This is a genomic window from Microbispora sp. H10670 (assembly GCF_014161385.1).
GTDB lineage: Bacteria > Actinomycetota > Actinomycetes > Streptosporangiales > Streptosporangiaceae > Microbispora > Microbispora triticiradicis.
The window spans coordinates 1-57671 of record NZ_JABBWW010000016.1; the positions used below are offsets into that span (position 1 = coordinate 1).

The 57671-nt window shown below is 70.2% G+C and carries 51 protein-coding genes and 2 tRNA genes (1 of these 53 running past the window's edge); 33 read left to right on the forward strand and 20 right to left on the reverse strand.

From position 1 onward, the window contains the following. Positions 1–460: 460 nt before the first annotated feature. Complete coding sequence (locus HHX33_RS21725) at positions 461–1417, reverse strand: helix-turn-helix domain-containing protein (RefSeq protein WP_310741471.1); 957 nt, start codon at positions 1415–1417, stop codon at positions 461–463. Positions 1418–1788: 371 nt separating this feature from the next. Between HHX33_RS21725 and HHX33_RS21730 the strand changes: the two genes are divergently transcribed. From HHX33_RS21730 to HHX33_RS21740, 3 genes are all read left to right on the forward strand, one after another. Next, complete coding sequence (locus HHX33_RS21730; protein ID WP_182876236.1) at positions 1789–4173, forward strand: tetratricopeptide repeat protein; 2385 nt, start codon at positions 1789–1791, stop codon at positions 4171–4173. A 300-nt stretch (positions 4174–4473) separates the two neighbouring features. Next, on the forward strand, positions 4474–4995 hold the full coding sequence (locus HHX33_RS21735) for a phospholipase (protein ID WP_138460107.1): 522 nt from the start codon (positions 4474–4476) through the stop codon (positions 4993–4995). Positions 4996–5114: 119 nt separating this feature from the next. Beyond that, the gene (locus HHX33_RS21740) at positions 5115–5537 is read left to right on the forward strand and encodes an HIT family protein (protein ID WP_396785359.1); all 423 of its coding nucleotides are present in this window, start codon (positions 5115–5117) and stop codon (positions 5535–5537) included. 135 nt (positions 5538–5672) lie between these two features. Here the strand turns inward: HHX33_RS21740 and HHX33_RS35075 are convergent, their stop codons facing one another. Then, entirely contained in the window at positions 5673–5885 is a 213-nt protein-coding gene (locus tag HHX33_RS35075) for a hypothetical protein (RefSeq protein ID WP_220502067.1), read from the reverse strand. A gap of 125 nt (positions 5886–6010) precedes the next feature. Next, entirely contained in the window at positions 6011–6472 is a 462-nt protein-coding gene (locus HHX33_RS21750) for a hypothetical protein (RefSeq protein WP_182876238.1), read from the reverse strand. 141 nt (positions 6473–6613) lie between these two features. Between HHX33_RS21750 and HHX33_RS21755 the strand changes: the two genes are divergently transcribed. The 7 genes from HHX33_RS21755 to HHX33_RS21785 all read left to right on the forward strand — a co-directional run bounded on the left by HHX33_RS21755 (position 6614) and on the right by HHX33_RS21785 (position 13483). Next, on the forward strand, positions 6614–7795 hold the full coding sequence (locus HHX33_RS21755) for a sensor histidine kinase (RefSeq protein ID WP_117409583.1): 1182 nt from the start codon (positions 6614–6616) through the stop codon (positions 7793–7795). An 85-nt stretch (positions 7796–7880) separates the two neighbouring features. Continuing rightward, positions 7881–8630 (forward strand): LytR/AlgR family response regulator transcription factor, encoded by a 750-nt coding sequence (locus HHX33_RS21760; RefSeq protein WP_117409605.1) that lies wholly within the window; start codon positions 7881–7883, stop codon positions 8628–8630. Then, positions 8627–8998, forward strand: a complete 372-nt coding sequence (locus HHX33_RS21765) for a hypothetical protein (protein WP_182876239.1) — start codon at positions 8627–8629, stop codon at positions 8996–8998. Before HHX33_RS21760 ends, HHX33_RS21765 begins: the two co-directional genes overlap by 4 nt. A 92-nt stretch (positions 8999–9090) precedes the next feature. Then, entirely contained in the window at positions 9091–10566 is a 1476-nt protein-coding gene (locus HHX33_RS21770) for a cation acetate symporter (RefSeq protein WP_310741472.1), read from the forward strand. Between the two features lie 178 nt (positions 10567–10744). Beyond that, complete coding sequence (locus HHX33_RS21775; protein WP_182876240.1) at positions 10745–11089, forward strand: DUF485 domain-containing protein; 345 nt, start codon at positions 10745–10747, stop codon at positions 11087–11089. After that, a complete protein-coding gene (locus HHX33_RS21780) occupies positions 11086–12684 on the forward strand; it encodes a cation acetate symporter (protein WP_182876241.1) in 1599 nt (532 codons plus the stop codon). The genes HHX33_RS21775 and HHX33_RS21780 overlap by 4 nt, the downstream gene beginning before the upstream one ends. 199 nt (positions 12685–12883) lie before the next feature. Next, positions 12884–13483 carry a TetR/AcrR family transcriptional regulator gene (locus HHX33_RS21785; RefSeq protein ID WP_182876242.1) on the forward strand — a complete coding sequence of 200 codons (600 nt, stop codon included), beginning with the start codon at positions 12884–12886 and terminating at the stop codon, positions 13481–13483. A 52-nt stretch (positions 13484–13535) separates the two neighbouring features. Here HHX33_RS21785 and HHX33_RS21790 read toward each other — a convergent pair whose 3' ends face one another. Then, complete coding sequence (locus HHX33_RS21790; protein WP_182876243.1) at positions 13536–14507, reverse strand: alpha/beta hydrolase fold domain-containing protein; 972 nt, start codon at positions 14505–14507, stop codon at positions 13536–13538. Between the two features lie 11 nt (positions 14508–14518). Next, a complete protein-coding gene (locus tag HHX33_RS21795; protein ID WP_182876244.1) occupies positions 14519–15280 on the reverse strand; it encodes an SDR family NAD(P)-dependent oxidoreductase in 762 nt (253 codons plus the stop codon). Between the two features lie 115 nt (positions 15281–15395). On the opposite strand from HHX33_RS21795, the gene HHX33_RS21800 reads away from it, so the two are divergent. Beyond that, entirely contained in the window at positions 15396–15962 is a 567-nt protein-coding gene (locus tag HHX33_RS21800; RefSeq protein ID WP_182876245.1) for a TetR/AcrR family transcriptional regulator, read from the forward strand. 90 nt (positions 15963–16052) lie between these two features. On the opposite strand, the gene HHX33_RS21805 is transcribed toward HHX33_RS21800, so the two are convergent. Next, entirely contained in the window at positions 16053–17672 is a 1620-nt protein-coding gene (locus HHX33_RS21805; protein ID WP_182876246.1) for a WS/DGAT/MGAT family O-acyltransferase, read from the reverse strand. A 290-nt stretch (positions 17673–17962) separates the two neighbouring features. On the opposite strand from HHX33_RS21805, the gene HHX33_RS21810 reads away from it, so the two are divergent. Then, a complete protein-coding gene (locus HHX33_RS21810; protein ID WP_182876247.1) occupies positions 17963–18865 on the forward strand; it encodes a helix-turn-helix domain-containing protein in 903 nt (300 codons plus the stop codon). Positions 18866–18887: 22 nt separating this feature from the next. On the opposite strand, the gene polX is transcribed toward HHX33_RS21810, so the two are convergent. From polX to HHX33_RS21850, 8 genes are all read right to left on the reverse strand, one after another. Continuing rightward, positions 18888–20573, reverse strand: a complete 1686-nt coding sequence (gene polX, locus HHX33_RS21815) for a DNA polymerase/3'-5' exonuclease PolX (RefSeq protein ID WP_182876248.1) — start codon at positions 20571–20573, stop codon at positions 18888–18890. 88 nt (positions 20574–20661) lie between these two features. Beyond that, positions 20662–21195, reverse strand: a complete 534-nt coding sequence (locus tag HHX33_RS21820) for a GNAT family N-acetyltransferase (RefSeq protein WP_182876249.1) — start codon at positions 21193–21195, stop codon at positions 20662–20664. An 81-nt stretch (positions 21196–21276) separates the two neighbouring features. Further along, positions 21277–22251 carry an aldo/keto reductase gene (locus tag HHX33_RS21825; protein WP_182876250.1) on the reverse strand — a complete coding sequence of 325 codons (975 nt, stop codon included), beginning with the start codon at positions 22249–22251 and terminating at the stop codon, positions 21277–21279. Positions 22252–22260: 9 nt separating this feature from the next. After that, complete coding sequence (locus HHX33_RS21830; RefSeq protein WP_310741473.1) at positions 22261–23586, reverse strand: cytochrome P450; 1326 nt, start codon at positions 23584–23586, stop codon at positions 22261–22263. Further along, on the reverse strand, positions 23583–24182 hold the full coding sequence (locus HHX33_RS21835) for a GTP-binding protein (RefSeq protein ID WP_182876251.1): 600 nt from the start codon (positions 24180–24182) through the stop codon (positions 23583–23585). Before HHX33_RS21835 ends, HHX33_RS21830 begins: the two co-directional genes overlap by 4 nt. Before the next feature lie 4 nt (positions 24183–24186). Beyond that, positions 24187–24543 carry a DUF742 domain-containing protein gene (locus HHX33_RS21840; RefSeq protein WP_117409594.1) on the reverse strand — a complete coding sequence of 119 codons (357 nt, stop codon included), beginning with the start codon at positions 24541–24543 and terminating at the stop codon, positions 24187–24189. After that, positions 24540–24974, reverse strand: a complete 435-nt coding sequence (locus tag HHX33_RS21845) for a roadblock/LC7 domain-containing protein (protein ID WP_182876252.1) — start codon at positions 24972–24974, stop codon at positions 24540–24542. The genes HHX33_RS21840 and HHX33_RS21845 overlap by 4 nt, the downstream gene beginning before the upstream one ends. Positions 24975–25066: 92 nt before the next feature. Continuing rightward, the gene (locus tag HHX33_RS21850) at positions 25067–26581 is read right to left on the reverse strand and encodes a sensor histidine kinase (RefSeq protein ID WP_259402732.1); all 1515 of its coding nucleotides are present in this window, start codon (positions 26579–26581) and stop codon (positions 25067–25069) included. Between HHX33_RS21850 and HHX33_RS36310 the strand changes: the two genes are divergently transcribed. Continuing rightward, the gene (locus HHX33_RS36310; protein WP_182876253.1) at positions 26574–26756 is read left to right on the forward strand and encodes a hypothetical protein; all 183 of its coding nucleotides are present in this window, start codon (positions 26574–26576) and stop codon (positions 26754–26756) included. The two genes, HHX33_RS21850 and HHX33_RS36310, sit on opposite strands and share 8 nt — an antisense overlap. A gap of 252 nt (positions 26757–27008) precedes the next feature. Here the strand turns inward: HHX33_RS36310 and HHX33_RS21860 are convergent, their stop codons facing one another. Continuing rightward, positions 27009–27704, reverse strand: coding sequence for a sensor histidine kinase (locus HHX33_RS21860; protein WP_182876254.1), 696 nt, complete (start codon positions 27702–27704; stop codon positions 27009–27011). A 1375-nt stretch (positions 27705–29079) separates the two neighbouring features. Here HHX33_RS21860 and HHX33_RS21865 point away from each other — a divergent pair. Next, entirely contained in the window at positions 29080–29778 is a 699-nt protein-coding gene (locus tag HHX33_RS21865) for a hypothetical protein (protein ID WP_182876255.1), read from the forward strand. A 46-nt stretch (positions 29779–29824) separates the two neighbouring features. On the opposite strand, the gene HHX33_RS21870 is transcribed toward HHX33_RS21865, so the two are convergent. Continuing rightward, on the reverse strand, positions 29825–31357 hold the full coding sequence (locus tag HHX33_RS21870) for a PQQ-dependent sugar dehydrogenase (protein ID WP_182876256.1): 1533 nt from the start codon (positions 31355–31357) through the stop codon (positions 29825–29827). Between the two features lie 268 nt (positions 31358–31625). Between HHX33_RS21870 and HHX33_RS21875 the strand changes: the two genes are divergently transcribed. After that, positions 31626–32558, forward strand: a complete 933-nt coding sequence (locus tag HHX33_RS21875; protein WP_310741474.1) for a GNAT family N-acetyltransferase — start codon at positions 31626–31628, stop codon at positions 32556–32558. Between the two features lie 73 nt (positions 32559–32631). Further along, positions 32632–33975: an NADP-specific glutamate dehydrogenase gene (gene gdhA / locus HHX33_RS21880; RefSeq protein ID WP_182876258.1), complete on the forward strand. Its 1344-nt coding sequence runs from the start codon at positions 32632–32634 to the stop codon at positions 33973–33975. Between the two features lie 15 nt (positions 33976–33990). On the opposite strand, the gene HHX33_RS21885 is transcribed toward gdhA, so the two are convergent. Next, the gene (locus HHX33_RS21885; protein WP_182876259.1) at positions 33991–35388 is read right to left on the reverse strand and encodes an MFS transporter; all 1398 of its coding nucleotides are present in this window, start codon (positions 35386–35388) and stop codon (positions 33991–33993) included. A 102-nt stretch (positions 35389–35490) separates the two neighbouring features. Here HHX33_RS21885 and HHX33_RS21890 point away from each other — a divergent pair, with 102 nt between their 5' ends. Genes HHX33_RS21890 through HHX33_RS21900 form a run of 3 tightly spaced genes read left to right on the forward strand, consistent with a single transcriptional unit; the run spans position 35491 to position 37157 of the window. Beyond that, a complete protein-coding gene (locus HHX33_RS21890) occupies positions 35491–36378 on the forward strand; it encodes a helix-turn-helix transcriptional regulator (RefSeq protein WP_182876260.1) in 888 nt (295 codons plus the stop codon). 10 nt (positions 36379–36388) lie between these two features. Next, positions 36389–36760 (forward strand): VOC family protein, encoded by a 372-nt coding sequence (locus tag HHX33_RS21895; protein WP_182876261.1) that lies wholly within the window; start codon positions 36389–36391, stop codon positions 36758–36760. Between the two features lie 34 nt (positions 36761–36794). Further along, positions 36795–37157: a DUF2203 domain-containing protein gene (locus HHX33_RS21900; protein ID WP_244301765.1), complete on the forward strand. Its 363-nt coding sequence runs from the start codon at positions 36795–36797 to the stop codon at positions 37155–37157. Positions 37158–37195: 38 nt separating this feature from the next. On the opposite strand, the gene HHX33_RS21905 is transcribed toward HHX33_RS21900, so the two are convergent. Then, entirely contained in the window at positions 37196–38071 is an 876-nt protein-coding gene (locus HHX33_RS21905; RefSeq protein ID WP_167521409.1) for a sirohydrochlorin chelatase, read from the reverse strand. A gap of 212 nt (positions 38072–38283) precedes the next feature. On the opposite strand from HHX33_RS21905, the gene HHX33_RS21910 reads away from it, so the two are divergent. From HHX33_RS21910 to HHX33_RS21935, 6 genes are all read left to right on the forward strand, one after another. Beyond that, on the forward strand, positions 38284–39363 hold the full coding sequence (locus tag HHX33_RS21910; protein ID WP_111700681.1) for a LacI family DNA-binding transcriptional regulator: 1080 nt from the start codon (positions 38284–38286) through the stop codon (positions 39361–39363). Beyond that, positions 39360–40268: a ribokinase gene (locus tag HHX33_RS21915; protein ID WP_182876263.1), complete on the forward strand. Its 909-nt coding sequence runs from the start codon at positions 39360–39362 to the stop codon at positions 40266–40268. Before HHX33_RS21910 ends, HHX33_RS21915 begins: the two co-directional genes overlap by 4 nt. A gap of 78 nt (positions 40269–40346) precedes the next feature. Further along, on the forward strand, positions 40347–40601 hold the full coding sequence (locus HHX33_RS21920) for a hypothetical protein (protein ID WP_138460125.1): 255 nt from the start codon (positions 40347–40349) through the stop codon (positions 40599–40601). 110 nt (positions 40602–40711) lie between these two features. Further along, positions 40712–41719, forward strand: a complete 1008-nt coding sequence (locus HHX33_RS21925; RefSeq protein ID WP_182876264.1) for a phosphotransferase enzyme family protein — start codon at positions 40712–40714, stop codon at positions 41717–41719. A gap of 126 nt (positions 41720–41845) precedes the next feature. Continuing rightward, positions 41846–44260: a molybdopterin oxidoreductase family protein gene (locus tag HHX33_RS21930; protein WP_182876265.1), complete on the forward strand. Its 2415-nt coding sequence runs from the start codon at positions 41846–41848 to the stop codon at positions 44258–44260. Positions 44261–44350: 90 nt separating this feature from the next. Beyond that, positions 44351–44938 (forward strand): hypothetical protein, encoded by a 588-nt coding sequence (locus tag HHX33_RS21935; protein ID WP_182876266.1) that lies wholly within the window; start codon positions 44351–44353, stop codon positions 44936–44938. Between the two features lie 610 nt (positions 44939–45548). On the opposite strand, the gene HHX33_RS21940 is transcribed toward HHX33_RS21935, so the two are convergent. Both HHX33_RS21940 and HHX33_RS21945 read right to left on the reverse strand, forming a co-directional pair. Continuing rightward, a tRNA-Val gene (locus HHX33_RS21940) sits at positions 45549–45623 on the reverse strand. Between the two features lie 25 nt (positions 45624–45648). Beyond that, a tRNA-Gly gene (locus HHX33_RS21945) sits at positions 45649–45720 on the reverse strand. A gap of 192 nt (positions 45721–45912) precedes the next feature. Between HHX33_RS21945 and HHX33_RS21950 the strand changes: the two genes are divergently transcribed. The 8 genes from HHX33_RS21950 to HHX33_RS21985 all read left to right on the forward strand — a co-directional run. Beyond that, positions 45913–46476, forward strand: coding sequence for a DJ-1/PfpI family protein (locus HHX33_RS21950; protein ID WP_182876267.1), 564 nt, complete (start codon positions 45913–45915; stop codon positions 46474–46476). 211 nt (positions 46477–46687) lie between these two features. Continuing rightward, complete coding sequence (locus HHX33_RS37725) at positions 46688–47302, forward strand: DJ-1/PfpI family protein (protein WP_396785411.1); 615 nt, start codon at positions 46688–46690, stop codon at positions 47300–47302. A gap of 236 nt (positions 47303–47538) precedes the next feature. Then, positions 47539–52779: a LamG-like jellyroll fold domain-containing protein gene (locus HHX33_RS21960; protein WP_182876268.1), complete on the forward strand. Its 5241-nt coding sequence runs from the start codon at positions 47539–47541 to the stop codon at positions 52777–52779. A gap of 219 nt (positions 52780–52998) precedes the next feature. Next, on the forward strand, positions 52999–53757 hold the full coding sequence (locus HHX33_RS21965; RefSeq protein WP_111700691.1) for a hypothetical protein: 759 nt from the start codon (positions 52999–53001) through the stop codon (positions 53755–53757). 313 nt (positions 53758–54070) lie between these two features. Next, complete coding sequence (locus HHX33_RS21970) at positions 54071–54793, forward strand: hypothetical protein (RefSeq protein ID WP_182876269.1); 723 nt, start codon at positions 54071–54073, stop codon at positions 54791–54793. A 189-nt stretch (positions 54794–54982) separates the two neighbouring features. Next, a complete protein-coding gene (locus HHX33_RS21975) occupies positions 54983–55258 on the forward strand; it encodes a hypothetical protein (protein ID WP_030505148.1) in 276 nt (91 codons plus the stop codon). 8 nt (positions 55259–55266) lie between these two features. After that, positions 55267–57084 carry a glutamine--fructose-6-phosphate transaminase (isomerizing) gene (glmS, locus tag HHX33_RS21980; protein WP_111700693.1) on the forward strand — a complete coding sequence of 606 codons (1818 nt, stop codon included), beginning with the start codon at positions 55267–55269 and terminating at the stop codon, positions 57082–57084. 257 nt (positions 57085–57341) lie between these two features. Further along, a protein-coding gene (locus HHX33_RS21985) for a Bug family tripartite tricarboxylate transporter substrate binding protein (protein ID WP_182876270.1) crosses the window boundary here: on the forward strand, positions 57342–57671 show its 5' end (the start). 633 nt of this gene lie beyond the right edge of the window; the window shows 330 of its 963 coding nt (coding positions 1–330); the start codon lies at positions 57342–57344; its stop codon lies beyond the right edge, outside the window.

Sequence of the window (57671 nt, forward strand, 5' to 3'; positions counted from 1 at the left end):
AGACTCTGGATGCCGCCCGATCCCGCCACGGCCTGATCCTCCGGCAGCAGGCGTACTGACGCACACCTTGAGACGATCACACAGCGCAATCAACAGAACCCGAAATGCGCAGGACGTGAATGCTTACACCTACTGGTGCTCGCGTTGCCGGCCGCTTCGGCGAGAGCAGGAGCCGCCGCTGCGAGTGATCCCGCAAGTGCTGCGCTTGCGAGAATACTTACTGCGAACTTGTTGGGCATTTTTTCCCCTTCGAGGATAGATGCAACTGACATCACCCCTTCGGTGATCTCTTCTCTAAATATGCCCAACACTGACCAGAAGGTCGTTGACGATTTGCGCACCCTAGTTGACTACCTCTGCAATGAACGCTTGTGCCGGGCGAACAGGCCCGAGTTCATGCGTCGGTGTTCTGTTTCGCCATCAAGGCGTCGTTGCCGTTGTCTGCGCGGTTCTTGTCGGTTCATGCGCAGCCGTCGTCGTACTGGACGGAATTCCGGTAATCCTGGGGAGACTTGCCGTAGGCGGCGCGGAAGGTCCGGCTGAAGTGCGCGCTGTCGGGGAAACCCCAGCGGGCCGCTATCGAACGGATCGGACGCGAGCGCAGGTGGGGGTCGCCGAGATCGCGCCGGCAGCGCTCCAGCCTCTGCCGGCGTACCCATCCGGCGACGCCGAGGTCCTGGTCGTCGAAGAGCGTGTAGAGGTAGCGGGTCGAGATGTGGTGAGCGGAGGCGATGACGTCCGCCGTGAGGCTGGAATCGCCGAGCCGTCGCTGGATGAAGTCGTGAATCTGCGCGCGCAGGACCTGCCGACGCGTCTCCGGCCCTACGCCGGCGCCGGGCTCGGCATGGAGGTGGTGAGCGCACAATGCGCCCAGTAGGTCCAGAGTGACAGAGGACAGGCGAGCGGCGTCGGCCGGGGTCAGAGTGCCGGCCTGCCGGACCGTTTCACGGAGGTGGTTCGACAACAGGGCGCCGATCCCCTCCCGGGCGGGCAGGCGGACCGCGGTGAGCCGGCCGAGCTCGGAGGAGGACTGTGGCAGCGCGTCCCTGGAGATCTGGATGACCATGTGTGAGACGTCGCCGTCGTCGTGGGGGGCGATCCATCCGTGGAAGGGCTGCGAGGTCTCGTAGAACATCAGATCCTGCGGGCCGCATTCGGCTTCCCTGCCGGACTGGGCGAATCGCACTGTGCCGCGGAGCGGAAGCGCCAGGCAGTACGTGCCGGGATCGGACTGCCGGATGCCTTTCCTGGTTCGCTCCGCCCGCAACGACGGGTGGGTCAGTGAGGATATCTGTATCGCGCCGAGCTGGAGCACGCGCAGCGTGGCCCGGAAGTCCCTCTCGTGTTCACTGCGGACCATGGTGGGCACATGGGCCTGGCAGGCCATGTCGCGCCACCTCGTGAACCGGTCCGTCACGGGGAGATCCTCACTCCGGAACACCGTTTCCTGCATCGCCGATTCCCTCACCCCGTCAGTCGTGGGCCGCGCCTGCCGGCGACAGTGCCAAAGGCCTGAATCTCCGCGCCGGGCAGGAACACAGCGCCGTCGCCCCGAACGCGGCCATTCTTTTCCGGTGACCTCACACCGGCGCTCCCCCGTTTGCCGATCATCTGATTGACAGCTTCGGCGTGGCACTGGAGCGGTCACAAGGAACGCCGGCCGTCCCGGACACAGCGCGACAGGAGCCCCTGGTCACGGTCGTGTCCGGCGATGGTCCCGGACAGCCCGGACAGGACGCCGCGGTCCGCGGTTGACGCCGACCACAGTCGACCAGAAGCATTGCGGGGATGACTGCGGTAACGGGGGACCCGCGCCAGGCGGGTAGCGCGGCTGAGTTCGTCGCTTTACTACGGCAGCTCAAGGAGCGCTCGGGCTTCACGTACCGGCAACTGGAGGAGCGGGCGGCACGCCGAGGAGAGGTCCTCGCGCGCAGCACCGTCGCCGACACCCTGCGCCGGCAGGCGCTGCCACGGACGGAGACGCTGGTCGCCTTCCTCCACGCCTGCGCGCCCGCTGAGGAGGTCGCGATCTGGCTGGAGGCAAGAAGCCGTCTCGCCCGCCAGGCCGCGCCTGCCCGAGGCGACTCGGCCGCCTCGAGCCCGTGCGTGCCGAACGCGTCGCAGCACACGGGGAGAGGTCCGGGCGCCGACCGGCCGGTGGTTCCGCGACAGCTTCCGGCACCGCCCGCGTTCTTCGCGGGAAGAGTGGATGAGCTCGCTCATCTGGACGAGGCGGCGGAGGACCGGGGTGAGACCGTCGTCATCTCCGCGATCGGTGGTGCCGGCGGCATCGGCAAGACATCGCTGGCGCTGCAATGGGCACACATGCGCCTCGATCGTTTTCCCGACGGGCAGCTCTATGCCGACCTTCGCGGGTACGGTCCGGAACTGGCGCCGGTGGCGCCACAGGTGACGTTGCGGAATTTCCTCGAGGCGCTGGGCGTTCCCCCGGCTTCTGTGCCGAAAGACCTCGACGTGCAGGCGGCGCTCTACCGGAGTGTCGTCGCCGGGCGACGGATGCTGGTCGTCTTGGACAACGCTCGGGACACCACTCAGGTCGTCCCGCTGCTACCCGGCAGCCCCACATGCACCGTGCTGGTGACCAGCCGGCACCGGCTACGAGGCCTCACCGTGACTCACGGCGCGCGCCTGCTGACCCTGGACCTCCTCTCGGCCCGCGAGGCCCGGGACATGCTGGCGGGACATCTGGGCCGACGGCGCGTGGCCGACCAGCAGCAGTCACTTGACACGCTCGTCGAGCACTGCGGCGGCCTGCCTCTGGCGCTGGGCATCGTCGCCGCGAGGGCGGCCGCGAATCCCGCCCATCCCCTTGACGCGCTCGCTCAGGAGCTCCGTGATGCCTCTGCCCGGCTCAGCGCCCTGAGTGCCGGCGAGGCGAGAACCGACCTGCGCGCAGTCTTCTCCTGGTCTTATCACGCGCTGGAGCCCCAGGCCGCGACGGTTTTCGACCTGCTCGGCGCGGTTCCCACCGTGGACCTCGGCCTTGCCGCCGTAGCCGGCCTGACCGCCACACCCTTGGCGACGTGCCGGGAGTTGCTGCAGCAACTGGAGGACACATCGCTGGTGCACCAGTACGTACCGGGCCGCTACCGCATGCATGATCTGGTTCACCTGTACAGCGCGGACGGGGCACAGCCGAGGTCGCGGCGTAAGAGCCGCGACGCGGCGCTGCGCCGGCTGGTCGATCATTACCTTCACACCGCCTACGCGGCGGACCGGCTGCTGGACTCACGCCGTCCACCGGTCGCCCTCGCCCCGCCGTCGGCGGGATGCGCGCCTCAGCCGCTTCGCGACACGGCGGAGGCGATGGCCTGGTTCGACCTCGAACACCCCCGCCTCATCGAGATGCAGCAGGTCGCGATGCGCCGAGGGTGGTATCCGCAGGTATGGCAGCTGGCTCGCACGCTGGTCACCTTTCACGCGCGTCGCAGGCGGAGCCGCGATCAGCTGGCCGTCTGGCAGCTTGGGCTGGAGGCGGCGGAAATAGGAAAAGACCTGGCCATGCAGGCGATGGCGCATCGCTATCTCGGTCAGGCATACACGGCGGAACGCCAGGGCGACGATGCTTTCGAGCAACTTGACCTGGCCCTGGTCTGCGCCAGATCGGGCGGTGTGACGGGGGAGGAGGCCCGAACCCATTACGCGCTCGCGGTGGGGTGGGAACGGTACGGCGACCTGGAACGGGCGCTGGTCCACGCGCGTCAGGCGCTTACGCTCTTCCGGAGTATCTCCGATCTGGTGGAGGAGGCGCGGGCCCTGAACGCGATCGGCTGGATCTGCGCCGGACTCCGGCGTTACGAAGAGGCCGAGGCGAGCTGTCGGCGGGCTCTCGCCCTGTTCCGCCGGCATGAGCATCCGGACGGTGAAGCGGACACCTTGCACAGTCTCGGCCTGATCGCGCAGAGCAATGGGAAACACGCCGAATCCTTGACCTACTACGGTCAGGCATTGACGACGTATCGCGGAGTCGGCAACACCAGAGGGGAGGCGGAATCCCTCGCCAGCCTCGGTGACGTCTATGCCGCGCTCAGCCGATACGCTGACGCCCTCCAGGTCTGGCAGCAGGCACTCGACCTGCTGCAAAGGCAGCAACGGGTCAAGGAAGCTCTCCTTCTGCGGGAGCGCATGAGCAACTTCGCCACCCTTGTCTGATCTCCCGTCCATCACAAGGCGGCTCCGGATGTCGCCACTGGCTGAGGGACGCTGTGGCCAGGCCGCGTACGCCGAACCGGGCGGCGACCGCGGGTGCGGACAATGAACAGATCCGGGCCGGCCGGTAAAGGGCAGGAGTCCGATTACAAGAATCCATCATTGCTGTAAAGGGCGATTGTTCACGAACGTCCGCTGTCATCTCGATTTGGTCTGGCGCGAGAATTTCCGGATATATGGGCTCATTCTTGGGCGGTGGCAGATTCCTGCCGTGAGAGCACCCCCCACCCAAAGGCAGAGCCCATGGTCAAACGCGCCCTCACCGCCGCCGCCCTGTCCTTCGCCGCGTTACTCGCGTCGCCTCTCCCCGCACACGCCGTGACCCTCGAACAGAAGCTCGCGGCACTGTCCACCTTCACCCAGCCCACCGCCTCCAGCGCCGCCAGCTGGCGCTCGGCCTGGCAGGACCAGGCGGCCTGGGCCGCCTACGCCTTCGACTGGTCGACGGACCTGTGCTCCAGCAGTCCCGACCAGCCGCTCGGGTTCGACTTCAGGATGCCCTGCCGCCGGCACGACTTCGGCTACCGCAACTACAAGGCCGTGAACCAGTTCTCCGGCAACAAGTCGCATGTGGACGACGGCTTCTACTTCGACATGCGGCAGGTCTGCGCGGGATACTCCGGCGTCAGCAAGAGCACCTGCGACGGCCTCGCCTGGACCTACTACCAGGCGGTCAAGCAGTTCGGCGCGCTGAACGTCACGCAGGACCAGATCGAACGGGTCCAGAAGGACGCTCAGCAGGCCGCGAAGAACGCCCAGGAGTGATCCCCGGCCGGGCATCCGCCGTACGCCGGCCGCGGGAAGGCGGCGGCGGGAAGGCGGCGGCGGTGCCCGGCCTCCGCGTGGCACGTCCACGAGCCCGTGCGTGATCCAGAATGGGTCTCGTGGACGGCTGCGTGTTCTGTGAGATCGTGGCGGGGGAGCGGCCCGCGCGGGTGGTGCTGGACGACGAGGTCGCCGCCGCCTTCCTCGACACCCGCCCGGTGTTCAAGGGGCACGTGCTCGTCGTCCCGCGCGGCCACGTCGAGACCCTCCCGGACCTTCCGCCGGAGGAGGTCGGGCCGTTCTTCGCCCGGGTCCAGGCCGTCACGCGGGCGGTCGAGGCGGGCATCGGCGCGGCCGGCACGTTCGTCGCGATGAACAACCGGGTCAGCCAGAGCGTCCCCCACCTGCACGTCCACGTCGTGCCGCGCAACCGCAAGGACGGCCTGCGCGGCTTCTTCTGGCCCCGCGTCAAGTACGACGGCGACGCCGAGATCGCGGACTACGCCGCCCGCATCCGCGCCGCGCTGGACGCCGGCGACTGAGTGAGACGCCGGACCGGACGGTGTCCGTGCGCACCCTCGCCCGCCTCGTCCTGCCGGCCGCCGGCGCACCGTCGACCTCGCCCTGGACGTGCGGCTGTGCGCTCCCGGCCGGTCCGGCGGCACCCGGAAACTCTCTCACGCATCGGTCTGCCTGGGGTGTCCCGCCCCAGCCCGGGTGATCCAGATCGTGCGCTCGCCGTCATCGATCGCGTACAAGATACGTCCACCCGAGGTTGCTTCGTACTGCCACTGCTCCAGCACTACGCCGACCATTTTCACGGTACCGAGGGAGCCCTTGAGCCGGTGCTGACGGCTGTCCACACGACGCGGATTGGCAGTGATGGCCACCCACGCTCGGTCGAGATTCTCAGCGGCGTGGCGAAGGAGATGTGTCCAGCCTTCAGCCGCGCGACGATCAGCGAACCGTACTGTCCAGGGATTCGGCCGTGGGACGTCGTCACCGCGCCCCGGCATCACGAACTCTCGGATGGACGAGGGACCTCGGGACCGTCACCAGGGAAGGGACCCTGCAATTCCCGGGCCAGTTCCGGATCACTCCACACCACGGCAGTCGATCGCCAGGCCGTCAACGCACGCGCGAACGGGAGCAGCTCTCCTGTGTCCGCCCCGGCGATCAGGTGGTTGAGCAGCTCGCTCACACAGGCAGGACGCTCAGTGTCCGGAAGCCAGGTGAGCCAGGGGAGTTCCTCGGCCAGGACATCTTCGGCGAGGCTGTTGTTCCGGCGCGCGACGATCGCCAAAGCGCGGGCAGCGATGCGCAGGCTGGCCGCCCCCGCCTCGAAACGCTCCGCGCGCATCAGTACGAGGTCTTCGTCGTCGCGTCGCTCAAGGATGACGTCGGCGCTGTCGAGTGAGGGAAGCACCTGCGAAGGACCGCGAAGGAAGGCGCTGTAGGGAACCCTTCTCGTACTCATGTGACCAGCATATCTGAAGTAGTTCAGATATGCTGGTCCCCGCCCGGCGCCCGCTGATACCGCACAGCTGGATCTGCAGGACCTGTAGCGCCGGGGCTGATGCTCAAGCCGTGCGGGTGACGGGGGGTAGGCTGCGGCGGCGTGGAACCGGTCGTCACGGCGCTCGTCGTCGCCGTACTCGTCAGTGTGCCGGCCGTCGTGCTCTGGCGGGTTCTGCGCGGGCGGCGCGACCTCGGCAGCAGCCCCGCGGAGCGGGCGACCTTCGAGACGCTGCACACCGCGTCGCTGGCCGCGCCGCCGCTGCGCGCCGGGCTCACCCAGGCCGGCGCGCTCAAGGCGTCGCGGCACCTGCGTGAGCTGCTCGGCTCCCCGGCCATCGCCATCACCAACGGCGAGGAACTGCTCGTGTACGACGGCGCGGGCGACCACCACGCCGCCGACGCGTTCGAGCACGCGGCGGAGACGCTGAAGGACGGCCGCACCCAGGTGCGGGCGCTCGCCTGCGCGCTGCCCGAGTGTCCCGTCCGGCACGCCGTGGTCGTCCCGCTCACCACCGACGACCGGGTGGTCGGCTCGCTCGCGGCGTACGGCGACCACGCCTCGGCCGGGCTGGTGCGGGCGGCGCAGGAGGTCGCGCGGTGGGTCGACTCCCAGCTTGAGCTGGCCGAGCTCGACCGGTCCCGGACGATGCTGATGGAGGCCGAGGTGCGGGCGCTGCGGGCGCAGATATCCCCGCACTTCATCTACAACTCGCTGACCACGATCGCGTCGTTCGTCCGCAGCGACCCCGAGCAGGCCAGGGAGCTGCTGCTGGAGTTCGCCGACTTCACCCGATACTCCTTCCGGCGGCACGGCGACTTCACGACGCTGGCCGAGGAACTGCGGTCCATCGACCGCTACCTCACCCTGGAGCGGGCCCGGTTCGGCGACCAGCTTCTGGTGACGTTGCGCATCGCCCCGGAGGTCCTGCCGGTGGCGGTGCCGTTCCTGTGCCTGCAGCCGCTGGTGGAGAACGCCGTGAGGCACGGCCTGGAGGCGAAGCCCGGCGCCGGCCGGATCACGATCATCGCCGAGGACGACGGCGCCGAGTGCGGCATCACGGTCGAGGACGACGGCGTCGGCATGGACCCCGAACGGCTGCGGCGCGCGCTGGCCGGGGAGGACCGCTCGGGGGCGGGCGGCATCGGGGTGGCCAACGTGGACGAGCGGCTGCGCCAGGTCTACGGCGACGAGTACGGGCTGGTCGTCGAGACCGGCCCCGGCGCGGGCACCAAGGTCACCGTGCGGATCCCCAAATACCACCCCGGGGTGTCGGTGCTCTGACACCGTCTCGTGACACGCGCAAACGTTGACTTCCGGTCGTCCTGGTCATCACCCTCTAGAGCATCGGCCGGTGAAAGGGGTGATCGTGAGCGGCCTGCGGGTCCTGGCTGTGGACGACGAGCAGCCCGCGCTGGAGGACGTCGCCTACCTGCTCAGAGCGGACCCCCGCATCGGCGAGGTGCTGACCGCCCGCGACGGCGCCGCGGCGCTCAAGCTGCTCGACCGCGCCATCGCGGACGGCAGGCCGGTCGACGCGGTGTTCCTCGACATCCGGATGCGCGGGCTGGACGGAGTGGTGCTGGGCCGGCTGCTGACCCAGTTCACCCGGCCGCCGAAGATCGTGTTCGTCACGGCGTACGATGACCACGCCGTGGACGCCTTCGAGCTCAAGGCCGAGGACTACCTGCTCAAACCCGTACGGCCGGAGCGGCTCGCGGAGGCGATCCGCCGGGTCTGCGGCAGCCGCGGAGAGCCGGGTGAGGGGCCGCAGGCCGACACCATCCCGGTCGAGCTGGGCGGAGTGACCCGGTTCGTGGCCAGCACCGAGGTGCGGTACGTCGAGGCGCAGGGCGACTACGCGCGGCTGCACACCGCGACCGGCAGCCATCTGGTCCGCATCCCGCTGGCGACGCTGGAGGAGCGCTGGGCGTCGGCCGGGTTCCTGCGGGTGCACCGCAGCCATCTCGTCGCGGTCAGGCACATCGACGAACTGCACATCGACTCGGGCAAGTGCGTGGTGCGCGTGGGGGACACCGAGATCCCGGTGAGCCGGCGGCACACCCGGGAGTTACGCGACCTGCTCGTCCGCCGGGCGCGCAAGGGCCAGGCCCGGTGACGGGCAGACCGCGCCGGGTGACGGTGACCAGCCCGCGCACGGCGGCGGCGCGCCGGCGCCGCCATCCGCTCACCCGGGAGATCGACGAGCAGACCCACCTGGGTGAGGTCTACATGCGCTCACTGGTGCGCACGCAGTTCCGGCTGGCCCTTTTCGTGTGCACGGTGCTGGCGTGCGTGGTGGGCGGGCTGCCGCTGCTGTTCCTGCTGGCCCCGGAACTGCGCGCGGCCGACCTGTTCGGGCTGCCGCTGCCGTGGGTGGTCCTCGCCGGGCTGATCTACCCCGCGCTCGTCGTCGGGGCCTGGCTTTACGTCCGGCAGGCCGAGCGTAACGAACGCGACTTCGCCGACCTCGTGGAGCGCCGGTGAGGACCGTGCGCCGGGTGAGGACCGTGCCGGTGAGCACGGTGCGCCGGTGCGCCGGTGAGCACGGTGCGCCGGTGAGAGAGAACGGAGCGTAGGTGGGCCAGATCGCCGCCGTCGGCGTGGTGCTGCTGGCGACCGTCCTCATCGGCGCGTTCGGTATCCGCATGTCCCGCACCACCTCGGACTTCTACGTCGCGTCCCGCACCGTGTCGCCGCTGTGGAACGCCTCGGCGATCGGCGGGGAGTACCTGTCGGCGGCCTCGTTCCTCGGCGTCGCGGGGCTCATCCTCACGTTCGGCGCCGACATGCTGTGGCTGCCGGTCGGCTGGACCGGCGGCTACCTCGTGCTGCTGGTGCTGGTGTCGGCGCCGCTCCGCCGTTCGGGGGCCTACACGCTGCCCGACTTCGCCGAGGCGCGGCTGGAGTCGATGGCCGTGCGGCGGCTGTCGAGCGTCCTCGTCGTGCTGATCGGCTGGCTCTACCTCATGCCGCAGTTCCAGAGCGCCGGGCTGGTCTTCCGTACGATCACGGGGGCGCCGCCGTGGGCGGGCAGCCTGCTGGTGGCGGCGGTGGTGGCGGCGAACGTGCTGTCGGGCGGCATGCGGTCGATCACCTTCGTGCAGGCGTTCCAGTACTGGCTGAAGCTCAGCGCGCTGGCCCTGCCGCTGGTGTTCATGCTGATGGCCTGGTGGTCCGGCGGCGCGCCGGGGCTCGCCGCCGGAGACGAGTGGGCGCTGCCGCTGCACGGCCGCGACCACCCGGTGTACGAGACGTACTCGATGATCCTGGCGACATTCCTCGGGACCATGGGACTGCCGCACGTGCTCGTCCGCTTCTACACCAACCCCGACGGCCGGGCCGCGCGCCGCACCACGCTGGTCGTGCTCACCCTGCTCGGCGCCTTCTACGTGATGCCCGCCGTGTACGGATACCTCGGTCACGTCTACGGCATGCCGGCGGGCGACACCGTGGTCCTCACCCTGCCCGGGCGGCTGGTCGGCGGCCCGGTGGGCGAGTTCCTCACGGCGCTGGTGACGGCGGGCGCGTTCGCGGCGTTCCTGTCCACCTCGTCGGGGCTGACGGTGTCGGTCGCCGGGGTGATCGCGCAGGACATCCTGCGCGGCGGGGTGCGCTCGTTCCGCTACGCGACCGTGCTCGCGGTGGTCGTGCCGTTCGCGCTGGCGGGCGCGGCGAGATCGCTTCCGGTGGCGACCGTGGTGGGGCTCGCGTTCGCCGTGGCCGCCTCGTCGTTCTGCCCGCTGCTCGTGCTCGGCATCTGGTGGCGCAGGCTGACCACGACGGGGGCGTTCGCCGGACTGCTGGCCGGGGGAGGGCTCGCCTGCGCCGCCGTGGTGGTGACGATCAGCGGTGGCCCGCACACCGGCTGGGCGGGCTCGCTGCTGGCCGAGCCGGCCGCCTGGACGGTGCCCGTGTCGTTCACGGTCATGGTGACGGTGTCGCTGCTGACGCCCTCACGGGTGCCGCGCGGCGTGGCGCGCACGATGGTCCGCCTGCACACGCCGGAGACGCTGAACGTCGACCGCGGCGACTGGCGTCCTCGTCACATGTGACCGGTTTCCCCGCGCCGGTCGGCCGTTCGGCGCGCGCAACCGACCATTCGTCGCATCGTCGCGCCATGTGAACGATCGGGCGGTACGGCTGGGCGACGCGGCGGCCCCCGGGGCTCGTCGGCGGGCGCACCACGCTCCTACGTTGTGGTGATTCAGATCACTTGCCCAAGGAGATCTTGTGACCGTCCAGCACGATCCATCGGTCTATGAACGTATACAGGCGGGTGAGCAGTTCCAGGAGCTGCGTCGCCGCTACCGGTCCTGGGCCTTCCCCATGACCATCGCCTTCCTGGTGTGGTACCTCCTCTATGTGCTTCTGTCCGGCTTCGCCCGGGACTTCATGGGCACCAAGCTGTTCGGCAACATCAACGTCGCCCTCGTCTTCGGCGTGCTGCAGTTCGTCTCGACGTTCCTGATCGCCTGGGCGTACTCACGGCACGCGGCGGCCAAGCTCGACCCGATCGCCGACGAGCTGCGCGCCGGGGCCGAGAGCCGCGACGAGATCGGGGAGGGCGCCAAGTGAGCCATGAGACCCTGTCCACGATCCTCTTCGTGGTCTTCGTCGCCGGCACGCTCGGCATCACGTTCTGGGCGAGCCGCAACACCAAGACCGCGTCCGACTTCTACGCGGGCGGCCGCTCGTTCAGCGGCCTGCAGAACGGCCTGGCGATCGGCGGCGACTACATGTCGGCCGCGTCGTTCCTCGGCATCGCCGGCATCATCGCGCTGTCGGGCTACGACGGCTTCCTCTACTCGATCGGCTTCCTCGTCGCCTGGCTGGTCGCGCTGCTGCTCGTCGCCGAGCTCATGCGCAACTCCGGCAAGTACACGATGGCCGACGTGCTGGCGTTCCGGATGTCGCCGCGCCCTGTCCGTACGGCGGCCGGAGTGTCCACGATCGTCGTCAGCATCTTCTACCTGCTCGCGCAGATGGTCGGCGCGGGCTCCCTGGTCGGGCTGCTGCTGGGCGTCACCTCGCAGACCGGCAAGGTCTGGACGATCATCGCGGTCGGCCTGCTGATGATCGTCTACGTCGTCTTCGGCGGCATGAAGGGCACCACCTGGGTGCAGATCGTCAAGGCCGTCATGCTGATGGTCGGCGCCGCGCTCATCACCCTGCTCGTGCTGGGCAAGTTCGGCTTCAACCTGTCCGGCCTGCTCGGCGACGCCGCCGGTGCGAGCGGCAAGGGTGAGGCGTTCCTCAAGCCCGGCCTCAAGTACGGCACCGAGGCACAGGGCATCTGGGGCAAGATCGACCTGATCAGCCTCGGCCTGGCCCTGGTTCTCGGCACGGCCGGTCTGCCGCACGTCCTCATCCGCTTCTACACCGTGCCGACCGCCAGGGACGCCCGCAAGTCGGTCCTGTGGGGCATCGGCATCATCGGCGTCTTCTACCTGCTGACGCTGGTCCTCGGCTTCGGCGCGGCGGCCCTGGTCCACGGGCAGATCGACAAGTCGGGCAACACGGCGGCGCCGCTGCTCGCGAAGGAGATCGGCACGCAGGTCTTCGGCGACGTCGGCGGCACGGTGCTGCTCGCGGTCATCGCGGCGGTCGCGTTCGCCACGATCCTCGCGGTCGTCGCCGGGCTCACGCTCGCCTCGTCCTCCAGCTTCGCCCACGACCTGTACGCCCACGTGTTCAAGCGCGGCCAGGTGACCGACCGGCAGGAGGTCGTGGTCGCCCGGATCGCCGCCTTCGTGATCGGCGCGGTCGCGATCGCGCTGAGCATCTTCGCCCAGTCGCTCAACGTGGCCTTCCTCGTCTCGCTGGCCTTCGCGGTCGCCGCGTCGGGCAACCTGCCCGCGATCCTCTACAGCCTGTTCTGGAAGAGGTTCAACACCGCGGGTGCGGTCTCGGCCATCTACGGCGGCCTGATCACCGCCCTGGTGATGGTGATCTTCTCGCCGGTCGTCTCCGGCGCGAAGACGGCGATGTTCCCCGACGTGGACTTCCACCTGATCGCGCTGTCGAACCCCGGCATCTTCTCGATCCCGATCGGCTTCCTGTGCGGATACCTCGGCACGATCCTGAGCAAGGAGTACAGCGCGTCGAAGTACGCCGAGATCGAGGTCCGGTCGCTCACCGGCATCGGCGCCGAGCAGGCCACCGGTCACTGACGCGAGCCACTTACGCGGGTCACTGAGGTGAGCCGCTGAGTCGAGCCGCCGAGGTGACGCACTGACATGGGACGCCGGCCGCACCCCGCCGACGCCCCCGTACGCCCGGCCGCGAGCCACCCGCCCGCGGCCGGGCGTATGACTGCCCTGTCCCTCGCGTCATGGTGCTGGAGCACCCGCTCTGGTTAGGGTTCGGTCCGTGGACCACCCCCTCCAGACCGCCAAGGCCTGGTCCCGTTCCCGGAGAAGGGCACGCCCGCAGGACGGCGACGCCCGCACCCGCATCCTCGACGCCGCCGAGGAACTGTTCGCGGGCGGCGGCTACGAGGCGACGCCGACGGCGCGGATCGCCGAGCTCGCCGGGGTGCCCAAGGGACTGGTCTTCCACTACTTCCCGCGCAAGATCGACGTGCTGGTCTCGCTGGTGGACGAGCGCACGGTCGTCACGGAGGAGGAGGTCGAGGCCCTGCCCGGCGACGCGGCGGGCACGCTGTCGCGTCTCGCCCGCGGGCTGCCGCTGCGGGCGTCCCCCGCGATGCGGCGCATCCTGTTCCGGGAGGCCGACACCCACCTGTCCGTACGGGAACGGCTGGGCCGTCTCAACAGCGAGATCATCCGAAGGGCCAGGTTCGCCCTGGAGCTCGCCCTGCCGGGCGGGCGCGGCGACGCCGCCCGGGTGGAGGCCGCCGCCGCCACCTTCGCCGCGGTCCTGCTCTACCAGGAGAGCATCTGCCTGCTCACCGGCCACCACATCGACCCCGACGCGGTCGCGGAACTGATCGCCCGAGCCCTGGGGTGACCCGGCTCTGAATACCCATGGCGTACCTCTGTCCATCTGGTCAGTTCGCCGCTCAGCCGTGCAAGTTGCGGCGGAGGAAGGTGTGCCAGGTCTGCTCGAACGAGTGGGTTAGGGTCGACGTGGCCGCGAAGCGGTCCCAGGCGTGGAACGCCCGAGCGTAGAGGTGCAGGTCGACCGGCACACCGACGGCGGTCAGCCTGCGGGCGAAGTCGATGCCCTCGTCCCGCAGCAAATCGAACTGGGCGACGGCGACGAATGTGTCCGGCAGGTCGGCGAGGTTTGTGGCCCGGCCGGGCGCGGAGTACGGGTGCACGTCGTCCGTGCCCAATCGGTCGCCCAGGACCGCGGCCCACGCGAGCCGGATGTCCGGACGGGAGAAGACCACCTCGGAGATGGCCTCGAAGCTCGACGGCGTCTCCAGGCGGTCGTCGAGCATCGGGTAGAGCAGGGACAGCGAGCACGGCCGTACAGCCTGCCGGTCGCGCACCATGAGCGCGGTGGCCGCGGCGGGTGCTCCGCCGCCGCTGGCACCGGCGAGCCCGATCCGGTGCGGGTCGATCCGGTGCTCGACAGCGTGCTCGGTGAGGTGGGTGTAGGCGAGGTAGCCGTCCTCGGCGGCACCGGGAGCCGGGGTCTCCGGGGCGAGCCGGTAGGCAACGGCGGCCAGGACGCAGTCGAGGTGCAGGGCCAGAGCGGAGTGGTAGGCGTCGTCGTCGCGGGCGTTGTCGCCGAGGACTTGGGCTCCGGCGTGGAACCAGACCAGGGCCGGGAGGGCGTGCTCGGCACCGGCTGGGCGATAGAGGACCACCTCGAGTTCGGTCCGATCGGCTCGGGGGATGCGCAGCGTCTCGATCGTGACCCGCGGGTCCGCCGGGGTCGGGGCCGACTGGGCGCGGGCCGCGCGCAATCGCGCACGCAGGCCCGGGATGTCGGAGAGTTCGAGCAGGGTGCCGTTCGCGGCCTTGGGCATCGCGGCGAACGCGGCGGCGAGTTCCGGGTCGAGCGCGTCGATGGTTCCAGGCATGGGAGGTCCTTTCAGAACAGGGAGGGCTGGCCGCTGCCGGCGGTGATGCCGCCGTCGACGGGCAGGATGGCGCCCGTGATGAAACGGGCGTCGTCCGAGGCCAGGAAGCTGACTGCGGCGGCGACGTCGGCTGGGGTGCTGAAGCCGGCGATTGCCCGGCGCTGGTTGAAGCGTTCGATCAGGTCGGCGTGCCTCGTCGCCAGTTCTTCCGGTCCGGTCAGCGACGGGGCGACGGTGTTCACCCGGATACCGAACTGGCCGAGGTCGAAGGCGAGCCCGCGGGTGAAGTTCACGACCGCACCCTTGGCCGCGTTGTAGGCGGTGAGCCGGCGGTCGCCGCCGAGGCCGGAGGCCGAGGCGATCTGGACGACGCTGCCGCGGCTGTCCTTCAGGTACGGCAGCGCCGCCTGCGCGCCGAAGAAGCAACTGTCGACGTCGGTGCACATGACCAGCCGCCAGTCCGCCAGCGTCGTCTCCGCGAACTCCTTGCCGAGGCCGACGCCGGCGTTGGAAACCAGGACGTCGATGCCGCCGAACCGGGCGGCGCCGGCGTCGATCATCGCCTGTACCTCGTCCTGGCTGGTGACGTCGGTAGCGACCGGGAGCGCACGGTGGGTGCCGAACTCGGCCGCGAGGGCTTCCAACGGGTCCTTGCGCCGCGCGGCGAGGACGAGGTTGGCCCCTTCGGCGGCGAACCGCCGCGCGATGCCCTCGCCGATGCCGGAGCTGGCTCCGGTGACCACGACTGTCTTGCCGGTGAAACGCTGTTCCACGGTGACCTTCTTAACGTCAGTTACTGACGCATTTACGTCAGTAACTGACTCTATATTGCATCAGTGACTGACGCAATATGTGTCAGTCACAGACGCTTGTGGTAGCGTCAAAACCGTGCCACGGAACGGGGATGAGGTGCGGCTGCGACTCCAGGAGGCCGCGCTCGAGCTGTATCTGGAGCGTGGCTACGACAAAACCACGACCGGGGACATCGCCGCCCGCGCCGGGGTCACCGAGCGGACCTTTTTTCGCCACTTCGCCGACAAGCGTGAGGTCTTCTTCGACGGCGAGACGCAGCTACGGGACCTGCTGACGGGCGCGGTCGCAGCAGTGCCGGCCGGCACGAAACCACTGCCCACCCTGCGGGCCGCGTTCCACCAGACCGTGCCGCTGATCGAAGGCAACCTCCCCATCACCCAGCGGCGGGCGCCGGTCATCGCCGCCACGCCGGCCCTGCAGGAACGGGCGCTGGCCAAGAGCGCGGCCCTCGTCGCCGCGCTCACCGACGCCCTCCGGGCCCGCGGCGTCGCCGAGCCGCTCGCGGCCCTGTGTGCCCAGGTGGGCATGGACGCCTACTCGATCGCCATCCGTCGGTGGGGAGCCGACCGCTCCGACGATCTGCACACCCACCTCGACCGGACCTTCACCGATCTACGGCTCGCCGCAAACGCCCTGAAGTGACCGGCCTGGCTTCCTCGCGTGTCGATGGCGTTTCGCTGTATCCGCACAATGAGCGGCGATGAGTGGGGCGGCGAGCGGTTCTGCGTCAGATCAGGCCGGCACCATGTCCTCCCGTTTCTCGTTCTCCCGCTCCTCCCGCTGCTTCTCCTGCGCGGTCTGCCTTACGGCGGGGGCGGGGTCGTGCCCGAGCCCGTCCCGCGGGCTCGCGTCGTCCGGGGCCTCGTCTCGGGAGGGGTCGTCGAGCAACGCGACGAGCTCGTCCATCGCCTCGCGCAGGTGGCCGGTCACGCTCCACACGTCCGGCACCCGGGTGGGGCACACGACGACGCCGAAGTCCAGCCGGTCGTCGTACGACGCGCAGGTGATGCTGATCCCGCCGGTGGCGTCGGTGACCACCGACAACGGGTGATAGGAGAGCATCCGCGCGCCGCACAGGTAGAGAGGCCGGCGCGGGCCGGGCACGTTCGACACGACGAGGTTCACGCCCGCCCCCGCCACTCCCGCGAGCCGGAACACGAGCGGCGTGGCCAGCGCGGCGAACGCGTTCGGCACCATCGCGCACACGTCGTCCAGCCAGCTGCGGTGGGAGACGGCGAAACGCCGCTTGGCGGCGCCCAGCGCGGCGCGTACGGCCGCCAGGCGCTCCCCGGGACGGGCGACGTCGGTCGCGAGCGGCGTGATCATCGCCGAGATGCGGTTGCCGACCCGCCCGTCCGCCGTGCCGTCCGCCGTGCCGGGCGATGCCGCCGCGGCGCGCAGCGCGACCGGCACGGCGGCGACCAGTGGCCGGTCGGGCAGCGCGTCGTGCGCGAGGAGCCAGCGTCGCAGCGCCGAGGCGCACAGCGTCATGACCACGTCGTTCGGGCCCATGCCGAAGGCCCTGGCCACCCTTCTGACCTCCGCGAGCGGCACCGACCCGAACGCGACCGCGCGCGCCGCCGAGATAGGGCCGTTGAACGGCGTGCGCGGCGCGGCCAGCGGCGGCATCTCCGGCAGTCGGCGCGGGTCTCCCGCGAGCGCTCGGGCCGCCTGGGCCACCAGCCGCGCGTCGGGCAGCGCCGACAGCACCGGGATCGCGTCCAGGTCGGCGGCGGCGCGGGCGAGCGAGCAGAGCGCCTCCACCGGCTGCACGATCGTCCGGGTGATCGCCCCGGCGAGCATCGCGAGCAGCCCGGGCGGCTGCGGCGGCGCGGGGCTCGGGGACGCGGGCGCCTTCACGAGGCGCGGTTGCGGTGAGGGGTCGAGCAGCGCCGTCAGGATCTCCGACCCCGTCACGCCGTCGATCGCGCAGTGGTGCACCTTCATGTAGAGGGCGACCCGCCCGCCGGCCAGGCCGTCGATGAGGTGCGCCTCCCACAGCGGGCGGCTCCGGTCGAGCCGCCGCGCGTGGACGTCCGCCACGTACGCCGCGAGCTCCCCTTCGCCGCCCGGCGCGGGCAGGGTGGTCTCGTGCACGTGCGCGCCGAGGTCCACGTCCGGGTCGTCGATCCAGTACGGCCGGTCCAGGCCGAAGGGCACGTCGGCCAGCCGCATCCGCAACGGCGCGGCGAGGTGCAGCCGCTCGCGCAGCAGGGTGAGCAGGGCCTCGCGGGTCAGGATCCCCGAGGGCGAGGAGGACGGGTCGAAGACGGCCACGCCGGCCACGTGGGCCGCGGTCGTCGCCGACTCCACGGACAGGAACTGCGCGTCGAGTGCCGTCAGCTGGCGCATCTCGTCATCCTCCTGGCACTCCTCCCCGGCGCTCGGCGATCACTCGCCTGCGTACCGTGACCATCATGGCAGTGGCGCGTTACCGCCGCATTTCTCCCGGGTGCCGCCGGGGGATGTCGAGGTGTGGCCGTGACCTGGGCCAGACGATCGCGGCCGGTCAGGATTCCCTTGCAACCGGTTACAGCCGCCGCCTCACGAATGGTGATCCGATATGACATGGTTGTTCGAAAGCGCCGGTACAGGCGCATCACTTGGCCATGCGCCACGTGCGGAGCGAGGAGAGGACAGAGATGATCTCGGCTGGAGCGGGGACGACCTTCACGGACGGACGACCGGCTCAGCCGCGGGGCGGACCGACGGTCCTGCGCATGATGCTCGGCGGGCAGTTACGCCGCCTCCGTGAGAGCAGGAACATCAGCCGGGACGAGGCGGGGCGGGCGATCCGCGCCTCCAACTCCAAGATCTGCCGGTTGGAGCTCGGCCGCATTCCCTTCAAGCAGCACGACCTGGCCGAACTGCTCACCCTCTACGGCGTCACCGACAGCGCCGAGCGGGAGACGATGCTGGAACTGGCGCGGCAGGCCGCCGTGCCCGGCTGGTGGCACCAGTACAACGACCTGCTGCCCAGCTGGTTCGGGCCGTACGTCGGGCTGGAGGAGGCCGCCTCCACCATCCGCACCTTCGAGGCGCAGTTCGTCAACGACCTGTTGCAGACCGAGGAGTACGCCCGCGCGGTCTTCCGCGTACGCCACAGAAGGGCGTCGATATCCGACATCGACCGCCGGGTCAGCCTCCGCCTGCGGCGTCAGCGGCTGCTCGACCACCCCGACGGGCCCCGGCTGTGGTCCGTCATGGACGAGGCGGCGCTCCGCCGTCCAGTCGGCGGCCGGGCCGTGCAGCGCGGCCAGATCAAGCGCCTGATCGAGGTCTCCGCGCGCCCGGACGTGACCCTGCAGATCCTGCCGTTCCGGGCCGGTGGTCACGCCGCCGCCGGGGGTTCCTTCACGATCCTGCGGTTCGCCGAGCCCGATCTCTCCGACGTCGTCTACCTGGAGCAGCTGAGCGGCGCTCTCTACCTCGACAAGCAGGAGGACGTCGACGACTACACCGTCGTGATGAGCGAGCTCAGCGTGCAGGCCGAGCCGGCCGGGAACACCGAGTCCCTGCTCCACGCGATCCTCCGGGAGATCTGAGGCCGGGGGACCCGAGATCCGGTCACCGGCCGCCGAGACGGGCCAGCAGCCGGTCGAGCGGCCAGGTGTTGACGACGTCGTCCGGCGTGAGCCAGGCCCGCTGGGCGATGCCCACGCCGTACCTCTGGTGGGCCAGATGCGGGATGGCGTGGGAGTCGCTGTCGATGGAGAACGTCACGCCGTGGTGGCGCGCGAGCCGTACGAGATCGGAGGGCAGATCGGCCCGGTCGGGATAGGAGTCGATCTCCATGATCGTGCCGGTCCGGGCGGCGGCGCGGAACACGGCGTCCCAGTCGGCGTCCACCGGAGGCCGCTTGCCGATCTTCCGGGTCGTGGGGTGACCGATGACGTGGACGCGCGGGTTCTCGCAGGCCGTGACGAAACGGCGGGTCATCTCCTCCCGCGACTGGGTGAAGTGCGAGTGCACCGAGGCCACGCAGACGTCGAACCCGGCCAGCACCTCGGCCGGCCAGTCCACCGAGCCGTCGGGGGCGATGTTCAGCTCGCTGCCGTGCAGCAACCGCATGTCCGGATATTTCGCCTGAAGGTCGGCGATGCGGGCCCGCTGGGCGAGGGCCTTGTCGAGCGTCATCCGCTGCATGACGAGGTCGGGCGCGTGGTCGGTCACCGCGTAGTAGGAGTAGCCCCGGGCGGCCGCGGCGGCGACCATGTCCTCCAGCGAGGCGATCCCGTCGGTGAGGTCGGTGTGAGTGTGCAGGTCGCCCCGCAGGTCGCCCAGCTCCACCAGGCGCGGCAGCTCGCCGCGCAGCGCGGCCTCCACCTCCCCGCCGTCCTCACGCAGCGTGGGAGGCACCCACCGCATGCCGAGCGCCTGGTAGATGTCCTCCTCGGTCTCCGACGCGATCAGCCGCTCCCCGTCGAACAGGCCGTACTCCGAGAGCTTCCAGCCCTTCCTGACCGCCATCTCCCGGATGCGGACGTTGTGCTCCTTGCTGCCGGTGAAGTAGACCATCGCGGCGCCCCACGACTCGGCCGGGACCAGCCGCAGATCGACCTGCAGGCCGCGGTCGGTCCGCACCGAGGTCTTCCGCTCGCCCTTCGCGATGACCTCGGTGACGTACGGCTGCCGGGCGAACAGGTCCATCAGGCCGGGGTCGCCGACGGCGAGGACGTCGATGTCGCCGATCGTCTCGCGCATCCGCCGCAGCGACCCCGCGACGGCGATCCGCTCGGCGGGCAGCGAGGCGACGACCCGCTCGGCGAGGTCCGTCGCGATCCCGAGGTGGACCCGGTCGCCCGACCGCTCCATGTGCTCGATGCCCTTGAGCAGGTTCTCCTCGGTCCTGGCGCCGAACCCGCGCACGCCGCCGAGGCGGCCGGCCCGGATGGCCTCGGCCAGGGCGGCGGGGGAGTCGATGCCCAGCTCCTGGAACAGGAACAGCGCCTTCTTCGGGCCGAGCGAGGGGATCCGGGTCAGCCTGCGCACCCCCTCAGGCACCCGCGCGCGCAGGTCGTCGAGCTGCCGGAAGCTGCCCCGCGCGAGGAACTCCTCGACCTTCTTGGCGATGGCCTCGCCCACCCCGGGGATCGACCGGACGTCGGTCTCGCCGAGGTCTCCGGGGAACCCCGCGATCGACTTGGCCGCCTTCTGGTAGCTGCGCACCCGGAACGCGTCCCCGCCGTTCAGCGCGAAAAGCTCGGCGTACTCCTGCAGCGCCGCGGCCGCCTCGTCATTGGCCCGTCCCATGTCCGCCAGCGTACGGCAGCCGTACGACAGGAACCGGGGCCAGGCGCATGGTCAGAGGGCATGGTCAGAGGGCATGGCCAGAGGCCGGTCACACGCGGGAGAACGGCTCGGCGTACGTGAACGGTCCGCGCGGCGCGGACCGCCCGAAGACGCGCACCTGGAAGAACTCGCCCCAGGACGGGTCCGGCGCCGCGACGCCGTGCGCCGAGGCCGGCTCGAAGCCGAACCGCCGGTAGTAGGCGGGGTCGCCGAGGAGCCCCACCAGCGGCTCGCCGAGCGCCTCGGCCGCCCCGAGCACGGCGTGCACCAGCGCCGATCCGACTCCCCGCCGCTGGTGGGCGGGATGCACGGACAGCGGGCCGAGGCCGACCACGGGCAGGGTCCCCACGTGGGCCCTGGTGCAGAGGACGTGACCCGCGATCCCGCCGTCCCGCGCCGGCGCGACGAGCGACAGCTCCGGCAGCCAGCCCGGGTCCGTACGCAGCTCGTCGAGCAGGACGGCCTCGACCGGCGGCACGTGCGGCCGGCCCGGGTGGCGGGCCTCCTGGTGGGGAGCGAAGGCGGCGGCGACCACCTCGCGCACGGCCTCGGCGTCGCCGGGGTTCTCACGTCGGATCAGCACCCGTACAGCCTGCCGCCCGTCATCGGCCCCGGCAACGCATTTCGGCCGTGACCCGCACGCCGCTCCGCGGCGGGCGGCCCGCTAGTACTGCGGCGACCTGGCCTGGTAGGGCTCCTGCAGGAAGGCGATCTCCTCCTCGGTCAGCGTGAGGTCCACCGCGGCGAGCGCGTCGTCCACGTGATGCTCCTTGGTCGCGCCGATGATGGGGGCGGTCACGCCCGGACGGCCGAGCAGCCACGCGAGGGCGACGGTGGCGGGCGAGACGCCCCTGTCGGCGGCGGTCCGCGCCACCCGGTCCAGGATCTCCTCGACGGCCGGTCCGCCGTACAGCTGCCGCTGCCGGGCGCCGTCGCCGGTCTGCCGCGCGGTGTCGGCCGTCTGGCCGGCGCGGGCGAGCAGGCCGCGGGCGAGCGGGCTCCACGGGATGAGTCCCACGCCCTGGTCGAGGCACTGCGGGATCATCTCCCGCTCCTCCTCGCGGTCCAGGAGGTTGTAGTGGTTCTGCATCGAGACGAACCGGGTCCAGCCGCGCCTGTCGGCGGTGTGCTGGGCCTTGGCGAACTGCCAGGCCCGCATGCTGGAGGCGCCGATGTAGCGGGCCTTGCCGGCCTTGACGACGTCGTGCAGCGCCTCCATCGTCTCCTCGATCGGCGTCTCGTCGTCCCACCGGTGGATCTGGTACAGGTCGACGTGGTCGGTGCCCAGGCGGGTGAGAGAGGCGTCGACGGCCGACATGATGTGCTTGCGGGACAGGCCCCCGTCGTTCTGGCCCTCGCCCATCGGGAAGTAGACCTTGGTGGCGAGCACGTAGTCGTCGCGCCGGGGGAAGATCTTGCGCAGCAGCCGCCCGGTGACCTCCTCGCTGACCCCGGCGGAGTACATGTCGGCGGTGTCGAAGAACGTCACCCCGCCCTCGGCGGCCCTGCGGACGATGGGCTCGGCGAGATCCTCCTCCAGGGCCCAGCCGCCCCACTTGGAGGGCTCCCCGTAGCTCATCATGCCGAGGCAGAGCCTGCTGACCTTCAAACCAGTGGTGCCAAGTCGTCCGTATTCCATGTGAGCACCCTATTCACCCCACGGGCCCCGGCCGGTCGGCACGGCCGGGCTGAACCGTACGGGCAGGGCCTCCAGGCTGCGAACCCACAGCGAAGGGCGCCATCGCAGCGCGTCCGGTTTCACGGTGAGATAGACGTCGGGCAGCCGGTCGAGGAGGACCTCCACGGCCGTCTTGGCGATGATCCCGCCGAGTTCGGGCGCGGGGAAGGGACAACCGTACTCACCGTGGCCGAAGGCCAGGTGCGCCCGGTTGGCGCCGGAGCCGGCATGCGCGGCCGGTTGCACCTGCGGATCGGCGTTGGCCGCGGCGACACCGAGCACCAGCATGTCGCCCCGGCGGATGCGCCGCCCGGCCAGCTCGCAGTCCTGCACGGCCCAGCGATTGGGCATGTTCGGCGTGGGCGGGTCCTTCCACAGCACATCGTTCAGCGCCTCGCCGACGCTGCTGCGGCCGCCCTGCAGGCTCATCGAGAAGTGGTCGTCCATCAGCATCAGCCGCAGGGTGCTGCCGATCCAGTTGGAGCAGTTGTCATGGGAGGAGATCATCGTCATGATCAGGTCCTGGACGATCTCCTCGTCGGCGAGCCGCGCGTGGTGTGCCAGCATGTGCGAGGTGAGGTCGTGGCCCGGCAGGGCGCGCTTGTCGGCGATGAGCCGGCTTAGCTTGTCCAGAATCCGGGTGACCGCCGGGAGGGCCTCCTCGCCCCCGCTCAGCACGTGGTTGACGTCCTTGACCAGCTCCGGCAGGTCGGTCTCCGCCAGCCCGAACAGCCGGGTGATGACCTGAGCCGGAATCCGGTCGGCGTACCGGGAGATCAGGTCGGTCTGGCCGTCCCCGGAGAACTCGTCGATCGCGCGGTCGGCGATCTGCTCGCAGATCAGGGCGAGCTCGGTGCGGTCGACGCTGTCCAGCGCGTCGCTGATGGCGCCGATCCGCCGCTGGTGCTCGGCCCCCTCCGTGTACATCACGGACGGTTGCCATGTCACGTAGGGGCGCGCCGGCCAGTCAGGGGGGAGGAGGTCCTGCAGGTTCCAGCGCCTGGGGTCGCGGCTGAACAACTGCGGCTGGCTGGTGACATGGTGCAGCTCGCGATAACCGATCACGTACCAGACGGGCATTCCGTCGAGGAGAACGGGGACGACGGGGCCGTGCTCGCGGCGCATCTCCTGGAACAGCGCGGTCGGGTCGTCGCCGATCAGTGACGCGTGCAGTGGTACGGCATCGGCGTGGTCGGCGTATCCCTCCAGCGGCTCCCGTCTCCGCTCGGCATGCCGCGATGCGGGCGAGGCGGCGTACGGGTCGGTGGGGTCGGGCAGGGGAGGGGAGTTCGTCACGGCATGCTCTCTCGGGCGGGCAACTGGTCGTAGGTGCGGGTGAGGTGCTCGATGAGCGTGATCAGCACGTGCTTGGACGAGGACCGCTCTCTCGCGTCGCATTCGATGAGCGGGACCTCGGGCGACAGTGCCAGCGCCTCGCGCACCGAATCCAGGGTGGGCCCGTCGGTGAAGCGGTTGACCGCGACGACGAACGGGGTCTGGTGGTGCTCCAGCCGGTCGATGGAGTACCAGGAATCCTCCAGGCGGCGGGCGTCCACCAGGACGACCGCGCCCAGGCTGCCGGCGAACAACTGGTCCCACACGAACCAGAACCGCTGCTGACCGGGCGCGCCGAACAGGTAGAGCACCCTGCTCTCGTTCAGCGTGATCCGGCCGAAGTCGAAGGCAACCGTGGTGGTCGACTTGGTCCGTACCCGGCTGGCGTCGTCGATGCCCACGCTCGCCTGGGTCATGAGCTCCTCGGTGCTCAGCGGGCGGATCTCGCTCACCGAGCCGACCATGGTCGTCTTTCCCGCCCCGAACCCGCCGACGATCACGATCTTCAGGGCGTCCGCGGCGGTCGTGCGTAGCGGCGTTCGCGTGGTGGCCGCCATCTGGTCAGAGGTTGTGGAGTGCAACGAGCACCTGCCTGAGGATTTCGGGATCCGGTCGTCCGGCCTGTGCGGCGATCGACGGATGACGGACGGTGATGCGACCGGTGTCCAGCAGGTCGCACAGCAGGATCTTCACCACGCTGACCGGCAGCCGCAGTTCCGCCGAGATCTCCACCACCGCCGTCGGCCGCTGGGCCATCCGCAGGATCTTGATGTGCTCGGACTGCATACCGGGGGTCGGGGCGCACTCGCTGACGATGAGGGAGACGGAGTCGAAGGTCTTCTCATCGGCGCTGGTACGCCCACCGGTGACCGTGTAGAGCCGGTCAGGGTCTTCTTGGTCGATGGCTCGCCGTGTCATCCGCGTTCGTCGCTGTTCTCCGCCTGCCGCGGTGCCGCGGTGAGGTACACCCCGATCTGTTCCACCAGTTCGTTCATGTTGTGCGCGATGAGCCCCACCTCGCCGTCCTCCTCGGCCACCACGGCCAGGTGGGCGCCGTCCCCGGCCGGCACGATGAGCAGCAGTCCGCCGGCGAACTCCACCATCGCCTGCCCCGCTCCGATGCCGTCCCCGAACTCGGCGGAGGCGCTCAGCGAGAGGCTCTGGATCCCGGCGGCCAGGGCGGAGAGCTGGTCGGCCCCGTCCCGGCCGAGGCCGGCGGTGAAGCTCATCTTCAGGCCGTCCCTGGTCAGCACCAGCACATGCCTGATCCCCGGGGTCTTGTTCTTGAGGTTCTCCAGTAGCCAGTCGAAGTCACTGTCGGTGGTGTGCGAAGCGTCGGTTGTGCTCATAGAAACGACGGGGTGCCCCTTCGGCGCGGGAGGGACGCCCCCTGCCTCCTCATCTGTGAATCCAAAGACGTCCGGTGGTCGGCGGACGCGTGTCAAGAGTCGCCCGGGGCCGGGGGAGGGGCTGAGGGGGAAGTACGCCCACGGCCGCCGGCCTGGCGGAACGCGGCGAACCTCGCAGCCGAGTCAGGCCCCTCGCGCGCGGGCTTGGCCGGCGACGCCTGCCGCGCCCTGGTCGCCTCGGCCAGCGTCTGTCCCCGGCGCCGTCTGGGCAGCAGGTCTTCGGACGCGTCGGCCGGCCCCTCCTGCGCGGGTACGGCCGGTGCCTGCACGGCGGCCTGTACGGCGGCCCGCACGGGGTGACGGACCGACGCCTCGGCGTCGGGCGGCACGGTGGCCGGCAGGGGCTGCGTGATCAGCAGGCGCGGGATCAGCATCACGACCCCCATGCCACCGCGGGCGGACGACCGGAAGCTGACCGTCAGGCCGTACTTGTCGACCAGGCGTCCCACGACCGCCAGGCCCAGCCGGGTACCGGACAGCGTCCGCAGGTCGAGCGGCTCGGACACGAGCCTGGTGGCGTGCTGCCGCTCGCGCGGGCGCATCCCCAGGCCACTGTCCTCGATCGTGATCACGACGCCGGCGTCCTCCTCGTCCACGTACACGTGGACCTCGGTGCCGTGCGCCGAGAACGTGGCGGCGTTGTCCATCAGCTCGGCCAGCGCGTGCATCACGCCCTCGGCCGCGTACCCCGCGACGGCGACGGTGCTGGTGGAGTGCAGCCGGATGCGCCGGTAGGCGCTGATGCGGCCCATCGCGCCGCGCAGGACGCTCTCCATGACGATCGGCCGGGTCCATCGCCGCCCGGAACGGCCGCCGCTCAGCAGCGCGATGTTGTCCGCCAGCCGGCTCATCTGGGAGACGCGGTGGTCCAGGTCCAGCAGGTCGGCGAACACCTCCTCATGCTCGCCGTACTGCTCCTCCAGTTCGCGCAGCCGGGCGAGCAGGCTGGTGGCCTGTGCCTGCACCCGGGCCGCGGCCCCGGCGCACGCCGCCATCACGGCGGTGCCCCTGCGCTCGCTCTCGGAGAGCTGCCGCGCGGTCTCGCGCAGCAGGTCGCGTAGCGGGTCCAGCCCCGGCTGGCGTATCTCGGCCAGTGCGGCGCTCACCGACATCCGGTCCGTCTGGATCCGCCGGAACAGCTCCGGCAGCGTGTCGTCGATCAGCCGGGAGATCTCGCTCTCGGTCGCATCGCGGGACACCTGGGCGGCGGCGCGCTCGCGTCCGAGCAGTTCGAGCTCGTGCCCGGCCGCTTCGAGCAGGAGCCGCAGCGGGCCGTCCTGGGGCTGCGGTATCCGGGAGAGCGCTTCGGCGACCGAGGCGCCGTCCCGCACCTGACGTCCCAGCGCGGGCAGCGACTCCTCGGCCGTCCGCAGCGTCTCCCGCTCCAGCCAGGCGAACCGCGCGCCGGCCCACTCGGCCCGCTCACGCAGCCGGCGACCGGTGCCGGCGTAGTGGACGGCGGCCGCGACGGCGCCGGACAGGAGTACGGCCGAGACCCCGCCGACGAGCGCCATAAGCTCTCTGGCCTCATAAGGGGCGATGGACATCGCCCACAACCACGCGCAGGCCGTAATGATCACGGTGCCGAGAAAGGCGAGGACCACCAGTTCCTTTGGTGAAAACCTTCTCCGCGCCCGGTGGGGTACATCTACTGACATCGGCGTCCTCGGGGTGGCGGCAGAGCATGACAAGGCCGCGTCGAACCTGCTGTTCTCCCTGTAAGGCGGGACGGCCATGCGGTGCCGTTTCACAGCAGGGCGGTGAACAGGCACATACCGTAGCACCACGTCACGACCAAGAACAGACAGTCACTCTGGAACCATGTGTTTCAGTTCTAATCAACCACGAGTCAACTTATCTATTGACTAATACTCACTTTTTGGACATTTGTGGATTTATGGTGATGATCTTCCGCGAGGGTCCGGGGGGTGCCGTCCTACCGCGCCGCGCTGTCGATGTCATCTGGCGAACTGCTCAGCCTGGGGCCGCGGGGTGGGCGAGCGGCAGGCGTACGACCAGTGCGCCGCCGCCGCCGGCCGCCTCCTCGGCGTGTACGCTGCCGCCGTACATCTCGGCGATGTTCCGGACGATCGCCAAGCCGAGGCCGGTGCCGCCGCGGTCGCGGGACCGGGCGTCGTCGAGCCGCGTGAAGCGGCCGAAGACGCGCTCGCGCTCGTGCGCGGGGATCCCCGGCCCGTCGTCGCTGATCACCAGTTCGCCCAGGTCTCCGGCGCGCCGAATCTCCACCCGCACCAGGAAGCGCGCGTGACGCTGGGCGTTGTCGAGCAGTTCCGCGAGCAGGCGGCCGAGCCTCGCGGGCACCGAGGAGACGATCAGCCCGGGCTCCGACTCCACCTTGACCTCGTGCCTGCCGACGCACCGGGGTACCTGGGCCCGGGCGACCTCCGCCAGGTCCACAGGCACCGGCTCGACCAGTCGCGCGGCCTCCTGGAGCTCGCAGAGCAGATGGAGGTCCTCGATTATCGCCTGCAGCCGGTTCACGTCGCTCAGGGCACGTTCGAGCAAGCTGTCCAGGTCGATCTCTGCGCGGTTGAGCCGGGCCTCCTCAAGCTGGGCCCGCAGTCCGGCCACAGGAGTGCGCAGCTCATGGGCGGCGTCCGCCTCGTACCGGCGCTGCACGTTGATCGCAGCCTCCAGCTTGCCACGCATGACGCCAAGGGACCGTTCCAGGCCGCGTTCGAGGCCATCGAGCTCGCTGACGCAATCTTGCAGTTGGGCACGCAACTCCACGTCCACCGCCTCCCGTAAGGGGACGTATCCCCCTTCTCATCCCGTTAAGACTTATATAGGAATTTATCTAAGGACTTGTCTGGTCCCACGAGATGATTGGCGGTTCTGTCCCACCACATGCTTGACGGCACCCATGGAAACATGACCGGCCTCGCGTGGCCGGGACGGCGGCTTCATCCCCGGTGACGATCACGAGGAGCGGCTTCGCGCGCCGGCCTACCCGGAGCGCAGGACAGTCACCGTCCCCGAAGCGCGTGCCCGCGTGAACGCCTTCCTCGCCCTGGCCGAATACGGGCGGGCCAGGGCCGCCGCCCGCGGGACGCGAACCACCTGACGCGAACCGGACCGCTGCCGCTCCGCCGGTTCCAGTACAGCGGTCGGGGAGCGCGGGCCGTGACTCTGTCGCGCGCACGGCCGCCCACGCATTGGATCTTGTCGTCGGCAGGCGGGGATGGAATCGTGTGGGGCATGAACGAGAGAATCGAGTTCGTCTCCGGCCGGTGAGCCTGGCACCCGAGCGCAGGGCGCTCGACCACCGGCTTTCCCTGTTCGATCACGCGTCCCGCCTGCACGCGCTGACTCCTGACGCGCCCCTTCCCGGCGGCGGGCGTCCGTATCCCGACGACACCGACCACCGGGATCCCCGGCCCGGCGGTGACTTCTTCTCCGTCGAGCAGGCCAGAGCCGCGCTGGCCGCGGTGCTCCGCGCCCACTTCGGCGGCCCCGGTCGCTCCTTCGACGAGCTGCACGAGGACCTCCGAGCCCTGGACGTCCCCGCGTGGGCGATCAGGCCCGACGTCCTGGACGACCTGCCCTGGCTCGCCACCGAGCCCGCCCGCGAGACGGGCGTCTGGCTGGCCCGGCACGCGAGGGACCGCCGTCCCGCGCTGACCGGTTTGTGCCTGCTGGCGGGCAGGGCAGGCCCGGAGGACGTCCCCCTGGTCCGTACGCTCGGCCTGCTGCGCTGTCTCGGGCCCGTGGCCGTGGCCGTACTGGAGTCGATCCCCGGTTCGGCCGGGGCGCTGGTGTGGCTGGCGGAGCGGTCGGCACTGCTCACCCTCAGCCGTGCCATCGAGGCGATGTGCCGGGCGGAGGATCCCGTCGCCGTCGCCTGGCTGCTCCGGCACGCCACGGACCAGGATCCCACGGCCGGTGGCCACGCGCTGCGGGTGGCCCAGGCCGTACGCCTCGCGGACGTCCTCGAAGACGACGAGACCGTCGGGCGATCGCCGCCCTGCCGGTCGTGCCACGATTCCCCTCGTGGCCTGCGGGGGACGGGGGAGACCGGCTGGCGGTGCATGTCGTCGTCCCCGATCCGGCGCTGCCGGGCCGCGTGGAGACGAGGCCGCTGGTCAACGGCCGGCCGTACGAGCCGGAGCACCTGCCGGGCGGGCTTGAGGCGACCGAGGAGGGCTGGGAGGTACGGCTGGCCGAGGCGTACTGCACCGAGGGGTGCTGTGGAGCCCTCTATGTCACGATCGTCCGTGACGGTGACACGGTCGTCTGGCGCGGCTGGCGCGACCCCGATTCGCCGGCGGTCGAGCTGGAGCCGTTCCGCTTCGCCGCCGGCTCCTACGACGAGGTCGTCGCCCGGGCCGTGGACGATGACGGCTGGGAGTGGCCCGCCCGTACGGTCGCCCGTGAGGTGCGTCGCTCGCTGCGCGAGGATCCCGGCCTCCTGGCGGCGTGGGAGTGCGAAGCGGGCGGAACGTACGCGGAGGCCGACCGGCGGGACGAGATCCAGGTCGTCTTCTGGCATCCGCGTGAGCCGTCGGCCGACGGGGAGGATCAGCCGGACGACGAGCCGTGGGTGCTGTTTCAGTGGACCGTCCTCATCGACGATACGGACGCGGGCGACCAGGCGGCGCGTCTGGTGGACTGGCTGCGCGGCAACGACCCCAGGCCGCACGCCAGGACCGTCGGCGGCGGCCCGGAGTTCGCCGAGAGGCTCGGTCTCCCCTGGCCGGACTGGGACGACGACTACGAGGAGTGATCGCCGTCCGAACGCCGTGCGTCAGGAAGACCGATGAGCGTGCCGGTTACCCGGCGGTGCAGCTGATCGGGGACGGGACCCGGTTGGCGCCGGACCAGCTCGCGTTGAAGCCGGCCGTCGTCGAGGCGTTCGGTGCCAGCGTGCCGTTGTACGTCTCGTTGGCGACCGTCACCGCGGCGCCCGACTGGGTGAAGCGGCCACTCCAGGACTGCGTGACGCGCTGGCCGTCGGGGAAGGCGAAGGTGACGGTCCACGACGTGATGGCCGCCGTCCCCGAGTTGCGCACCGCGAGCTCGCCCTGGAACCCGCCCTGCCACTGGTTCACGATCCGGTACGTCGCGGAGCACGCGCGCGGGCCGGCCGACGGGCTCGCGGACGGGCTGACGGACGGGCTGACCGACGGGCTCGGCGACGCGGAGGGGCTGCGCGACGGCGAGGCCGAAGGGCTGGGAGAGGGGCTGGGCGACGAGCCGCCGGCGGGCGGGACGCGGAGGATCCGGTCGTCGTTCGCGGCGGGGGTCCCCCTGCCGTCGCGGTTGCTCGTGCCGACCCAGAGCCACCCGTCCGGCCCGACGGCGACGGCGCGCAGCCGTCCGTACGTGCCCTGGAACTCGACCACCGGGTTGCCGGTCCTGCTGCCGCCGCTGACCGGCACCGTCCACAGCCGCTTCCCGGCCAGGGCCCCGGCGAAGAGCGTGCCGTTGGCGTACGCCAGGCCGCTGGGCGACGCCTCGGACGTGCTCCAGGTGACGATGGGGTTGCGGAAGCGCGAGTCGGTGCAGACGCCCTCGCAGGTGGGCCAGCCGTAGTTGCCGCCGGGGACGATGTAGTTGAGCTCGTCCCAGGTGTTCTGGCCGAACTCGCTGGCGTACAGCCGTCCGCCCTCGTCCCAGGCGAGCCCCTGGACGTTGCGGTGGCCGTAGCTGTACACGCGCGAGCCGTACGGGTTGTCCGGCGGCACGCTGCCGTCGGGCCGCATCCGCAGGATCTTGCCGCCAAGGCTGTTCAGGTTCTGCGCGTTGGCGGAGGTGCCGGCGTCGCCCGTGGAGAGGTACAGCATGCCGTCGGGGCCGAACGCGATCCGCCCGCCGTCGTGGAACTGGGCCTTCGGCACGCCGGAGAGGAGCACCTGCTGCGTCTGCGGGGCGTTCAGCCTGAACCTGACCAGCCGGTTGTCGGACGCGGCGGTGAAGTAGGCGTAGACCCACTGGTCCTCGGCGTAGGTGGGGGAGACCGCGATGCCGAGCAGGCCCGCCTCTCCGCCGGGCGACACGTTCGGGACGGTCGCCACCCGTACGGGCGACGAACCGGGGCGCACCTGCATGATGTTCGCCGTGTCGCGTTCGGAGACGAGGGCGCTGCCGTCCGGGAGGAAGGTCAGTCCCCACGGCGTCTGCAGGCCGGTGGCGGCGACCTGGGCCCGCGTGAAGTCGAACCCGCCGGTCGCGGCCACCGCCGCCGTGGGGCGGGCCGTGACGAACGCGGCGCCGGCGGCCAGCGCGGCGACGGCGGTCGCGAGCGCCACGGTGGGACGTGCCCTGAGACACGCGCTGAGACGCTCGGTGAGACGCTTGGACATCGATGCTCCCGGGACGGCGGGCCGCCGTGCGGCTCGTGAACCCCGCGGCTGCCTCCGATCGCGTGCAGCCGCCTGCCACTGCGGGACCATGGAATCCACACCGTCGCGCCCGGATCAACCGCGAGGCGGATGTCTTTCGGTATCGCCCCCTCTGATCAGCGCCTACGACGGGCGCCCGCATGCGGGGCGCCCCGGGGTGCGGGAAACTTTCATGGCGGCACAAGGCTCCGGCAAGTCCCTCACAAGTCACTCAACGTACAAATGCGACGTGAACGACTACGAAATCCGGCGGCCGGCGGTCGCCGACGCGGCGACCGTGCACGAACTGGTCGCCGAGCACGACATCGAGGTGACCGGCAGGCCCGACTGGACGCTCGATGACATCGCCGACACCCTGAAGGAGCTCGACCTGGACCACGACAGCTGGCTGGTCCGCTCGGACGGGCGGCTCCTCGGCTGGGGCTACGCCAGGCGCAACGGCGCCAGCGAGAACGTCGACATCGACGTGCAGGCCCGGGAGCCCGGCGCGGCCGCCCTCCTGTGGGACCTGGCGCTCGGCCGGGCCGCCGATCTCGCCCGCGAGGCGGGGCACGACCACGCGGTGGTGGACATCAGCCTCTACGAGCAGGACAAGGCCATGCGCGAGGCCGCCGAGCGGCGCGGCTTCGCCCCCGCCACCAGCTTCCACCGCATGCGGGCCGACCACTCCGGCGTACGGCCGGTGTTCCTGCCCGGGGTCGGGGTCGAGGCCGGCGCCCCCGGGTGCGAGGCGGTGCTCCGGACGGCCCATCGGGTGCACCAGGAGGGCTTCGCCGAGCACTTCGGGTTCGTGCCGAAGACGTTCGAGGAGTGGACCGCCGAGATGGAGTCGTCCAGCGCGAACGACTGGCGGCAGCTTCTGCTGGCCCGCGTCCACGGGGAGCCGGCGGCGATGCTGCTCGGGACCGACCATTTCGTGTCCGACGAGAACTGCGGATATGTCCGCACGCTCGCGGTGCGGCCCGGTTTCCGCGGTCGCGGCCTCGGGAAGCTGCTGCTCAGCAGAGCCTTCGCCGCCGACGAGCGGAGGGGTCGGGTGGGGACGATCCTGCACGTCGACTCCAACAACGTCACCCCGGCGCTCGGCCTGTACGAGTCGGTCGGCATGCGGCCGGTCCTGGTCATCGACGTCTGGCGGGCCGTCGTCCGTCCCGGCCGGTGAGACGGTCTTTCTCACAACTTCGGCATCGATACAGTGAATCGGGAGAAATCAGGCAGAGGCTAGGAGCGATCGAGTGCTGCACGAGAGGCTCGAGGGCGTTTACGACAACATTCTGCGCCGCAACCCGGGGGAGGCGGAGTTCCACCAGGCCGCGCGCGAGGTCCTGGAGAGCATCGGTCCCGCGCTGGGCAAGCATCCGGAATACGCGGAGCAGAAGATCATCGAGCGCATCTTCGAGCCCGAGCGGCAGATCATCTTCCGCGTGCCCTGGGAGGACGACCGGGGCGAGGTGCACATCAACCGCGGCTTCCGGGTCGAGTTCAACAGCGCGCTCGGGCCGTACAAGGGCGGGCTGCGCTTCCACCCCTCGGTCTACCTCGGCATCGTCAAGTTCCTCGCGGTGGAGCAGATCTTCAAGAACAGCCTGACCGGCCTGCCGATCGGCGCGGGCAAGGGAGGTGCGGACTTCGACCCGAAGGGCCGCTCCGACCGGGAGATCATGCGCTTCTGCCAGAGCTTCATGACCGAGCTGTACCGGCACCTGGGCGAGTACACCGATGTGCCCGCGGGGGACATCGGCGTCGGGCAGCGGGAGGTCGGCTACCTGTTCGGCCAGTACAAGCGCATCACCAACCGGTACGAGTCCGGCGTCATCACCGGCAAGGGGCTGAGTTACGGCGGCGTGCAGGTGCGCACCGAGGCCACCGGCTACGGCTGCGCCTTCTTCGTCGAGGAGATGCTCAAGGCGAAGGGCACGTCGTTCGAGGGCAGGCGCGTGGTCGTCTCGGGCTCGGGCAACGTCGCCGTCCACGCGATCGAGAAGGTGCGCGAGATGGGCGGCGTCGTCGTGGCCTGCTCCGACTCCTCCGGCTACGTGGTGGACGAGAAGGGCCTCGACCTCGATCTCCTCAAGCAGGTCAAGCAGGTCGAGCGGCGCCGTCTCAGCGACTACGCCGAGCGTCGCGGCGCCGATGCGGCGTACGTCGCCGGGCGCAGTGTGTGGGAGGTGCCCTGCGAGGTGGCGCTGCCGTCGGCCACGCAGAACGAGATCACCGGCAAGGACGCCGAGGCGCTGGTGCGGGCCGGGTGCGTCGCGGTCGGCGAGGGCGCCAACATGCCCACCACGCCCGAGGGCATCCGGGTGTTCCAGGAGGCCGGAGTGGCCTTCGGCCCCGGCAAGGCCGCCAACGCGGGCGGCGTGGCCACCAGCGCCCTGGAGATGCAGCAGAACGCCAGCCGCGATTCATGGACGTTCGAGTTCTCCGAGCGGCGGCTCCAGGAGATCATGAGCGACATCCACGCCCGCTGCCTGGAGACGGCCGACGCGTACGGCATGCCGGGCGACTACGTGGCCGGCGCCAACATCGACGGCTTCAGGAGGGTGGCGGACGCGATGCTCGCCCTCGGCCTCATCTGAGCACTCACCGAGTGCTCATCGGTTGACCCGGCGGGTGCGCAGGAGGGGAAGCGCGAACCCGCCCGCAGCCAGCGACACCGCGGCCAGCCACAGCGATGTCACCGTGGCGGCGTGCGTGGACGGGGCGAGGCTGAGGAACAGCGTGCCGAAGACGGCCACGCCGACGACCTGGCCGAGCTGGAGCATCATCGCCAGCAGGCCGCTGGCGTCGGCCGCGTCGGCGGGCGCGACCCGGGCCAGCGCCACCGCCATGAGCGGGCTGAACGTGCCCGCCATGCCGGCCCCGATGGCCATGAAGCTGATCTCCAGCAGCGGCTCGCCGTGGCCGCCGCCGGCCAGCGCCGCCGCCAGGGCCAGCTCGCCTGCGGCGGTGACGACGGCGGACGCGACGATCACCGGCCGGTGCAGGCTGGCCGGCAGCCGCTTCCAGTTGAGGCTGGTCAGTCCGAAGGCGGCGGCCGCGGGGATGAACAGGCAGCCCGCCCGCAGGGCGCTGTCGCCGAGGTCGCCCTGCAGGTGGAGGGCCATGGCGAACAGCCAGCCGCCGTACGCCGCCATGACGAGGAAGATGCCGGACGCGGCGACGGCCACCCCGGGGGCGCGCAGCAGGCGGCCGGGGACGAGCGGATGCGCCGCACGCCGCTCCACAAGCAGGAACGCGCAGAACGCGAGAACCGACAGGCCCATCGCGACCCACCCCCACAGCGGCCAGTCCTCCTCGTGGCCGAGCACGAGCGGCACGACCAGCAGGCAGACCGCGAGCGACAGGGTGACCAGGCCGGGCACGTCGAGCCCCTGCTCACGCCGCACGTGTGCGGCGGGCAGCGTCCGGGCGCCGACGGCCAGCAGCGCGAGCCCGATCGGCACGTTGACCAGGAAGACCGGCCGCCAGGCCGTGCCGAACAGGTCGGCGGTCACCAGCAGCCCACCGAGCACCTGGCCGACGACCGCGCCGACCGAGATGACCGTGGCGTAGACGCCGAGCGCCCGCCCCCGTGCGGCGCCGTCGAAGGTGATCTGGATCAGGCTGAGCACCTGGGGCACCATCAGGGCGGCTCCCGCGCCCTGCACCAGCCGGAAGGCGATCAGCACGCCGGTCGACGGGGCGAGCCCGCACATCAGCGACGCGGCCGTGAACACCGCGAGCCCGGTGAGGAACAGCCGCCGGTAGCCGAGCAGCTCGCCGAGGCGTGCCCCGGTGATCAGCAGCATCGCGTACGCCACGGTGTAGCCGGAGATGACGAGTTGCAGTCCGGAGCCGGTGGCCCCGAGGTCGGCGCGCATCGTGGGCGCGGCGACGTTGACGATGGTGGCGTCGAGGACGGCCATGAACTGCCCCGCCAGGATGACGGTGAGCAGCAGACTCGGCGAGGTTCGCCGCGCGGCCGGCGCGCGGGTGGTGACAGTGGTCATGGCGGCAACGATGCGGCCGTCGCGATACCGGTAACGAGAGCCTGCCGATACTGGTACTGACACCACCTGGCAACGCGGTCGCGCACTCGCCAAGATGGGGAGGTGACGACGGGGATTCGCACCAGGAACACCAGGCGTGAGGAGCTCGGGGCCTTCCTGCGCAGCAGGCGCGAGCGGATCCGGCCCGAGGACGTCGGCTTGCCGCCCGGCCTGCGCCGCCGTACACCGGGCCTGCGGCGGGAGGAGGTCGCCCAGCTCGCGGGTGTGGGCGTGACCTGGTACACCTGGCTGGAGCAGGGCCGCCCCATAAACGCGTCGGTGCAGGTGCTCGACGCCATCGCCCGTACGCTGCGGCTGGACGCGGCCGAGCGGGAGCACCTCTACCGGCTGGCGGACCTGCCGGAGATCGCCGATCCGGCGGGCGACGGGGAGGGCCTCGACGCCGAGGTGCACACGATCCTGCGCCGGCTCGACCCGCTGCCCGCGTGCGTCTACAGCGGGCGTTACGACCTGCTCGCCTGGAACGCCGCCTACGGCACGATCTTCGCGTCCGTGGTCGATCGGCCACGGCTCGAGCGTAACGTCCTGTGGCGGGTGTTCACCATGCCGGACTGCTGCTGCCCGCTCGTGAACAAGGACGAGGAACTCCCGCAGATGGTCGCGACGTTGCGGGCGGCCTTCGGCAGGCATGTGGGAGAGCCGGCTTGGACGGGCTTCGTCACCCGGCTGTCGGCGGCCAGCCCGGAGTTCGCCCGAATGTGGGCGATGCATGAGGTGGCCAGACCGGGCGTCCGGATGAAGCTGTTCAAGCACTCGTCGGTGGGCCTGATCCGCCTGACGTCCACCAGCATGGCGCTGGCCGCGCCGCCGGAGACCCGCATCGTGGTCTACACGCCCATGGACGACGAGAGCAGGCAGCGGATCGAGTGGCTGGCGGCCCATCCGGAGGTCGCCCACTGCCCGCTGCATGGGGAGCCCGTCCGCGGGTAAAGCCGCAGTCATGGCCTGTCGTATCAGTGAGCTCGTCGTCGACTGTCACGACCCCGAGCGGCTCGCCGCGTTCTGGTGCGAGGTGCTCGGCTTCGAGGTCCTCCAGCGCACGGACGGGTGGATCGAGATCGGCCCGCCGGGCGTGGGCTTCGGCGGCCTCCAGCCGACGCTCGTCTTCGCGCCCGTGCCGGAGTGCAAGCGCGGCAAGCTGCGCCTGCACATCGACGTCAACCCCACCGACCGCGACCAGGAGGACGAGCTGGACCGCCTGCTGAAGCTCGGCGCCGTGCGGGCCGACGTGGGCCAGACAGGCGAGGAGCAGTGGCATGTGCTCGCCGACCCTGAAGGCAACGAGTTCTGCCTGCTGCGCCGCCGCCTGTGACCTTCCGGCGGGCCGATGCGGTAGCGTCCGGAGCGTGGCGAGGATCTTCACGCTGGACGAGGCCGGGTCGCTGATGCCGGAGGTGCTGGAGCACGCCCGCGCGTTCGTCGCCGTCCGCGCCGACCTCGCGGAGCTCACCCACGACCTGCGGCAGGCCGGGACCTCCGCTCTGGGCGGCCTCGCCGAGGCCAAGGGCCTGGAGGCGCGGATGGACGAGATCCTGAGCTGGTTCGACGCCGAGGAGATCGAGATCAAGGGCGTCGCCCCGCTGCTCGTCGACTTCCCCGCCGTGCTCGGCGGCGTGTCCGTACGGCTGTGCTGGCTGGAGGGGGAGACCGCCCTCGGCTGGTACCACCGCAGCGACCTCGGCTTCCCCGGCCGCCGCCCGCTGCCCTGACCCCAGGGGTGAGGCGGGCCGGGGAGGGCCGGAAAGGCTCAGTCCGACAGGTCGTCGAAGCCGTCGAAGCCGCCGAAGGCGGCGCCGTACCGGACGCAGACCATGCGGGCCACCGACTCGTGGGCGCCGAGAGGCTCGGCGCAGCCGGCGCCGATGGCCTCGGCCGCCGTCGTGATCCGCTCGCTGTCGGCCTCGGGGCCGATGACGTACGGCACCATGGCGAGGCGGTTGGCCCCGATCTTGCGCAGCCGCTCGGCGGCGTCGCGCACGGTCGGCACGCCGTCCAGCGCGGCGGGGACGACGGGAAGCGTCAGGCGGGCGGCCAGCAGGACGGCCGTCGCGTCGGCCCCGCGCGCGGCCTCGTCGCCCCCGGCGGTCGCGACGATGATGCCGTCGACGGGCGAGGAGACGTTGAACAGCCGCATGCGGTCGGCGCGGGCCAGGCCCGCCTCGGACAGCCGTACGTGCAGGGCCTCGGCCAGCAGCGGATGCGGGCCGAGCGGCTCGGTGATCCGCACCGCGGCCCCGCTCTGCGTCACGGCGTCCCGCACGGCGCGCCGGACGCGGGGATGGGGTCCGGTGACGAGCGGCACCACCACCGCCGCCGGTCCGCCGGCCGGCCGCTTGGCCGCGATGTCGGAGAACTCCTTGACGAGATCGGTGCCGCCGTCGGCCAGTGAGACGATGCGAAGGTCGAGTTGCGGATTGTCGATCCGGACGATGGAGGCGACCTCGGCGGCCACGTCCGCGCCCTGGCCCGCCGGATCTCCGGCCCTGCCCGGCACGGCCAGGACCAGGGCGGGCGCGTCGGCCGGCAGGTCGGCCGGCAGCGGCCGTCGGTGGCGGCCGGTCCCGGGCCGGGAGGATCGCTCCCGGGTGGGGAGCTTGGGCGGGTCCTCGTGACCTTCGTTCACATCGGCGGATTCTAGGGCGAAACCGGTCGAAGAGCAGAACCAACGCGCGGCTTGTTGCGGCTTGGTGATCTAGACGTTTTACGTCTCGGTTACTTGACGCTGCTGGTGGCCGTCGCTTTGATAAGGGCCGTCCACGCCGAAAACGATTACAGCTCCCCGCGCGCTGCCACGCGTGGACGAGTACACGAGAGTCTCCCCAGAGTGAGGTGGCCGTGACCGAGGGTCCCACGATCACCACGATCGCGCAACGCGCCGGCCTGTCGATCGCATCGGTGTCGCGGGTGCTCAACGGGCTGCCCACCCGCGAGGACACGGTGCGCCGGGTCATGCGCGCGGCCGACGAACTCGGCTACGTGCCCAACTCGGTGGCCCGTTCGCTGCGCAACCGCCGCACCCACCAGATCGCCTTCGCGCTGTCCGACATCGGCAACCCCGTCTACGTGGCGATGGTGCGGGAGATCCAGGCCGTGCTGAAGGCGGCCGGATACCGCCTGCTGCTCCACTCGACCGAGGGCGACCCGGAGGACGAGGTGTGCGTGCTGCGCGGGCTGCGGGAGCGCTACGTGGACGGCCTCATCATCAGCCCGCTGCGCGGCGTCGGGGCGGAGCACATCGAGGCCGTCACCACGGCGCGGGTCCCCGTGGTCGTCGTCGGCCCGGTGCCGGAGGGCACGCCGGTGGACAACGTGCGCGGCGACTCGCGGACCGGCGTCCTGCTCGCCATGAACCACCTGCACGGCCTCGGCCGGAGGCGGATCGGCCTGCTCAACGGTCCGCTCGGCACCGCGCCCGGCGCGGCCCGCGCCGCCGCCTACCGGGAGGCGCTGGAACTGCTGGGCCTGCCGTACGACGAGAACCTGGTCGAGGTGGGCGACTTCACGCGCGACCGCGGCGCCCGGGCCGCGCGGGCGCTGCTGGCGCGCGCTCCCGGTCTCGACGCGCTGATGTGCGCCAGCGACCTGATCGCGCTCGGCGCCCTCGACGTGCTGCGGGAGCAGGGCAGGGACGTCCCCCGTGACGTCGCCGTGGTCGGCATGGACGACACCGACCTCGCCTCGGTCGCGTGGCCGTCGCTGACCAGCGTCTCGCTCGGCTGGGCCGAGCGCGGCAGGGCCGCCGCGAGGCTGCTGCTCGACCGTCTGCGGGACGGCTCGCTGCCGCCGCGCGTGGTGACCGTGGAGCCGGGCCTGATGGTCCGGTGCTCGACCGGCGGCGGGCCGGCGACCGCGTTCGCCACCCGTGCCCGCGCCCGTGTCCGTGCGCTCGCGCTCGCCGGGGGAGACCGGCCGTGATCTCGGTGTTCGGCAGCGCCAACATGGACCTTGTGGCGTACGTGGCGCAGGCCCCCAAGCCAGGGGAGACCATCACGGGCCGGGCCTTCCGCACGATCCCCGGAGGCAAGGGGGCCAACCAGGCGATCGCCGCCGCGCGGGCGGGTGGACGGGTCGCGTTCCTCGGGGCGGTGGGCGACGACGCGTTCGGGCCGGGGCTGCGCGCGGCGCTCGCCGGGGCGGGCGTCGACACGCGCGGGGTGCGGACCGTCCCCGGCCCCTCCGGTGTCGCCCACATCGTCGTGCAGGACGGCGGCGACAACTCGATCATCGTCGTGCCGGGGGCGAACGGCGCCCTCACCGGTCCCTCGGCGGAGGACGCGGAGACGATCGGGCGGTCCCGCGCCCTGCTCCTGCAACTGGAACTGCCGATGGAGGCCGTGGTCGCCGCCGCGTGCCTGGCGGGCGCCGTGACGGGCGCCGTGACGGGCACGGAGGTGATCCTCACCCCCGCCCCGGCCGTGCCGCTGCCCGCCGAGCTGCTGGACGCGGTCGGCGTCATCGTGCCGAACGAGCACGAGGCGGCGGTCCTCACCGGGCGGGACGACCCGCGCGACGCGCTGGAGGCGCTGCTCGACCTGGTTCCCGAGGTGGTCGTGACGCTCGGCGCCCGGGGCGCGATGTACGGCTCCCGCGACGGCGTCCGCCTCCACGAGCCCGCCGTACCGGTGCGGGCGGTGGACACCACGGCGGCGGGGGACACCTTCGCCGGCGCGCTCGCGGTGGCCAGGACCGAGGGGCTCGGCCCCGAGGGGGCGCTGCGCTTCGCCTCGGCGGCGGCGGCGCTGTCGGTCCGGCGCGAGGGCGCGAGCACCTCGATGCCGCATCGGCCCGAGATCGACCGGCTCGTGCGGGACCGAACGTAAAATCTCCGAATACGGAGCGTGATTGATGGGTAGCTCTGCGTTGTCATGCGTCAGTGCTTCGCAGAGAAGAGGTATCCGTTGATCAGATCGTTGGAGCGCGCCGGGATCGCGGCGCTCGTGACCGCCGCCCTGTTCGCGGCCCCGCTGGTTCTCGCGGCGCCCGCCGCCCACGCCGCCGCCGGACGACCGGCCGGGGACGACGTGTACCGCACCTGGTTCACCAGCCACTCGCGGTGCGTGGCAGAGGGCCAGGGCGGGATCGACCGCGGCCACTGGGAGCACTACACCTGCTCCGAGGGCGACTGGTTCTGGCATCTGTGGACCAACCGCTGAGCTGAGACGCGACCCGGCCCCGGCGCCCATCCGCCGGGGCCGGATCACCAGAGCGGAGATCACAGGGGAGGATGAGGGGCGACCGGCCGACTGATTCGTTAGGAGTGCGCATGCAGGTCCACGACCTGTCCGGTGGCGGAGACGTCCTCGCCCGCGTCGAGGGGGTCGCCCGCCGTGCCCTGGAGCGGTACGGGCTGTCCCCGGACGCCGTCGTGACGTTGCTGAACGTGTCGGAGAACGCGACCTTCACCGTGGACGACGGGGAGACGCGGGCGATCCTCCGGGTCCACCGGCTCGGCTACCAGTCCCCGGCCGCCATCGCCAGCGAGCTCGCCTGGCTGGAGGCGCTGCGCGAGGAGGCGGGCGTCGTCACGCCGCGAGTGCTGCCGGCCCGCGACGGGTCCCGCGTCGTCACGGTCGAGGATCCGGGCGCCGAGCCCCGCCGCTGCGTGATGTTCGAGTTCCTGCCCGGCGCAGAACCGGCCGAGGACCGGCTGGTGGAGGAGTTCGAGCGGCTGGGCGCACTGACCGCCCGCATGCACCGGCACGCGCGCGGCTGGGCGAGGCCGGCCTCCTTCACCCGCTTCCACTGGGACCTCGACGCCGCTTTCGGGCCCTCGCCCCGCTGGGGCAGGTGGCAGGACGGTGTGGGGGTGGACCGGGAGGCGCACGCCGTGCTCGCCCGCCTCGAGGCCGAGCTGCGCCGCAGGCTGGATCGGTACGGCAGGGGCCCGGACCGGTACGGGCTCATCCACGCCGACCTCCGCCTGGCCAACCTGCTGGTGGACGGCGAGGCGGAGGCGAGCGTGATCGACTTCGATGACTGCGGCCTCGGCTGGTACCTCTACGACCTCGCCGCCGCCGTCAGCTTCATCGAGCACCGGCCCGAGGTGCCGCACATGGCGGAGTCGTGGGTGCGCGGCTACCGCACCGTGCTCGACCTCCCGAAGGAGGACGAGGCCGAGATCTGGACGTTCATCATGTTCCGCCGTCTCCTGCTCGTCGCCTGGATCGGCTCCCACCAGGCCGCCGAGGTGGCCGCCCGGCTCGGCGCCGGCTACACGCGCGACAGCTGCGAGCTGGCCGAGCGCTATCTGGACCGCTCACTGGGCGGCTGACTCCGCGATCACGCCGAGGAAAGTATTCGAAAAGGAACCGGTCAGTTCGGGCGAATCCGGGATCAGAAGGACATTGCGCCGGGTACGGGGAGCGTCGTTCACACATCGTCACCGCGGAGGTGCCAGGTGCTGGACCGGATCGCCGATCCCAGGGGGCGGCGCACGCCGTACGGACCTCCCGACGCGGTGGAACGGCTGGCCGCGGCCCTGCCGGGGCGCATGCGCGACGCGCTTCCCCCGGTCATCCGCCTGGGCAGCCCGTGGCCGGTGCGGGTCGACGTGTTCCTGGAGGACGGCGTCACCGAGGACGAGGTCGAGCGCTGGGTCCCCGCGGCGTCGGCGGCCGGCTCCCACGGGGACGCCGTCGACCTGGCGGTGCGCGGCGGGCGGGTGGTGGGCGTACGCGGCCGGGCCGGTGACCGGGTCAACCACGGGAGGCTGGATCCGCGCGAGTGGCCCGCCTGGCGGCCGCGCCCGGGACGGCTGACCCGCCCGCTCGTACGCGAGGGCGGGCGGCTGGTCGAGTCGACGTGGGACGCCGCGATGGACCGCGTCGTGACGCGGTCGAGGCGGCTGCTCGCCGCGCCCGGCGGCTGGGGCCGCATCGCGTTCCACACGGGGCCCCGGCTGTTCCTGGAGGAGCACTACACGCTCGCCGTGATCGGCAAGGCGGGCATCGGCACCCCGCACATGGACGGCGACACCCGGGGGTGCGCGGCGGCGGCAGCGGCCGCCCTCGCGGCGAGCTTCGGCACCGACGGTCAGCCCGGTTCGTACACCGACGTGGACCACTGCGACGCGCTCGCGCTGTGGGGCCACGACTGCGCGGCCTGCCACCCCGTGCTGTGGGAGCGGATGCTCGACCGGAGGCTCGGCCCCGGGCCGCCCGCGATGATCGTGGCCGATCCGGACCGGACGCCCGCCGCCAGGGAGGCCGACGTCCACCTCGCCGTGCGCCGCGGCACCAACGTGGCGCTGCTGAACGGCCTGCTGCACGAACTCCTCGCGAACGGCTGGCACGACGCGGCCTACGTCGCCGCGCACACCGTCGGCGTCGAACGGCTGTGGCGGACCGTCGAGGCCTACCCGGCCAAGCGGGCGGCCGAGATCTGCGGGGTGCCGGTCGCGCGGATCGAGCAGGCCGCCGAGATCCTGGGCGCCGCCGAACGGCTGGTGTCGACCGTCGGCCCGGCCTTCCTCGGCTCCAACCAGGCGACGGCCGCGGCCTGCCAGGTCGACAACCTCCACCTGCTGCTGGGCATGCTGGGCAGGCCCGGCGCCGGGCTGTTCCAGCTCGGCGGCCCGGGCTGCGACGCGCTGGAGACGGGCTCGGCGGGAGACCTGCCCGGCCTGCGCAACTGGGCCGACCCGGGACACGTCCGCGAACTGGCCGGGCTCTGGAACGTCGACCCCGCCGTCATCCCGCACTGGGGGCCGGCCACCCACGCGACCCAGATCCTCGGGTACGCCGAGGAGGGCTCCGTCGGGCTGCTGTGGATCACCGCGTCCGACCCCGTGAGCGCGACTCCAGGGCTCGAACAGGTCCTCGCCCGAGAGGACCTGTTCGTCGTCGTCCAGGATCCGTACCTCACCGAGACCGCGCGGCTCGCCGACGTCGTGTTCCCCGTAGCCGCCTGGGGAGAGAAGACCGGGACGGTGACCGGCGCCGACCGGACGGTGCACCTGTGCGAGAAGGCGGTGGAGCCACCGGGGGAGGCGAGGGCGGACCTCGCCGTCCTGCTCGACTACGCGCGGCGGATGGACCTGCGCGACCGCGACGGCCTGCCGCTCGTCGGCTGGACCGACGCCGAGTCGGCGTTCGAGGCGTGGAAGGCCTGCTCGGGGGGCCGCCCCTGCGACCACACCGGCATCACGTACGACCGGCTGCGGAGCGGCGGCGTGCAGTGGCCCTGCACGCCGGCCGGCTCCTACGGCGCGGAACGCCTGTACGCCGGGGGGAGGTTCGCCACCGAGCCGGGGCGCTGCCAGGCGTTCGGCGCGGACCTGGCCACGGGCGCGGAGTACGGCGAGGAGCGGTACCGCGCCGACGACCCCCGGGGGCGGGCGTTCCTCCACGCCGCCGACTACGAGCCGTCTCCGGAGGTGGCCGACGACGAGCATCCGCTGGTTCTCCTCGTCTGCCGGGCGCCGCGCCGCTCTCCCGCCCCGCCGCACCTGGAGGTCCATCCGGGCGACGCGGCGGCGTACGGCGTGGAGGAGGGCGACCTCGTGCGGGCCGAGTCGCCCCGGGGCGCGCTGGAGGCCGTCGCCCGGCTGTCGGGCGTGCGGCCGGGAGCCGTCGTCCTCCGGCTCGACGGCCGGTCCGAGGCCGTGGCGCGGGCGGCGGCCGAGCTCACGCTCACCTCGTGGGACCCGGTGTCGCGGCAGCCGCTGCGCACCGCGGTGGCGGTGCGCCTGGTGCGGGTCGCCCCCAGGCCGGGGGAGCCCGCCGGAGCGCTCACGCCCGTGGAGGGCGTCTGCTCCGCCGCCGCGCCCCTCGGGCACGGCGTCGCCGTCAGCGAACGCTACGAGGAGGTCTGACGTCCGCGATCACCGGAGAAGGGTGGGGGCCATGGGCACTGACACCGCGCGTACGGCCGGCGGGAAGGCCGTCTCCGGGTGGGCCGATCGGTGACCGTCCACCTGGCGGACTATCTGGAGCTTCTGCTGCGGACGGAGCACGAGCTGTCCGGCGGGTTCCACGCGCTGTGGCGCGGCCATCCCCGGGAGCCCGACCTGTGCGGCGTGTGCGAGCGCCTCGCCGCGCAGTGCCGGGCGCACGCCGAGCGGCTCGAGCCGTTCCAGCGGCGATACCGGGGCCCTCAGCAGATGGAGCATCGAATGGAGCCGTGGGCGCCGGATACGGCGATTCTGGACGCGACGAGGACAGAGCTCCAGCGGGCGGGCCCCGAGGGGGTGGGTCTCGTGACGGCGGTACGCCTGCGGCTGACGCCCGCACGCGCGGCCGGAGGAAAAGGCGGTAACGGCGGGGACGGCGGCGGTCTGGTCCTGCTGCGCGAGCTGCACCGGTTGTACCTTCTCGCGACCGAATGCGAGCTTTCCTGGAGCGTGGTCGCACTGGTCGCCCGCGGGCTCAAGGACGACGATCTCCTCGACCTGGCCGGTCGCTGCACCCCCGAGACGGCCGTTCAATTGCTCTGGCTGCGGACCCGGATGCGCCGGGCCGCGCCGCAGGCCCTCGCCGTCGCGTCCTGGTGAGCCTGCATATCGCGCGGATTCATACAAACGCGGAGAAGAATCGTCCGGAGGACGCGGTCTCGTTCTCGTCTGTCGCCATTGTCGCAATTCACGACAGGGCTCAGGCAGGGCTGATTCGCCGACAAATGTCGTCATGTAGGGATTATCAAGACCATGTCTCGGGATCGTTGCAGAAAATAGATTGCGCTCAGATGGTGATAATTGGTAGAAAATGATTACGACGAGGCGCGTCGCACAGGCCACTACGGATGGGCGTGCCCACAGACGACGCCGGTGCTCATGGCGGGGGCCGCACCGGCGGTGCGGAACGCCGGGGAAAGCGCGTCCGGCACCGCGGTCGTTTCATATATATCGGTGCCGACGCCTGCCGCGGCAGGCGTCGGCACCACCGATGTCCGTCCCGCTGTCCGTGTCGACGGCCTGGCGCCGCCATGTGCGGATGCGCGCGGGCGTCACCGTCGAGGACGTCGCTGCGCGAATGTCCTGGGTGATGCCGGTGTGGGAAGTGGCCGTACCGGAGACGTCGCCGCCTGGGATTCGATTGCCGATGAGACGGAAGGACGGCCTGCCAGGCCTCGGCGGTACCGCCGCAGGGGTGCCAGGATATGGGTGGTGGGCGATACTGGGATTGAACCAGTGACCTCTTCCGTGTCAGGGAAGCGCTCTCCCGCTGAGCTAATCGCCCGTGCCCGGATGTCGTCCGGGCTCCGAGCGGAAGACGGGATTCGAACCCGCGACCCTCACCTTGGCAAGGTGATGCTCTACCACTGAGCCACTTCCGCAGCCATCGCTCGGGTTTCCCCGGCGACGCATGCTCAACTCTAGCGGATCCCCGGGGGTGCCGGTGCCAACTGTTCCCACCCGGAGAGCGATCCGAGAGCGACCGGGGGCTCGGCGTCGCGGTGAGCCGTTGACCCGCCGGAGAGGACGTGCGCAGGATGAGGCGCAACCGTACGCGAAGGGAGTTACCCGCCATGGCGAAAGTGCTCATCATCACGGGCGACGCGGCCGAGGACCTGGAGGTGATGTATCCATACCAGCGGCTTCTGGAGGAGGGCTACAAGACGCACATCGCGGCGCCTTCGGCGAAGAAGCTCCAGTTCGTCGTGCACGACTTCGTCGAGGGCTACGACACCTACACCGAGAAGCCGGGCCACACCTGGGCGGCCGACGTGGCCTTCGCCGACGTGGACCCGGCGGAGTACGACGCGCTGGTGATCCCCGGCGGGCGCGCGCCCGAGTACCTCCGCGGCGACCGCGACGTCCAGGAGATCGTGCGGCACTTCGCCGACGCGGGCAAGCCTATCGCCGCGCTCTGTCACGGTCCGCTGATCCTGGCCGCGGCCGGGGTGCTCAAGGGCCGGGAGAGCAGCGCGTACCCCGCCTGCGCCACGGACGTCGAGAACGGCGGCGGCACCTGGGTCGACAGCGAGGCGCACGTCGACCGGAACCTGGTGACCGGGCGGGCCTGGCCCGACCACCCCGCCTGGATGCGCGCGTTCATGAAGGTGCTGAGGGCCGCCGTCCCGGCGGGCTGATCACGACACCTACTTTCGGGGACGGATCCGCTATCGGGGCTGTCATCCTGTGAACCCGAAGAAGTTCAACGGCGGTCGCCTATGACACCCATGGCGCGGCCGGGTTTGGACGGTTGGAGAATGAGGCCCCTTTACTCCTCGCGGTTCACTTCGGCGAAGGCCACGCCGGCCGCGTAGGCGTGGTCCGCTTCTGCCGGGGCGGGCAGGCCCGATTGCGGCGCTGTGCCACGGCCCGCTGGTGCTGGGGGCGGTGGTGCTGAAGGGCCGGGAGAGAAGCGCGTATCCCGCCTGTGCCCTGGACGTCGAGATCGGCGGCAGCACGTGGGTGGACAGCGAGGTGCACGTCGACCAGAACCTCGTGACCGGGCGGGCCTGGCCGGACCACCCCGCGTGGATGCGCGCGTTCCTGAAGCTGTTGCGCGCCGCCGCGCTCGCAACGAGTTCGATCGTCTGCCACCAGAGCTGGTGGCGCTCGCCGCACTCGCCGAGTCCGTACAGGCCGCTGGCGCCGGGCCTGTCGTCGATATCGGACCGGCCCCGGCCCTGTGAGGGTGCTCCTGCGAGACGTGGACAGAACGCCCTCGGTGCCGATTCGTCGCCCAGGACCGTCGAGCGCGACCGCAGAGCCTCGGGCGCCGCATGTCGTCATCGATTGCGCCTTGAACACCGGGTTCGTCCTCGTACGAACCGTGTCGGCTGGATAGAACCTCCCGGCCGCGTCCGGCCCTGCTGTTGGTGGTGCTCCCCCACAGGGGCCGGAGCCCCCCGGTGCGTGTCCTGTCGTGAGCGAAGCGCCCGCTGTGTGATCGCAGGTGATCTCTGTTGATTTTTGCGGGAAATGGAAGTTTCCTAATATGTATTCTGGTGACATGCAGAGAAAATCTATTTTTTTTCTGACCAAGTTCCCCGCTTGTGGAATGTTGTGCATATGTCCGCATGGCTCATACAAAAGCGCGTGGCAACCCACATCTCCACGAAGGGGAATCGGTGAGAAAGTCGCGGAGTGTTCTCCCTGTTTTACGGGGAGTTTCCATGCGGTCGTCGGGGAGGAGGAAAACCCTGGTGGCGGCTCTGGTCCTGGCGGTACTCGCGACGGGCTTGCCGGCGACGGCAGAGGATGCCTCCCAAGCGTCCGGCGCGGTTCCGCAACCGGTGCCGCCACCGCTGACGCAATTTCCGAAACCAAGGGATGCGGACGCCCCTTTACGGGAGGCGATCGCGGAGGCGAAAAAACAAGGCAAGCCGGTACCGGTGCCGTCGAAGGACACCGAGACGAGCTGGACCTGGGCCTATCCCGATTCTCATCTCACGACGGAGACCTGGGCGGGACCCGCTCGCGTCAAGCAGCCGGATGGCACGTTCCGCTGGGTCGACACAACGCTTGAGGAGCGCGACGGCGCGCTCTATCCCAAGGTCGCGAAGGTGGGCGTGCGGATTGGCAATGGCGGTGACACCCACCTCGCAACTCTGGAACGTGCCGAGAAGGGCCAGTCGTTCGCAGTGGACTGGCCTGCGAGACTGCCCAAGCCGCGGATCGAGGGCAACAAGGCGATCTACGACATCTCCACATCTGATCTCAAGGCGGATCTGGTCGTCACCGCGCTGGCCACCGGCTTCCGGCACGATGTGGTGCTTCGCGAGCGACCCACCGGCCCTGTGGAGTTCCGTCTCCCGGTGCGGTCGGAGGGCCTGAAGCTGAGCGAGACCAAGGCGGGCGGGCTGAAACTGACCGACGCCAAGGGCAAGGTCGTGGCCTCTGCGGCCGAGCCGTTCATGATGGAGGCGCCGAGCACAGACGCGAAGTCCGCGCCGAACATGCGCGGCCAGATCGACACGCGAGTGGTCGGCAAGGCCGGTGACCAGACGCTCGTCATCAAACCGGATCCCAAGTTCCTGGCGGACAAGGACACGACGTACCCCGTCACCGTCGATCCGACCGTCTCACTGACCGCGACGATGGACGCCTGGATACAGTCCAGGACGGGTGCCGCAGACGCGACCGACTCGGTCCTGAACGTCGGCACCGGCACGTACTACCAGTCCGAGCGCCGCTGCTCGGGCAGCGTGTGCTCCTACACCAACAAGATCTACCCGAACTTCCTTCGCGGCTATGTGGGCTTCGGCGACGATGCCAGCGGCTTCGCCGGCAAGTACGTGGAGTCGGCGACGCTGCAGTTGCTCGGCTCCTACGCCGGCTCATGCGTGGGTCGTACGCTCACCGCGTCGCCGGTCACTTCCTCCTGGGACACGGACTCGCTGTCGTGGAACCTGCGGCCGTCCACCACGAGCACGGGGGCGGTCACGATCACCCCCAGCTGCGGCTCCGACACGGTCACCAGTCTCAACGTCACCCAGATGGCCAGGAACTGGTCGGCCGGAGGCGGGTTCTACGGCGTGGAACTCAAGTCGACGGAGGACACCCGGTCCAGCTGGCCCGACGAGTCGAACCCGATCTCGGCCCAGTACTGGTCGTTCTACTCCGTCGAGTCCGGCCAGTCGCCGCCGAAGCTGAGCGTCAACTACCTGCTGCCACCGGAGATTCCCACAGTGACGGGGGAGTCGATCGACTCGATCGCCGGTACCGACGCCATCTCCCGCACCAGCGACGTGAAGGTCAACTACTCCTCGACCTCCATAGACGGCAAGAAGCTGGACTACCTGGTCTCGATCTCCGACCCGACTACGCCCATCCCGGTTCCCACCACAACACCGTCGCCGAGCCCCAGTCCGTCGCCGACTCCGTCTCCGTCCCCGGCGGGCACCGCCGTTCCCGGGCTGGTCGCCGCGTACGGGATGAACGAGGGCACGGGAACGGCGGTGGCGGACCAGTCCGGCACCGGCAACGCGGGTACGGCGAGCGGCACGGCCTGGGCGGTCGGCAAGTTCGGCCAGGCATTGTCGTTCAACGGCACCTCCAGCAGGGTGAATGTGAACAACTCCGCCTCACTGCAGCTCACGAACAAGATGACCATCGAGGCGTGGGTCAAGCCCTCCAGCGTCAGCGGATACCGCACGGTCATCATGAAGGAGGCGTCGAGCGATGCGTCCTACGCCCTTTACTCCAGCATCAACGGTGGCTTCTTCCCCGGAATGGGGATGTCGGGACCCACGAGTTACCTGCAGATCGGCGGAAGCATCGCCAGCGTCACCGGCCCGACCGCGCTGCCGACGAATACCTGGAGCCATATCGCCAGCACCTACGACGGCACAGTCATCAAGACCTACGTCAACGGCACCGTGGTCGCCCAGAGCACTGTCAGCGGCAACCTCGCGTCCAGCACCGCGCCTCTGCGCATCGGAGGCAACAGCATCTACGGTGAGTACTTCAGCGGGTTGATCGACGAGGTCAGGGTCTACAACGTCGCTCTCACCCAAGGGCAGGTCCAGTCCGACATGAACACCGCCGTCGGCAACACGGCGACGGTGGACAATCCGCCGACCGCTCCGGGGACGCTTAACGCGGTCGCCGGTCCCGACACCGTCGACCTGTCCTGGGCCGCGGCCACCGACGACCGAGGCACGGTCACCTACCAGGTGCACCGCTCGACGACCGCCGGCTTCACCCCGTCGGCGGCCACCCGCGTCGCCACGGTGAACGGCCTGACCTACAGCGACAGCGGCATGGTCCAGGGCCAGTACTACTACCGGATCGTGGCGGTTGACAGCGCCGGCCAAATGGGCCCGGCGTCCAACGAGGCCGCGGCAAGGACCTCCGCGCAACTCTTCCCGCCTGTCACGGGGTCGCCTTCGGGTCAGGTGGTGAGCAACGAGTTCCAGCTGGGCAGCCCCGACAGCTTCAAATTCAAGATCAAGGCCTGCCTGAGCGGCATCCCGGTCCGTATCTGCAACGAGACGCCCTACTACCGCATCACCACGGACGCTCCGTTTGCTCCTAGCAGCCTCTCGGTAAGTCTTGAGGATCCGCAGAAGCCAATTCTGTCGGGTATGGCCGCCAGGCCTTCCGGCGGGTCCGTGACAGCCAAATTCTTTCTCTACAACAACGCAGGACTGCCGGTAGGGGCGGTGCCCCTCGGCGTGGTCCAGGTGGCAGGTGGAGAGCGGGCCGAATTGGCCGTACCGGAAAACCTCCTACAGCCTGGCGCTTTTTATACATGGAAGATGCAGGCGTGCGTACAGGCGATCTGCTCGTCCAGGACGGAGGCGGAGGGTTTCACCGTCGAAGGTACGGATGAAGCAACCGAGGACGCCGCGGATGCTGTACAGCGGGTAACTCTCCGAAGCGACGCCTTCGCCATCATGACAGGCCCGGCCAGCGCGACGGCCTGCGGAGGGGGCCCCTGCTCCCTCACGGAGAGCGGCACGATCAAAGTAGGTGGATCGGGTGACGATAAGACGGTCACTGTTCTGGGGATCAACGTCGCGGACATACCAGGAAGCTCTGTCTTCACGAATACTGTGCTCGATTTAGGATCGCCGGTATGCGCAGGAGCCCCCTGCCCGGCGAACCTGAACCTGTCGGTACGCCCCTTGGATACTGAGGTCACGACTGACACCAAGGGTTCCCAGGTGAGTACGCTGCCGGGCGGCGAGGCGCAGGCAGCGCCCGTGCAGGCGGCGACATTCACGGTGACGGGCCAGGAGCTCTCCTGGTTTGCCATTGATAGTGACTCCGCCATCCCCGTTGTCTTCGGAGACGCCGCCGCGCCGGTGTCGCCCACCGTCTCTGTCGCGTACATCCCGCCCGGACCGCCTGGACCCATTGTCAATCTGAAGGCCACGCCAGGCGATGGCGGCGGTACCGTCAGCTGGGGTGTGCCAGAGACGAATGGTTCTATGGCGATGCTGGAAGGCTACGATGTCGAAGTCCTCGACCAGAGCGGTGAGGTCCTTACGACCACCGATACGGGCGACCCGACGGCGCTTGTCGACGATCTCGTGAACGGGGTCACCTACACGATCCGGGTACATGCGCGGACGACTGTCGGGACAGGAGAGTGGGTGTCGACCTCGTTGACCCCTCGCGCCAGCAGAGCCGGCTCCATCGACTATGCAGAGACGATTAAGAGCTTTTACGAGGCTCAGGACGCGGTCCTCGAAGGTCGTGTGCCGGAAGTCTGGGCATTGCCGCAAGCCTCTCCATCCGCTCCGCTGGCCGCCAGACTGGCGTTACTCAACACACAACTCGTGAGCGAGAAGCAGAGCATGGACGCGGCCGGCATGCGTCGCACCGACTCCACCATCTCCTTGGCCAGCGCCGTGGTACAGGCGACGGACGACACGACCGTGCTGGTGGATGCGCGTGTAGACCGAAGTTGGAAGATCGTCAGTAAAGACGATCAGGGGCAGGAACAGGTCACGGTCCGCCAGACGAGCGAAAGGGAGACTTTCGCCTTCCAGCGGGACGATCGACTCTCCTACGAGATGGGGTCGGTCGATCTCCAAGAGGACTCCAGCGACCTGGTCGCAGGGGACGTCCTGGCCGAGTTGGAGGCTGCCGAGACCGCCCAGGAGAGTCCGATCCGCCAGGGCGACTCCGGCAGGTCCCTTCAGAAGAAGTCCGGCCCTTCGGTCACGGCAGACAAACTCGCCTCACCGAACTCCGCTGCGGCCTCTCCCGACTCCCCCTCCGGGTGCGGTGGTTACTTCGACATTGTGCGCCGGGGGTCCGCGCCGATCCTCAGACCCGTCAAGGGAGCCGCGATTCAGACCGCCGTACGTTCTCGCTGGCTCAAGCCGGAACTGTGCGTGGACAGTACGACGTGGCCTATCTACAGATTCAGCGCCATAACAAAGATGTACACGAATTCCTCCTTCTGGAGTCCCAAGAAGAAGAACAGCAAGGGTAAATGGGTGATCGACAAAACCCAGCAGCAGAAGAACAAGTACATCTACGACCACTCTCGGCTCGACCTCTCCAGCAGCGCCTGTTTTGCGGCGAACACCACAAGCTTCACAGTCGGGGGCGAGGTCTCGGTAGAGAAGGGTGGAGGCAGCTTTGGAGGAGGGGCCGCGGTCGCCGGTCAGATTACTCAGAGCGGCAACGAGTTCTGTCAGCCCTATGAGGCTGAGGGGCTGGTGGCGGCCGGCATCCACGAACTCTCGTTCGCCAGCGGATCAGTCGTCGCACGATGCTGGGGATCGGGAGGAAACACCTGTGACATCAAGGCCTACGGACATAGTGCTTTCCCTGAATTTCGCATGAACTACTGGGTGTCGCCGTCTCAGGATCGGCAGTGTCATCCCGTGAACCCGAAGAAGCTCAACGGATGCAAGAAGATGAAGGTGCTGCACGGTCGTAAGGCGGACACCGGATTCCTGCAGCGGAACGGCAACCGTTACTGAGAGCGGTAGCGGCCCTGGAGAGGGCGGCCGGAGGGACGGATTCCTTCCGGCCGCCCTGCCCGAGCTTCAACAGTGAGGAGCCTGACGGAATTGTTATGGCGCATCGTGATTATGACGGCTGCTATGTTCGTGATTGCGAGCTGTGATACTCAAGCGGAGACGACCCCGCGGCCTGCCGCGCACCAAGCGGTGCCCTGCTCGTCGTCGAGGTGTGCGCACGTGGAAAAGGTATTGACCACGGGCATGATGATCGCGAACCCCGAGTATGTGGTGCAGCCCTGGCCTGGGGGCCCCGTCATCGACGACGGCGAGATCACCGTCACAGTGCTGGTGCGGCCGCGATCCGTCCCCGATGAAGCGGCGCGGCGGGTGTTCGAGGTCGTGCGGCAGGACTCGGGTGAGGTTCGCTCTCCGCGTCTGCCCTACACGGACATGACGCCGCTCCTTTTCGGCGCCGCGCATGAGGTGTCGCATAACGCCCTGCTGCTTCTCGACAGGCTGCCGAGCAACGTCCTCGTGACGGCGGTCGTCGAATTGAAGCGCCCTGTGCCCATGGAGGAGATCAAGAAGACGACCGACCTGATGTCGCTGGATCTCGTCCTGTCGCCCATGACGCCTCTGACGCGGACGGGCCCCGACGCCTGGACGGTGAGGCCCCTGTACTGGCCCAGCGGCGTGACCTGTGAGGAGCGCGATCGGCCTCGATGCGACGACAACGACCAGCTCTCTCAATTCCGCAGTTGGGTGGCCGCGCTCAGGGACGACGATGGCGTCATGCTCAAGACGATGGGTCTCGATCTGCCGCGGCTGCGATCCGCCGCCTCGGCTGGGCTCGTATACGGGTGGATCGCTTACGGGCAGCCTGAGGTTATCCGGCCCAGCTTGACAGGGCCGCTGGTGAAAGTGGCCCAGATCGCAGAGATGGCACCTGTCCGCGACAAAAACCAGGTAGTCGTGCCGTTGCCACATCGTCGCTGATCGCCGGGGCGGGACAGATGCTCGCGGTGCTCGCACAGCGCGAAAGCAAAGGATGCGAAAGCAAAGGATCCGGATGCCCCTTGACGGGAGGCGATCGCGGAGGCGAGAAGCAAGGCAAGCCGAGACCAGTGCCCTCGGAGGACACCGAGATGAGTTGGACCTGGTCCGGAAACCCCGAGGAGTATTCCGTATGCGAGGCCGTCTGCTTGGTGCACTCATTGTCGCCCTGCTGGTCACCTGCGCCTGTGGCGGTTCGGAGGCATCGAGCGCTCCGCGTCCGTCGGCACCGTTTCCCAATCATGGGGAGCTGATCGTGAAAGCCGCCGCTGTGATGACGAACCCGGGACGACGGCTGGATCTGTCCAACTGGTACAGGGAGCCGCAGGGGAGTGGCTACCGGATAGGGCCGACGGGTGAGTTATGGTCGGGCTTCCGGGGACCGGCACGTATCTCCCCCAGCTCTTACGCCGTCACCTTGGACGCGGCAGGGAAAGTGGTCCAGGTGCCTGAGCCGTCGCCGGATCCGATTTCCCGTGCGCTCCTCGGGCTGGGAACGGGAGCCGGCTTCGGCACGGGGGCGAAGGGGGACGGCAGCGCCTGGGTGCTGAAAAGACTCCCGCCGGGCCTGACCGTGGAAGCGATAATCGAGTTCAAGAAGCCGGTGACGGAGAAGACCCTGGGCGTGGAGAACGGCCCTCCGGAGCGTGTGCTCCTGTCGAGGTCCCGCAAAGCTGGCTCGTCGCTCTACTGGGATGGCGACGAGGGGTGCGCGCCAGGCTCTCGTTGCGTGGAGTGGTCGTCCGTGGACCAGTTCAGAAGTTGGGTCGCGCGGCTCGCCGGCGCCGACGAATTGAATCTGCGGAAATTCGGACTGGAACTAGGAGAGCTGAGAAAGGCGGCCTCGGACGGACTGATCTATGGAGTCGTCACCGAATCGTCGCCGAGGCGGGTGCGCGAGATGAGCCGCGACGAGAACGTGCTGGGAGTCTGGATCACTGACATATGGCCCTGCCCCAGGAAGGAGCCCTGCCCCTGAGCGTCCGGGTGGCCGGCAACACCGGGAGTTCCGTCCCAGACCGGCCAGACCGGCCCGGACCGGCCACCGGCATGGACACACCGAAGGCTCTGCGTACGTGCTCCTCCAAGAGATTCTCGGACTGATCCTGCCCGAAAACGGGCAAGAAACTTGTTAGTCGGCATCCGCGCTGCGTTAGGGTCCTTCTCTGTGTCCACGGCACGGCATCCCTTCGAGGATCTGATCGGCCATCTCACCCGGACCACCTCGCTGGGTCCGGGTGAGGCGGCCCGCGTGGTGGCCGACGTCCTGGCGTACTTCGGCGAGCCCGCGGAAGAGTACGTGCGGCGCCGCCACGGCGAACTCAAGTCGAGGGGGCTGACCAACGACCAGATCTTCCCCAGGATCTCCGCCGAGCTCGCGGGAAGGCGTGTCGCGGCACCGGAGCTGACCCTGCGCCAGCTCCGGAGGATCGTTTACGGATAGGAGCGGTTATGTGCGGAATCGTCGCTTACGTCGGGCCGAAGGATGCGGCGCCCATCCTGCTCGAAGGTCTCCAGCGGCTGGAGTACCGGGGCTACGACTCGGCGGGCCTTGCCATCGTGAACTCCAGGAGTCTCAAGACGCGCAAGGTCAAGGGCCGGGTCGCCGACCTGGCTGCGGCGGTGCCCGCGAAGTTCAAGGGCACGATCGGGATCGGGCACACCCGGTGGGCCACGCACGGCGCGCCCAGTGACGTGAACGCGCACCCGCACCTCGACCAGGAGCAGCGGATCGCCGTCGTGCACAACGGCATCATCGAGAACGCCGACGAGCTGCGCCGCCGCCTGGAGGGCGAGGGCGTGAAGTTCGAGAGCGAGACCGACAGCGAGGTGCTCTCCCACCTCGTCGGGCGGATGGTCAAGGAGACCGACTCGCTGCGGGAGGCCGTGCTGCGAGCGCTGAAGAGCGTCGTCGGGACGTACGGCATCGCCGTCGTCGACGCGCAGCGCCCCGGCGAGATCGTGGTCGCCCGCAACGGCAGCCCGATCGTCCTCGGCCTCGGCGAGAAGGAGATGTTCGCCGCCTCCGACGTCGCCGCGCTCATCCGCTACACCCGGCAGGTCGTCCACCTGGAGGACGGCGAGCTCGCGGTCATCAAGGCCGACGGGTTCAACACGTTTACCAGCGACGCCCGGGAGACCGCCAAGGAGCCGTTCACGGTCGACTGGGACGCCGGTCACTACGACAACGGCGGCTACGAGCACTACCTGCTCAAGGAGATCTCCGAGCAGCCCGACACGGTCGCCCGCACCCTGCGCGGCCGCATCGACGACCGGTTCCACATCGCCCACCTCGGCGGCCTCAACATGGACGCCCGCGAGACCCGGTCCTTCCGCCGCGTGAAGATCATCGGCTGCGGGTCCGCGTACTACTCCGGGCAGATCGGCGCGCAGCTCATCGAGGAGCTGGCCCGCATCCCCGCCGACGCCGAGCCGGCCTCGGAGTTCCGCTACCGCAGCCCGGTCGTCGAGCCCGACACGCTGTACGTCGCCATCAGCCAGTCGGGCGAGACGTACGACACGCTCGCCGCGGTGCAGGAGCTCAAGCGCAAGGGCGGCCGGGTGCTCGGCATCGTCAACACGGTCGGCAGCGCCATCGCCCGGGAGACCGACGGCGGCATCTACCTGCACGCCGGGCCCGAGGTCTCCGTGGCCTCCACCAAGGCGTTCACCTCCACCGCCGTGGCGTTCGCGCTGCTCGCCCTGCACCTCGGCCGTGTACGCGACCTGTCGCCGGCCGACGGGCGCAGGATCTGCGACGGTCTGCGGCGGCTGCCCGAGCAGATCAAGGAGATCCTCACCCTGGAGGACCGGATCAGGGAGCTGGCCAAGAAGTACGCCGACGCGCCGGGCATGATGTTCGTCGGCCGGGTCCGCGGCTACCCCGTGGCCCGCGAGGGCGCCCAGAAGCTCAAGGAGATCTCCTACGTCCACGCGGAGGCCTACCCGGCGAGCGAGCTCAAGCACGGCCCGCTGGCGCTGATCAGCCCCGAGCTGCCGACCGTCGCGGTCGTGCCGGACGACGAACTGCTGGACAAGAACCTCACCACGCTCGGCGAGATCCGGGCGAGGCACGGGCGCATCCTCATGGTCGGCCACCGCACCTCCGAGGCGGCCGACGACTGCATCGTGGTGCCCAGGAACGAGGTGGAGCTGGACCCCATCCTGCTCACGATCCCGCTCCAGCTGTTCGCCTACCACGCGGCCGTCGCCCTCGGCCGCGACGTCGACCGCCCCCGCAACCTCGCCAAGAGCGTCACGGTCGAGTAGCTCCTCCACATCCCGTCCGGCTCCCGTCACCGACGCGAGCCGGACGGTCCGGTCTCCACGGTGAAATGGCCGGGGGCCGGGGTACGGGTGCGCACATCGACTACTTCCTCATGGCGCTGCCCGTTGTCGCCCACTGATCTTCATGCGTGCCCGCCGGCCCGCCGATCGCCACATCCGTAACGTCCGTTATGTCATGACATGGGGTGGTTGCTCATAGTCTGTCCGCATAAGGGGCTCTTCGGGGGGAGGGTGCCGGCATGCGACGCCGTACGGTTCTCGCACTGGGGGTCCTGGCCCTGGCGGGCGGATGCGGCACCCCGGCGCCTCCGTACCTCGGGGAGATCTCCCTCCTCGTCCCCGGCCCGCCGGAGTGCTGGGGGGACGGCGTCGCCCGGAGCCTGAAGTCCCTCATCGAGGCCCGCCGCTGGGCCGGCAGAGTGCTGGTCACGCGGGACGCCGGGGGCGGCGGCGCGTCGGCCGTCGGACGCTTCGCCGTCGGACGGCCGGACCGGCTGATGGTCGCCGACCCCCTCCTGCTGGCCGACTACGCGCTGGGTCGCGCGCCCGGCGACGCGGGGCCGTTCGCC

Excerpts from the sequence above, each read along its gene's own strand:
- HHX33_RS21730 (WP_182876236.1), top strand. The coding sequence starts at position 1,789 with ATGACTGCGGTAACGGGGGACCCGCGCCAGGCGGGTAGCGCGGCTGAG.
- HHX33_RS21735 (WP_138460107.1), top strand. The coding sequence starts at position 4,474 with ATGGTCAAACGCGCCCTCACCGCCGCCGCCCTGTCCTTCGCCGCGTTA.
- HHX33_RS21750 (WP_182876238.1), bottom strand. The coding sequence starts at position 6,472 with ATGAGTACGAGAAGGGTTCCCTACAGCGCCTTCCTTCGCGGTCCTTCG.
- HHX33_RS21790 (WP_182876243.1), bottom strand. The coding sequence starts at position 14,507 with ATGCCTGGAACCATCGACGCGCTCGACCCGGAACTCGCCGCCGCGTTC.
- HHX33_RS21805 (WP_182876246.1), bottom strand. The coding sequence starts at position 17,672 with ATGCGCCAGCTGACGGCACTCGACGCGCAGTTCCTGTCCGTGGAGTCG.
- HHX33_RS21810 (WP_182876247.1), top strand. The coding sequence starts at position 17,963 with ATGATCTCGGCTGGAGCGGGGACGACCTTCACGGACGGACGACCGGCT.
- polX (WP_182876248.1), bottom strand. The coding sequence starts at position 20,573 with ATGGGACGGGCCAATGACGAGGCGGCCGCGGCGCTGCAGGAGTACGCC.
- HHX33_RS21825 (WP_182876250.1), bottom strand. The coding sequence starts at position 22,251 with ATGGAATACGGACGACTTGGCACCACTGGTTTGAAGGTCAGCAGGCTC.
- HHX33_RS21835 (WP_182876251.1), bottom strand. The coding sequence starts at position 24,182 with ATGGCGGCCACCACGCGAACGCCGCTACGCACGACCGCCGCGGACGCC.
- HHX33_RS21840 (WP_117409594.1), bottom strand. The coding sequence starts at position 24,543 with ATGACACGGCGAGCCATCGACCAAGAAGACCCTGACCGGCTCTACACG.
- HHX33_RS21845 (WP_182876252.1), bottom strand. The coding sequence starts at position 24,974 with ATGAGCACAACCGACGCTTCGCACACCACCGACAGTGACTTCGACTGG.
- HHX33_RS36310 (WP_182876253.1), top strand. The coding sequence starts at position 26,574 with ATGGACATCGCCCACAACCACGCGCAGGCCGTAATGATCACGGTGCCG.
- HHX33_RS21850 (WP_259402732.1), bottom strand. The coding sequence starts at position 26,581 with ATGTCCATCGCCCCTTATGAGGCCAGAGAGCTTATGGCGCTCGTCGGC.
- HHX33_RS21860 (WP_182876254.1), bottom strand. The coding sequence starts at position 27,704 with ATGCGTGGCAAGCTGGAGGCTGCGATCAACGTGCAGCGCCGGTACGAG.
- HHX33_RS21870 (WP_182876256.1), bottom strand. The coding sequence starts at position 31,357 with ATGTCCAAGCGTCTCACCGAGCGTCTCAGCGCGTGTCTCAGGGCACGT.
- HHX33_RS21885 (WP_182876259.1), bottom strand. The coding sequence starts at position 35,388 with ATGACCACTGTCACCACCCGCGCGCCGGCCGCGCGGCGAACCTCGCCG.
- HHX33_RS21895 (WP_182876261.1), top strand. The coding sequence starts at position 36,389 with ATGGCCTGTCGTATCAGTGAGCTCGTCGTCGACTGTCACGACCCCGAG.
- HHX33_RS21925 (WP_182876264.1), top strand. The coding sequence starts at position 40,712 with ATGCAGGTCCACGACCTGTCCGGTGGCGGAGACGTCCTCGCCCGCGTC.
- HHX33_RS21950 (WP_182876267.1), top strand. The coding sequence starts at position 45,913 with ATGGCGAAAGTGCTCATCATCACGGGCGACGCGGCCGAGGACCTGGAG.
- glmS (WP_111700693.1), top strand. The coding sequence starts at position 55,267 with ATGTGCGGAATCGTCGCTTACGTCGGGCCGAAGGATGCGGCGCCCATC.